Source organism: Aquimarina spinulae (genome assembly GCF_943373825.1).
Taxonomy (GTDB): Bacteria; Bacteroidota; Bacteroidia; order Flavobacteriales; family Flavobacteriaceae; genus Aquimarina; species Aquimarina spinulae.
The window spans coordinates 2,796,689-2,854,359 of sequence record NZ_CALSBP010000002.1; the positions used below are offsets into that span (position 1 = coordinate 2,796,689).

Annotated in this window: 42 protein-coding genes and 2 pseudogenes (1 of these 44 cut by a window edge); 16 read left to right on the forward strand and 28 right to left on the reverse strand. The window is 33.6% G+C overall.

The features are described from left to right. Window positions 1-259: 259 nt before the first annotated feature. From NNH57_RS17835 to NNH57_RS17845, 3 genes are all read left to right on the forward strand, one after another. Complete coding sequence (locus NNH57_RS17835) at window positions 260-4,681, forward strand: PKD domain-containing protein (protein WP_108808161.1); 4,422 nt, start codon at window positions 260-262, stop codon at window positions 4,679-4,681. A gap of 21 nt (window positions 4,682-4,702) precedes the next feature. Next, entirely contained in the window at window positions 4,703-8,632 is a 3,930-nt protein-coding gene (locus NNH57_RS17840) for a DUF6443 domain-containing protein (RefSeq protein ID WP_108808160.1), read from the forward strand. 133 nt (window positions 8,633-8,765) lie between these two features. Beyond that, window positions 8,766-9,107 carry a hypothetical protein gene (locus NNH57_RS17845; protein ID WP_132065914.1) on the forward strand — a complete coding sequence of 114 codons (342 nt, stop codon included), beginning with the start codon at window positions 8,766-8,768 and terminating at the stop codon, window positions 9,105-9,107. Window positions 9,108-9,543: 436 nt separating this feature from the next. Here NNH57_RS17845 and NNH57_RS17850 read toward each other — a convergent pair. The 10 genes and pseudogenes from NNH57_RS17850 to NNH57_RS17895 all read right to left on the reverse strand — a co-directional run. Continuing rightward, window positions 9,544-10,251 (reverse strand): annotated as a pseudogene (locus NNH57_RS17850) (transposase); the annotation flags it as partial. 368 nt (window positions 10,252-10,619) lie between these two features. Beyond that, on the reverse strand, window positions 10,620-11,144 hold the full coding sequence (locus NNH57_RS17855) for a nuclear transport factor 2 family protein (RefSeq protein ID WP_108808157.1): 525 nt from the start codon (window positions 11,142-11,144) through the stop codon (window positions 10,620-10,622). A gap of 489 nt (window positions 11,145-11,633) precedes the next feature. Next, window positions 11,634-12,938, reverse strand: a complete 1,305-nt coding sequence (locus NNH57_RS17860; RefSeq protein ID WP_108808156.1) for a zinc metalloprotease — start codon at window positions 12,936-12,938, stop codon at window positions 11,634-11,636. A gap of 633 nt (window positions 12,939-13,571) precedes the next feature. Then, entirely contained in the window at window positions 13,572-14,102 is a 531-nt protein-coding gene (locus NNH57_RS17865; protein ID WP_074405765.1) for a hypothetical protein, read from the reverse strand. 25 nt (window positions 14,103-14,127) lie between these two features. Then, window positions 14,128-14,862 (reverse strand): YqjF family protein, encoded by a 735-nt coding sequence (locus tag NNH57_RS17870; protein ID WP_108808155.1) that lies wholly within the window; start codon window positions 14,860-14,862, stop codon window positions 14,128-14,130. A 50-nt stretch (window positions 14,863-14,912) separates the two neighbouring features. Next, entirely contained in the window at window positions 14,913-15,305 is a 393-nt protein-coding gene (locus tag NNH57_RS17875) for a DoxX family protein (RefSeq protein WP_074405763.1), read from the reverse strand. A gap of 103 nt (window positions 15,306-15,408) precedes the next feature. Beyond that, window positions 15,409-16,515, reverse strand: coding sequence for a glycoside hydrolase family 3 N-terminal domain-containing protein (locus tag NNH57_RS17880; RefSeq protein ID WP_074405762.1), 1,107 nt, complete (start codon window positions 16,513-16,515; stop codon window positions 15,409-15,411). 33 nt (window positions 16,516-16,548) lie between these two features. After that, complete coding sequence (locus NNH57_RS17885; RefSeq protein WP_074405761.1) at window positions 16,549-17,400, reverse strand: sulfurtransferase; 852 nt, start codon at window positions 17,398-17,400, stop codon at window positions 16,549-16,551. Window positions 17,401-17,417: 17 nt separating this feature from the next. Then, window positions 17,418-17,873 carry a nuclear transport factor 2 family protein gene (locus NNH57_RS17890; RefSeq protein WP_108808154.1) on the reverse strand — a complete coding sequence of 152 codons (456 nt, stop codon included), beginning with the start codon at window positions 17,871-17,873 and terminating at the stop codon, window positions 17,418-17,420. Window positions 17,874-17,912: 39 nt separating this feature from the next. Next, a complete protein-coding gene (locus NNH57_RS17895; RefSeq protein WP_074405759.1) occupies window positions 17,913-18,908 on the reverse strand; it encodes an NAD(P)H-dependent glycerol-3-phosphate dehydrogenase in 996 nt (331 codons plus the stop codon). Window positions 18,909-19,031: 123 nt separating this feature from the next. Here NNH57_RS17895 and NNH57_RS17900 point away from each other — a divergent pair, with 123 nt between their 5' ends. Beyond that, a complete protein-coding gene (locus NNH57_RS17900) occupies window positions 19,032-19,955 on the forward strand; it encodes a nicotinic acid mononucleotide adenyltransferase (protein ID WP_074405758.1) in 924 nt (307 codons plus the stop codon). A 237-nt stretch (window positions 19,956-20,192) separates the two neighbouring features. Here the strand turns inward: NNH57_RS17900 and NNH57_RS17905 are convergent, their stop codons facing one another. Next, on the reverse strand, window positions 20,193-22,658 hold the full coding sequence (locus NNH57_RS17905; protein ID WP_074405757.1) for a T9SS type A sorting domain-containing protein: 2,466 nt from the start codon (window positions 22,656-22,658) through the stop codon (window positions 20,193-20,195). Between the two features lie 290 nt (window positions 22,659-22,948). Here NNH57_RS17905 and amaB point away from each other — a divergent pair, with 290 nt between their 5' ends. The 4 genes from amaB (at window position 22,949) to NNH57_RS17925 (ending at window position 29,365) form a co-directional block, all read left to right on the forward strand. After that, the gene (gene amaB / locus NNH57_RS17910; RefSeq protein WP_074405756.1) at window positions 22,949-24,502 is read left to right on the forward strand and encodes an L-piperidine-6-carboxylate dehydrogenase; all 1,554 of its coding nucleotides are present in this window, start codon (window positions 22,949-22,951) and stop codon (window positions 24,500-24,502) included. A gap of 193 nt (window positions 24,503-24,695) precedes the next feature. Continuing rightward, on the forward strand, window positions 24,696-25,064 hold the full coding sequence (locus NNH57_RS17915; protein WP_108808153.1) for a hypothetical protein: 369 nt from the start codon (window positions 24,696-24,698) through the stop codon (window positions 25,062-25,064). 86 nt (window positions 25,065-25,150) lie between these two features. Further along, window positions 25,151-28,840 (forward strand): T9SS type A sorting domain-containing protein, encoded by a 3,690-nt coding sequence (locus NNH57_RS17920; protein WP_108808152.1) that lies wholly within the window; start codon window positions 25,151-25,153, stop codon window positions 28,838-28,840. Window positions 28,841-28,912: 72 nt separating this feature from the next. Then, entirely contained in the window at window positions 28,913-29,365 is a 453-nt protein-coding gene (locus tag NNH57_RS17925) for a hypothetical protein (protein ID WP_132065916.1), read from the forward strand. A 124-nt stretch (window positions 29,366-29,489) separates the two neighbouring features. On the opposite strand, the gene NNH57_RS17930 is transcribed toward NNH57_RS17925, so the two are convergent. The 6 genes from NNH57_RS17930 to NNH57_RS17955 all read right to left on the reverse strand — a co-directional run bounded on the left by NNH57_RS17930 (window position 29,490) and on the right by NNH57_RS17955 (window position 39,062). Beyond that, a complete protein-coding gene (locus tag NNH57_RS17930) occupies window positions 29,490-30,593 on the reverse strand; it encodes a TFIIB-type zinc ribbon-containing protein (RefSeq protein WP_074405745.1) in 1,104 nt (367 codons plus the stop codon). A gap of 104 nt (window positions 30,594-30,697) precedes the next feature. Further along, window positions 30,698-31,834 carry an SPFH domain-containing protein gene (locus tag NNH57_RS17935; protein ID WP_074406750.1) on the reverse strand — a complete coding sequence of 379 codons (1,137 nt, stop codon included), beginning with the start codon at window positions 31,832-31,834 and terminating at the stop codon, window positions 30,698-30,700. Window positions 31,835-32,048: 214 nt separating this feature from the next. Continuing rightward, window positions 32,049-33,425: a hypothetical protein gene (locus NNH57_RS17940; protein WP_074405744.1), complete on the reverse strand. Its 1,377-nt coding sequence runs from the start codon at window positions 33,423-33,425 to the stop codon at window positions 32,049-32,051. 1,061 nt (window positions 33,426-34,486) lie between these two features. Then, window positions 34,487-36,085 (reverse strand): PGAP1-like alpha/beta domain-containing protein, encoded by a 1,599-nt coding sequence (locus tag NNH57_RS17945; RefSeq protein WP_159099246.1) that lies wholly within the window; start codon window positions 36,083-36,085, stop codon window positions 34,487-34,489. A gap of 246 nt (window positions 36,086-36,331) precedes the next feature. Continuing rightward, entirely contained in the window at window positions 36,332-37,171 is an 840-nt protein-coding gene (locus NNH57_RS17950) for a hypothetical protein (RefSeq protein WP_108808148.1), read from the reverse strand. Window positions 37,172-37,493: 322 nt separating this feature from the next. Beyond that, window positions 37,494-39,062: an alpha/beta fold hydrolase domain-containing protein gene (locus tag NNH57_RS17955; RefSeq protein ID WP_159099245.1), complete on the reverse strand. Its 1,569-nt coding sequence runs from the start codon at window positions 39,060-39,062 to the stop codon at window positions 37,494-37,496. A 253-nt stretch (window positions 39,063-39,315) separates the two neighbouring features. On the opposite strand from NNH57_RS17955, the pseudogene NNH57_RS17960 reads away from it, so the two are divergent. Further along, a pseudogene (locus tag NNH57_RS17960) lies at window positions 39,316-40,147 on the forward strand (IS5 family transposase). Window positions 40,148-40,236: 89 nt separating this feature from the next. Here NNH57_RS17960 and NNH57_RS17965 read toward each other — a convergent pair. The 7 genes from NNH57_RS17965 to NNH57_RS17995 all read right to left on the reverse strand — a co-directional run bounded on the left by NNH57_RS17965 (window position 40,237) and on the right by NNH57_RS17995 (window position 47,991). Further along, entirely contained in the window at window positions 40,237-41,067 is an 831-nt protein-coding gene (locus NNH57_RS17965; RefSeq protein WP_108808146.1) for a hypothetical protein, read from the reverse strand. A 336-nt stretch (window positions 41,068-41,403) separates the two neighbouring features. After that, complete coding sequence (locus tag NNH57_RS17970; protein ID WP_108808145.1) at window positions 41,404-42,237, reverse strand: hypothetical protein; 834 nt, start codon at window positions 42,235-42,237, stop codon at window positions 41,404-41,406. A gap of 248 nt (window positions 42,238-42,485) precedes the next feature. Then, window positions 42,486-43,325 (reverse strand): hypothetical protein, encoded by an 840-nt coding sequence (locus NNH57_RS17975; protein WP_108808144.1) that lies wholly within the window; start codon window positions 43,323-43,325, stop codon window positions 42,486-42,488. Window positions 43,326-43,613: 288 nt separating this feature from the next. Beyond that, window positions 43,614-44,078 carry a hypothetical protein gene (locus NNH57_RS17980; protein ID WP_074405741.1) on the reverse strand — a complete coding sequence of 155 codons (465 nt, stop codon included), beginning with the start codon at window positions 44,076-44,078 and terminating at the stop codon, window positions 43,614-43,616. Between the two features lie 276 nt (window positions 44,079-44,354). After that, window positions 44,355-45,107 carry a LytR/AlgR family response regulator transcription factor gene (locus NNH57_RS17985; RefSeq protein ID WP_074405740.1) on the reverse strand — a complete coding sequence of 251 codons (753 nt, stop codon included), beginning with the start codon at window positions 45,105-45,107 and terminating at the stop codon, window positions 44,355-44,357. Window positions 45,108-45,119: 12 nt separating this feature from the next. After that, the gene (locus NNH57_RS17990) at window positions 45,120-46,967 is read right to left on the reverse strand and encodes a sensor histidine kinase (protein WP_108808143.1); all 1,848 of its coding nucleotides are present in this window, start codon (window positions 46,965-46,967) and stop codon (window positions 45,120-45,122) included. Between the two features lie 148 nt (window positions 46,968-47,115). Continuing rightward, the gene (locus tag NNH57_RS17995; RefSeq protein ID WP_108808142.1) at window positions 47,116-47,991 is read right to left on the reverse strand and encodes an alpha/beta fold hydrolase; all 876 of its coding nucleotides are present in this window, start codon (window positions 47,989-47,991) and stop codon (window positions 47,116-47,118) included. Window positions 47,992-48,063: 72 nt separating this feature from the next. On the opposite strand from NNH57_RS17995, the gene NNH57_RS18000 reads away from it, so the two are divergent. Both NNH57_RS18000 and NNH57_RS18005 read left to right on the forward strand, forming a co-directional pair. Then, window positions 48,064-48,414 carry a TetR/AcrR family transcriptional regulator gene (locus NNH57_RS18000; RefSeq protein ID WP_254504207.1) on the forward strand — a complete coding sequence of 117 codons (351 nt, stop codon included), beginning with the start codon at window positions 48,064-48,066 and terminating at the stop codon, window positions 48,412-48,414. Beyond that, window positions 48,398-48,676: a hypothetical protein gene (locus NNH57_RS18005; protein ID WP_254504209.1), complete on the forward strand. Its 279-nt coding sequence runs from the start codon at window positions 48,398-48,400 to the stop codon at window positions 48,674-48,676. Before NNH57_RS18000 ends, NNH57_RS18005 begins: the two co-directional genes overlap by 17 nt. A 149-nt stretch (window positions 48,677-48,825) precedes the next feature. On the opposite strand, the gene NNH57_RS18010 is transcribed toward NNH57_RS18005, so the two are convergent. From NNH57_RS18010 to NNH57_RS18025, 4 genes are all read right to left on the reverse strand, one after another. Then, entirely contained in the window at window positions 48,826-49,308 is a 483-nt protein-coding gene (locus tag NNH57_RS18010) for a hypothetical protein (protein WP_132065954.1), read from the reverse strand. Between the two features lie 487 nt (window positions 49,309-49,795). Further along, window positions 49,796-50,524: a metallophosphoesterase gene (locus tag NNH57_RS18015; RefSeq protein WP_108808139.1), complete on the reverse strand. Its 729-nt coding sequence runs from the start codon at window positions 50,522-50,524 to the stop codon at window positions 49,796-49,798. Between the two features lie 36 nt (window positions 50,525-50,560). Further along, window positions 50,561-51,697 (reverse strand): ATP-binding protein, encoded by a 1,137-nt coding sequence (locus NNH57_RS18020; protein WP_074405734.1) that lies wholly within the window; start codon window positions 51,695-51,697, stop codon window positions 50,561-50,563. A gap of 85 nt (window positions 51,698-51,782) precedes the next feature. Further along, on the reverse strand, window positions 51,783-52,535 hold the full coding sequence (locus NNH57_RS18025) for an SDR family NAD(P)-dependent oxidoreductase (RefSeq protein ID WP_108808138.1): 753 nt from the start codon (window positions 52,533-52,535) through the stop codon (window positions 51,783-51,785). Window positions 52,536-52,792: 257 nt separating this feature from the next. Between NNH57_RS18025 and NNH57_RS18030 the strand changes: the two genes are divergently transcribed. The 5 genes from NNH57_RS18030 to NNH57_RS18050 all read left to right on the forward strand — a co-directional run. Then, window positions 52,793-53,794 carry an AAA family ATPase gene (locus NNH57_RS18030; protein WP_074405732.1) on the forward strand — a complete coding sequence of 334 codons (1,002 nt, stop codon included), beginning with the start codon at window positions 52,793-52,795 and terminating at the stop codon, window positions 53,792-53,794. An 89-nt stretch (window positions 53,795-53,883) separates the two neighbouring features. Then, complete coding sequence (locus tag NNH57_RS18035; RefSeq protein ID WP_074405731.1) at window positions 53,884-54,750, forward strand: DUF58 domain-containing protein; 867 nt, start codon at window positions 53,884-53,886, stop codon at window positions 54,748-54,750. Between the two features lie 13 nt (window positions 54,751-54,763). Beyond that, window positions 54,764-56,416 (forward strand): DUF4381 domain-containing protein, encoded by a 1,653-nt coding sequence (locus tag NNH57_RS18040; protein ID WP_108808137.1) that lies wholly within the window; start codon window positions 54,764-54,766, stop codon window positions 56,414-56,416. Window positions 56,417-56,418: 2 nt separating this feature from the next. Next, window positions 56,419-57,423 (forward strand): vWA domain-containing protein, encoded by a 1,005-nt coding sequence (locus NNH57_RS18045; protein WP_074405729.1) that lies wholly within the window; start codon window positions 56,419-56,421, stop codon window positions 57,421-57,423. A 59-nt stretch (window positions 57,424-57,482) separates the two neighbouring features. Next, window positions 57,483-57,671 carry the 5' end (the start) of a vWA domain-containing protein gene (locus tag NNH57_RS18050; protein WP_074405728.1) on the forward strand. Its footprint extends 846 nt past the window's final position, so 189 of the gene's 1,035 nt are visible here — the first part of the coding sequence; its start codon is at window positions 57,483-57,485; the stop codon falls past the right edge of the window.

The following is a 57,671-nucleotide window of genomic DNA, read 5'->3' on the forward strand; positions in this document are numbered from 1 at the left end:
TAACCCAAAACCTGATACCAGATACCTGAAACCCCTTCCATCTCATTTCTAAAAAAAACTTTTATTTTTTTTGTCAGTCCCGAAAAATGGAACTAGGATGATTTAATATTGCAATAAGAATTAACTAATATGACAAAAAATAAGTTCATTTAAAGTGTTTTTATCTATAGTTTTTAACTCCTTGGCGGACTGATCCGTTATGGTTTTAATTGTGGGTTTGGCACAGTGAAAAATGAAATCGGTCATTAATTACTTTTATATGAAATATCTTATCACTACGTTAACATTCTTACTTTTAGGATTCACAATTCTTGCTCAAGTAGGGCAACCACCCACAGAACCACCAAAGATTTTTCCTACTTCTCCCGAAGCAGCTAGTTTAGGAAAGTATGGAGAGATTCCTGTCAATCTTTCTACAGGAAGAATGAACCACACTATCCCATTACATACCATTAATGAAGCAGGTTTTAGCCTGCCGATTTCTTTATCCTATAATTATTCTGGATTGATGGTAGATGAGCTTCCCGGAGCTACTGGATTAGGTTGGGATTTCTCTGGTAAAGGGATGATCACCCGACAGGTTCGTGGCCTTGCAGATGAGTCACAGCTTGGATATATTGGGCCAAATGAAATAGGAAAAAAAGTACATAAATTTCATACCGATTCTCAAAATATGACCCCAGAAGAGCTTGGATTATTGATACGAGAATCTGCGGCAGGAAAATGGGATACAGAATCTGATAAATATATGATTAGTGTAGGCTCTCTATCGGCTACTTTTTATTTTAACCATAATGGTGAAGCTGTTTTTGCACCCTATAAGAATTATAAGCTTACTCGTTTGTTTGGAACTCAAGGTAATTTTAAAGGCTTTAAATTGATAGATGATGCAGGAGTTAATTACTTTTTTGAACTTCAGGAAACTACAGAGATTGAAACCTTAAGCGCTACAGAACCGACCATAACGATATACCCTTCTGCCTGGGTAATTACCAAAATAGTGCTTCCTAATACAAAAACCATCACTTTCGAATATCAAAACTATACGGTACGACAAAGAACATATTCTGATGCCTGGACTATTGTAGATATTGATTCTCCAGAATATACACGGTGTATACAAGAACAAAGTCTAAACAGAGTTTCTCACTCTTATTCTGATAATACTACTGAAGGGTTATTAGTAAATAAAATCATTACCCCATCCGAAACGGTAACCTTTAATTATACCACTTATACTGCAGTTAATATTGATAAAAACCCAACATCACTTGATGCGGTAACGATAAAGAATACTATAGGACAAGAAGTAATGACATATACGTTAACGTATACTGATAAAACTGCAACCCGAAAACTTCTAACAGCAATAGATAGAGGAAGAACAACTGCCTCACAACAACAAAGTTATTATCGATTCGAATATTATGGTAGTCCTGCTGCAACTATTGCCTATTACAAACAAGATTATTGGGGATATTACAGTGGTAGTACCAATAATACAGGGAGTTTGATTTCAGAAAACTCAAATCGATCTCCTGATTTTAACAGTACTCGTCAAGGTGCTTTAAAAAAGATACATTATCCTACCAAAGGATATTCAGAGTTTATCTATGAGCAAAACCAGGTGTTTGGAAAACTGGATACAGGAGAAATTGGTAGTGAAGCTCGTTTGGATGTAAAGATAGATACAGTAATCACTTCTGATAGGTATCCTTTAAATGAAAACATCAATAAAACTATTACCATTCCTTTTACTCCAAAAGCACTTCCAGGTGGTGGAGATATTAAAGTTAGTTTAGGCTATTATTTACACACTTCTATGGGATATTCTCTGGCTTTGGTAGAACTTAAAAAAGTTGGGGGAGGTGTAGTGTCAAATTGCCCGGGACAAGGAATATGTAATTATAAATATGAAGCTTCCTCGGCAGAACAAGAACCGGTTACCAAACAACAGGATCCAACATTATATAGCCTGGAAGCTGGAGATTATGAGCTGGTTGTTCAGTTAGAAAGAATAGCTGCACCATCAAATCCAGATAGAACGCCAAGAGCTGTAGCTAATGTACAGCTAAAATACTATTCGGGAACCCCTCCTCCAGAACCAGAAGTGATTAATATCCCTTTTGGAGGGCTACGAATCAAAGAAGTAAACTCTTATGACAGTCAGGGAGGGCATACCACCAAACGATATTCATATATGAAAGAAGATGGGATCACTTCTTCGGGGATCAACCTTTCAAAACCTGTATTTGTAAACAAAGAATCCTATCATTACCTTCCGGATCTTACTCCTCCAGGTAGAGCAAAAATGGACTGTAATCTTACCAAAAGATCCTCGTCAAGTACGATTCCGTTAAGTACTTATATTGGTAGCCCGGTATTATATACTACTGTAGAAGAGCAATTGGTAGGAGATGCAAATGAAATGCTTAAAACCCGTTCTTATTTTTCGGGAACCAAAAATCTGGAAGAAAGTTATCCTTATGCTCCGATAGAGCAAAGTAACTGGAGAAAAGGACTTGTGAAAAAACAAGAATCCTATATCAAAAATGCAAGTGCGTATGATGTGAATGGAATAACAACCAATATATACAATAAATTAGAAAGGCATTTAGGAGCGTTAAGCCATTTAAATTCGTTTAACTTAAAAGCAGGTAAGGTTAGATATGTCTTTGATGCCGATGGAAATTTACAAACGTCTACATCTGGAGTTAATAATTCTGAGTGGACCCGATATGTAAACCGTTCTGAGTTGTATCCTATTACATCATCAAAACAAGAAGAAATTCATCATAGTAAAACCATTACCAAGGATGTTACCTATACCTATGATGATCCATATGGGCAGTTAAAAACACAAACCACTACAATTAGTAATCAGGCTACCGTTGCAACAAACTATAGTTATCCTTATGATAAGAATAGTACAGTAAACAATGCTCTGGTGACTCAAAACAGGATCACAACTCCTATAGAAATCCAAAATATAGAAGCAGGTGATGTATTATCTACTCAAACTACAGAATTTGTGGATTGGGGCAATGGGATTCTACTACCTGGGATTACTAAGGTTGCCAAAGGGACTGATACTCCAGAGCCTCGTCTTACCTATCATAAATATGATGCCAAAGGAAATCCGTTAGAAGTTTCACAAGCCGATAGAAGTCATATTATGTACGTTTGGGGGTATAATAACACTCGACCTATTGTTAAGATTGTTAATGCTAGTTATACAGGGATTTCTTCTACAGCAAGTTCTTTAATCACTCAGTTGCAAACGGCATCGAATACAGAAGATACGGTTGCAGAAGAAGTAACTATGCGTAACTTGTTTAAAGACCTTAGAGGAGACACATATTTTGCAGATGCTCAAATAACCGGTTATACCTATGATCCACTTGTTGGGGTGACTAGTATGACAGACCCTAAAGGATATACGGGGTATTATCAGTATGACGAATTTAATAGATTAACATATGGATTAGATGATGACCAGCATATCGTGCAACAAATACGTTATAATTACCAGGGAGAACAAACGACTACTTTGGGTGATGTGACCATTAGTACAAGTTTAAGTGCAATACAACCCAATCAAGCTGTTACTTTTACAGCTAATACCTCAGGAAGTGAGGGAGCAGATCTGTATACCTGGTCTGTAGATGGCACACAAGAACAATGTGATAGTACTACAAGTTTTACCAAAACCTTTGCCAGTGAAGGAACATATACGGTATCAGTGATTGCCTATAATACGCAAACCAAACATAGAGTAAGTAAAACGATGAGTGTGGTGGTATCCTATCCTCCTATTACTACCCCTATTGTAAGTGCAAACTATACTAATATTGTAAAAGGAACCAATGTAACTTTTACTGCCTCAAGTGTTGGGGGAGGCACTGGGAATCTGAGATACGAATGGTATGTAAACAATGTAAAACAAACCAGTACAGCAACTACATTGGTATACAACCCTGGTACAGCAGGAACCTATAATGTATATTTTAAAGTTATTGATAACACAAGTGGAAAAACTGTAAACAGTGCTATACGCAAACTATATGCTTATAACCCTTTAACTGCAGCTAATGTAAGCGCTTCCAAATCACATATTGTACAAGGAACAACGACGACATTCTTTGCTTCAGGTATTGGAGGAGGAACAGGTCTTCAAGGATACGAATGGTTTATTAATGATGTGCAACAAAGTGCTACAGGAACAACACTTTCGTACAATTTCCCTAATTCAGGAACGTATACAGTTAAATTCAGATTGGTGGATCGAGGATTAGAAAACGGATATTACCAATGGGGTGCTAATGCTCCTGTTGTTAAATCATATCCTGGTATGGTGGCAAACACAAGTCAGTCTCATACTTCTATTTCTGGGACTAACCCAAGCGTGTCGTTTAACATTACTAGTTTAACAGGAGGTTCGGGATCACGTCAGATTTCATGGAAAGCATATAACAGTATTAATCTTTCTCATGCTTTAGGATCAGGAAGTGGTACAAGCTTTGGTTTTTCTAACTTTTCAAATGGTACTCATGAATATACCATTAAAGCTACTATAACAGATAATCTTACGGGTCAACAGATCACCAAGGTAATGATCGTTGTTGCTACGGTTACTACAGGCGGCGGCGGTGGCGGTGGCAATACAGGAGAACAACATTAATCCCATAAACAATATAATAAGATGAAAAAACAAATTATATATTTATTATTAGCGCTAATGGGATTGAACCTTCAAGCCCAGGTAGTACTATCAGACAAGAACTATGTGCATACTACGGTTCCTCAAACCGCAATGACCATTGCAGAAATAGAGAATATAAACTGTACTAACATTAATGATATCAACAGATCGATAGAGAGTGTTACTTATTTTGATGGACTGGGTAGGCCCATACAACAACGAGCGATCAAAGCCTCACCAGATGGTAAGGATATCGTTACCCATATCACTTATGATGATTATGGCAGACAGGACAAACAATACCTTCCTTTTGAAGCAACCAATACGATTGGGAGTTATAAAGAGATCAATGTTAATACCGATATCAACCAGTATTATAAGGATACCTATGCTAGTGATTTCCCAGGGGTTACAAATGCTAATCTGGGAGAGGTTAATGCCTATTCAGAAAGTGTGTTTGAAGCTTCTCCTCTTAATCGAGTACTAGAACAAGGAGCCCCAGGAGCACCCTGGAAAGCAGATCGAGGTAGCGATACAGATCATACTATTAAATTTGATTGGGATGCTAATACAGCGAATGAAGTAGTCTATTTTAAAGTAACCTTTGCCAATCCAGATGATACCGAAGCTCCTACCTTAACAAAAGATGGTTTTTATACTGCGAATCAGTTATACATCACCATCACCAAAGATGAAAACTGGACTCCGGCAGATGGGAATAATCATACTACGAAAGAGTACAAAGATAAACAAGGTAGAGTGGTCTTAAAAAGAACCTATGCCAATGTTGGGGTGCCGAGCGTAGTCGAAGCACATGACACCTATTATGTATATGATAGATTTGGAAATTTAACATACGTAATCCCACCAAAAGTAAATACTAGTGCTACAAGTATCTCTGCTACCGAGCTTGCCGAATTGTGTTATCAATACAAATATGATAATCGTAATAGGCTTATCGAAAAGAAAATCCCTGGTAAAGACAAGGAGTATATTGTCTATAACAAACTAGATCAACCGATCTTAACCCAGGATGCGAATCTAAAAGCAAGCAATGCCTGGCTATTTACCAAATATGATGCCTTTGGCAGGGTTACCTATACCGGTAAATTCACCGATAACCGAGAAAGAAAAGTTATACAACAAGCTGTCAATACAGAATCTATACTATGGGAACAACGAGGTGTTGCTGCCCAGATCGATGGGACTACTATCTATTACAGCAATACGGCATTCCCAACCACAAACCTGGAGTTATATACCATTAATTACTATGATGATTATGGGTTTGATATTGCAGGATTAACCAATCCCGGTACGGTATATGGCGAAACTATATCAGATCAAACCAAGACACTACCTACAGGAAGCAAGGTAAAAGTACTTGATACCTATGATTGGATCACTACCGTAACCTATTATGATAAAAAATCAAGACCCATCTATGTGGCTAGTAAAAACGAATATCTAAACACTACAGATATCGTAGCAACTCAATTGGATTTTGTAGGTAAGGTAGCACAAACCAAAACCACCCATACCAAAGATAGTAACGCACCTATTATAACCATAGACACATTTACTTATGATCATATGGGTAGAGCATTAACTCAAACCCAAAAGATCAATACTCAAGCAGTTGAAACTATTGTTGAAAATACCTACGATGCTTTAGGGCAATTAAAACGTAAAGAAACAGGAGGAGGATTACAAAAGGTAGATTATACCTATAATGTAAGAGGGTGGTTAAAAGGGATTAATGATGTAGATAACCTGGGGGATGACCTCTTTGCTTTTGGGATCAATTACAATACACCACAACTTGGGGCTACACCGCTGTTTAATGGTAATATAGCAGAGACTTATTGGAAAACTCAAAGTATAAACCCTAATCCTCCGAATAACCCGGTAAGTACTTCATATGTGTACAGTTATGATGCCCTTAATAGGATTGTAAGTGCAACAGATAATACTGGTAACTATACCCTAAGTGGTGTTACCTATGACAAAACAGGAAATATCCTTTCCTTAAACCGAAAAGGAAACCTTGATGCAGCTGCTACTTCTTTTGGAGATATGGATATCCTGGCATATACCTATGATAATGGTAACAAACTCTTAAGAGTGACCGATACCGGTAATACGACTTTTGGTTTTAAAGATGGTAGCAATACCAATGATGATTATGTCTACGACACTAATGGTAATATGACCCAGGATCAAAACAAGGGAATTACAGGGATTACCTATAATCATTTAAATCTACCTCAAACAGTCACGGTAAATAATACAGATCATACCGGAAATATTACTTATATTTATGATGCCACTGGGGCAAAATTAAAAAAGATTGCCACAGAGGGAAGTTCTTTATTAGAGACTGAGTATGCCGGTAATTATGTGTATAAGAATGGTGATCTGGAGTTTTTTAATACCCCAGAAGGGTATGTAGAACAATATGCAGATGGTTTTAAGTACATCTATCAATATAAAGATCATTTAGGCAATATACGCTTAAGCTATAATAAAGGTGGTAATAAGACCTTTTTAAATGATACTTTTGGTAGTAGTACCGATGACTGGGGTGGTGGTGGCGTATCTGCAACCAATGGTCGTTTAGGAGTTAAAGTACAATATATGTACAGTGGTACGAATAAAAAGATTACACAATCTTTTAGTGCCGGAGAAACGGTGAAGATACGGCTGAAACTGGATGCCAATGGTAAAGGATATAAGATGCGTGTACTGGTCAATGAGATTAATGCTGCTAATGTAAGTACAGGGTGGTATTCTGCTGGTGATGCTGCCGAAGGTAATTTTGAAGCTACCTACCAGATCAAACAAGATGCTGCTAAGCTAAATATCAAACTAGGATTAACCAGTAGTATAGCTGCAGAAGAAGAGATCTATCTTGATGATATTAGTGTGGTACAAGAAACCGAAGAAGGTATCATCGTACAGCAAGAGAAGAATTATTATCCTTTTGGATTACAGCATCAAGGATACAATTTTGCTGTAAATGGTAGAAAACATAATTACGGGTTTAATGGTGTCGAATATATGACAGATTTGGATTTAAATATTTATGAAATGGATGTTCGTAAATACGATCCTTCTATTGCTCGTTTTACTTCTATTGATCCTGTCACACATCATTCAATGTCTCCTTATGTTGCGTTTGATAATAATCCTGTTTTTTGGGTTGATCCTAGCGGTGCTGATGCTGATAAACCTAAAATAGATTCTTATAGTAAAACTATTATATCCTCATTAGTTGATGAGGATGGAAACACAATTGTTACTATGCAAACACATTCAAGAAAAACAGTCACAAATGATGATGGATCAAAAACAGTTACACGAACATTTTCTACTATAACGAATACTATATCAAATAAAGAAGGAGATGAAGCAAATATAAGTTATGGAAATAATCATTCTGTGTCACAAACAGATACATATAATGCTAATGGAGAACTAATAAATGAAGGAAAAGCTATTAAACAAACTGGTGGTACTGTTAATTTTTCTGATAAGAGTGTATTGAATTCTTGGACTAATCATATTGCAGATTTTAATAGGAATAATGGAAGTAGTGATTCTTGGAATAAAAAAGTATTAGAAGATGGAATATCAGTTACAAAAGCAGCTTTAGCTTTTGGCCCTGCTTTAATGTTAAAAAAGATACCAAAAGAGCAGTTTGTGTTTGGACAAAAAGGGAAAGGAGGCTTTGCTTTTGGTGTTGCTGAATTATTAAATTATAGTGCAAAGAAAATTAATTCTAATAATAAACAGTTAATGTTATCTAATATAGACAGGTCTAATGGTGTGCCTTCAAATAGACATAGACTACCTAGAAAACCAACAGAAGGTATATCTATAACAAAAGCAGTTTTAAAAAGAATAGGTAAGGTATTAGGTTTATATTAAAATTATGAAAAAAATAGGAAACATCTTTTTTTGGTCAATTTTTATTATAATAATAAGTATTTCTGTTTTTAGAAATACAGTTCTAGACTCCAAGTTTTATAACAAATATGTTTATGGTTTAAACTATAATGATATGAGATTACAGAAAGGAATTACAGATTTGCCAGATACTTTTATATCTGTTGAGGATAATTATTATAAAAGCTGGTTAGTTTGGGAAAATCCAAATCCGGTATATAATGATACATCATATACTCATTTGAAGAAGATGATAAGGATTGTCAATTCTGATCTTATATTAGAAACTGATTTGTTTAAAAAGTTTAATGGAGATTCATTAAACTATGAAACAATAACTTCAAAATTTTATTATAATGATGAAAGGCATATAATGATAAAAAAGAGATCTGAAAACGGGGTTGTTACTTCAGTAGATACAACTCATGTGCCTAGAGAGTTCTTTTTTAAGAATTAAGATATAGATTTAGATAAAAAAAGAGGCCGTCTAAAAAGTATTTGGACGGCCTTTTGCTATAATTTGAGATATTCTTCGTTCTATAAATAAATGTAATAGAGATCCCCCGCTGCTCCTAGCGTGTAATTGATCGCTCCCGCTAGCGTTTCGCTAGTGGCGTCAAAGCTTGAAGGATAAGAATTTATAAATGATAAGGATCCAGATAGCGCGGATTTACACCTTAAATCCGTAGGTCTATTAATTTTGGATTTATTTCATATAATTTAGACTAAAAGTGTCCAATGTTTTTTGGATTTAGATGATTTTGATCTGTATTTTTTAGAATACAGAATTATTTAAAGCATTTCAGGAGATAATGATATATATGATTTAGCCCCAACTCTGTTAGGGTTTACTTTTATTGATAAATCATGTTAGGGTTCATGTTTTGGTTTAGCTAGGTCTTGAAATGTAAATTTCCATAAACTCGAAGTTTTTGTTGTCTTGATGTCCTGATCCATTTCGCAGGAATAGTGATAAATCTAAATATGAATTTCTTAATCCTAAAACTGGTTTTAAGACCTTTAAATTTCTTGGAAAATAAAGTGATAATATAATGGTATAGATTTCTACAGATAGAGGTGAATATTAAGAAAACAGTATTTTGTTCTAGCTTTGAGAATGGCAGGTTATTCCAACCAAAATCATTTTTTAAAACATCAAACTCTCTTTCAATTGCTCCTCGTTGATTATAAAACCCTGCAACTTCATTTTTAGTTTTTTCATAATCATTGGTCAAAATAGCGGAATATAGATATGCCTCATTTGTAAACATATTAACTTGTTTATCATCTCTTTCAATCTTAGTAACGACCAATCGATATGTTTTTAATCTGTCAAGTTGCTTATTTCTCTTTAGTGTTCTTATAAATGGAGTAAATGAAATCTCTCCTCTAAATCCTATTTCATCTCCTAAGTCTACTTTTTCCCAATCATTAATAGTAGCAATGATTTTTGCCAAAGCTCCACTCATACAAGCTCTAAGATAAAACTTGTTTACATGTTGGCTTACAAGTTCCACTATATTGAGTTGATAAGATGCTCCATCTGCTCTAAAAGCATCAATCTTTATATGTTGTTCTTCCAATAAGGTAAACATTCTGGTTAATGTCCCCCCGCTGCTCCTAGCGTGTAATTGATCGCTCCCGCTAGCGTTTCGCTAGTGGTGTCAAAGCTTGAAGGATAAGAATTTATAAATGATAAGGATCCAGATAGCGCGGATTTACAATCTGTGAAACATACCAAAATATCAAAACAGTCACTTAATAATGTGACTGTTTTTTTTATAGTTAATTATTAATAATCTCGCTATGGTAAAATTGGTTTAAGTTTATTTATAAACTTTTTAAAAGCAGGGATTGTAAATCCGTTCCATCAGATAATTTTATATAAGAAATGATATGCGTAATGTGTACAAAGACTCCATTTAGAAAACTATATAATTGAGAAAAACAATCTATTTTATAGTACTATTTATTCTGTTGTAGTAGCCTTTGGTTTGGTCTTTTCTATTGAAGATGCGTGATCCTTGATCACATACCATTTGTCATCTATTTTTTCTAAATCATAACTAACCATCATATGATTAAAATAAGGACTACCATTTCTATTGGGTTCTCTATACATAGCCTCGGTAACGGCCATCCCGATTTTATCTCCCACTTTTACATTTACTATTTTTGTCTCCATAGTCCAGGTAGTGTCTTTAAACCATTCCTGATGCAAAGCAACAAACTCATCTGCTGTATTTTTAATTTTTATACCCGGTAAAATAAGTTGCATTTCTCCTGTGGGAGATAGTGTTGATTTTAAGGAGTCAAGATTTCTGTGCTCTATCGCGGTAAGGTGTGTTTGTAATGTTTTTGTAAAAAGTAATTCGTTTTGTTCTTGAACAGCTTTATGATCAATGGGTTTTTTGGTGGCACTAGTACATGAGCTTAAAAGTGTTGCTAAAAACACAAAGAGGGTAACAAATTGAATTGTACGGCTATTTTTCATGAGTTCTGTTTTAAAAGATGACTTGTTTTTTATTATAATAGGGTGCTATGTTTGTGTTTATTTTAGTATTACGGTAATCATTATATATGTTCTGAAATTTTTGAGAATTCAAAAATAACGTTAAACATACGCTTTCCTTTGTTAAGTTCTCTTATGAATCTGGTTATTAAAATAGTAAGCAGCCTTTAAAATATGGTTTCTGGTATCAAAGGAGTGTCACAACACCTATTTACCAGATGAATCATAAACGCTTTTAAACTTATTTTCTTGTTCATAGATAAAAAGCAGCTTGCTGCTGGTACTTATAAAGTATGTCTTATGGTAGAAATGCCAAATTACCCTGAAGAAACCACTTTTTGTAAAACAATAATGATTAAATAATTAGATTAATTCCCTGGAAGTATGGTCATGCCTCCAGGGAATTTTTATTATAAAAACGTATGCTACAATAGCTAAGGTTTCTATAAATGAGTTAGAGGTATTGAGAAATTAAAATTCCTCACCGCCACCACCGCCATTTGAACAGTCTACAAACTCGACTTCGGTGCCAAACCATTCTGTAATACCACAGGGGTTAGTTCTTTTTACCTCAAAAAGATACCAACCGGGAGTTGGAGTATAATGTAAGGTTCCAGAATCTCCCGAGTAATTAGTTGATGGGCTGTATACAATAGATAGATTAGGATACCTACGTAGCCTTATTTGATGTGTTGTACCTGATAATCTTGGGAAAATGCTGTAGGTATTCCCTGTGTGACTAGAACAAAAATAACCGATCTCACCTATACCATTTTCGAATTCGATCATATCTACAACAGCTTCTCCTACCCAAATATTTCTACGTACCGTATGTGACGGTAAAGTGGCTTGAATAAATCCTGACCCATTAAATGCACTATTTACAGGTCTTACCGTAATACTGGTATTTGTCGAGGATACGATTTGAAGATTTGAGGAGGTTGTCCAGTTTATAGGAATAGTAGAAATATTCGCATTATAAGTCACAGTAGAAGTGTTACATATTAGCGATGATCCAGTTATGGTGAGCGGAGGAAATAAGTGCCTTATTGCTAAAAAATCTCCAGCACTAAAGTTGTTAATTGAGCATGCTTTACCGCCGTTCATTACAGATTGAGCGTCTGAATTTGGTGTGCCGGGAATCAGGCTTGCAGAAGTTTGATTGGTGTGCATAATGCCTAAATTATGCCCCAGTTCATGTTGTACATTAGAAATTCTCATGTTCTGTGTGATAGCGCCACTACACGCATTAAAATCTGGATTAACCCAGATCCTTACTCCTGGCAAACCGTTGGTTGTAGGAAATGTTCCTCTTCCGAAAACATTGGAAGCTAAATTCATACTAGGATCTTGTGAGTCATACATAATCTGGATATGGGCATTGGCTGCCGTAGCAGTTATGTTGAGGAATAAACCTGAGCTAGCAGCATTCCAACGGCCAATTGCGCTTATCGAAGCATTTCTCCAATTTAAGTTCATATTGGGATTTATAAACACATTGATATTGTTAATCGTCACAGCATTGGGATGTTCTCTTTGTTTGGTACTGGATTTTTTAGGAGCATGGTATTTTTTGTTTTTATAAAAAACCATATCTCCATCTACCAAATAATAGGTTCCTTTATCTTCGATTTGATCACCAGAAAACCCCCAACTCTTCAAGGTTTTGAGTACAGAATCGCTTTGTGATAAACTTTCGTTTTCTACCAGATAATCCTCTTCAGAGCATCCAACGAGGATAGTGAATAACAGACTTAAAATAAATAGTTTTTTCATTTTGTGTGAGTTTTAGTTTTTGCCCTACTTTGTTATGGAGTGTTCGGGTCACATTTTCTCCTTGTGATTAATAGCTCCTGGCGGTAGTGAAGTGTTTTTTTGTTATTGCGAAGTCTATTTTGTTCTTTAAACTTGGTTAAAGAAATTTAAGCTCTCTTTTATGTATACGCTGTGCGCCATCATTTGTAATAACATCAATATATTTCCTCTTGTTCAAATAAGGTGTCTGAACTTTTGGATTACAGAGCTAATGAGACTTAAGAATCGTAAAATAGCTTTGATGCCGATTAGAATTCGTTATCGTGAAATTGAGAATTGTGTGCTTACGATATGAGTAACAATAGGGTTCTTTGTGTGCGTGTTTTCATAATTTTGCTGTTGGTTAATATTGATAATTGCTAAGTTTTGCAAGGTTATTGTTTTTTACCTTGCTTACTTTAACACCTTAAATTTAGGGTTTTTTGTGTAAACCTTTCTGGTTTTACCTTAAAAATAGTTGGATATAATTGGTTCCATTTTAGAACAGCATCAAAAGCAGTTTTAATCTACTTTGGTTGGATATAATACTAAATGGAATACAAATTACATAGTAGATAATTTAGGAGAATACTAGTATGATAGAATGCTATGTTTTTATCTGTTTTTTCTTAATAGATTGCTCAATACCTGTGCATGTTCTAAAAATTTTGTTTGTTCAAAAACTCGGTTAAACAAACGCTCTCCTTTTTTAAGTTCTTTTATGAGTTTAGAGTGATTAAAATAGTAGCGGCCTTCGAATATGGTTTCTGGAGGCAAAGAGGTATCAAAAGACATCCATTCACCAGATGGATCGTAAACGCTTTTAAACTTATTTTCTTGCTCATATGCAAAAAACAGTTTACCATCTTTTAGATAATACTCTATTATAATAGACCCATAAGAGACTCCAATCCACTCTACATATTTTACCAGTTGATCATTCTCAAAATACCCGGTAAGTTGGCCACCACCATCTGTTGTATATTCCATGAACTCCTCATTATATACGTCAATCTTTTCGAGGTGAAGATTTGAATTAATACGTTGAAATTCAGTTCTGATTTTTAGGATTTGCTCATCGGTATTCTGAGAAACTCCTATAAAGGGAATGACTAATATTCCTATCAACAGTAAAACGTTTCTCATAGTAATGGTGTGTAAAAACTAGTATTTATGATAGTACGATCTTTTCTTTTTTATGTTTCCCCCAGGCAATTACGTTTACCCCTTTTGAATATTGAATTTTATCGGGCTTACCCTTGATTAGTTTATCAAATCTTGCGTAGTTTACCTTGAGGTTAGTAACCTCAATTTTTTGTATTGGCCACTCCAGGTGATGAATCTCAAATTCATTAATTGATCTCTCTGTATCTTGAAACAAAGCATACCTTTCTGTAAGCCATGTATCGAGAACGCTTTTATCTGTAATTTCTTCTCCAATAGAAAATTGGATGTCTAGTTCATCTTTAAACTCTGGGTTTATGGATAGATATTGATTTTTTCTTCGTCTTATTTTTGAATACCGATATGGCAATTGAGAAATTGCCTTAGCAATTTTACAGGATAAACTTGTTCCTCCTTCTATACTTAGAAAATAGACTCCTGTTTTTGTATTAGACTTAACGTATGTTCTAATATTAATTTCATCAAAATTAGAGATCGGAGGAAATGCCGGTAGGTTTTTAGGTCGAATTTTTTCCATAGTAAAAGCTACCAAAGAAACCCAGGGTTTGCCTTCAAAAAGATCGATTTCTAGCTCTTTTGGAACAAATTTTTGTAATTCGGATAATTCGACCTGCCAATGAATAAATATTGCATTATTCCATTCCTGATAGAATTTCCAGTTTTTATTTGGGATTTTCCAGGGTCGATGTTCGGTCGTATTTAGTAGTTCCTTGATTGACACAGCTAATAAAGAAGATGTTTATTTGTATAATTTGTTTACTACAATTTCAATTAGAATTGAGAATTTTTGCTTTTCCTGATCCCATTAGAATACATGATGGTTACTAGTACACAAATTAGTAAAAAATTATATTCTATTCCGTTTCTTCCATCTCCTACGACATACCAACCTTCTTGGAGATGAACTAAAAAAATACCTGTAGCGAGTATTAGAATAGTCACTAATGAAGACCATTTCAGATATTTATTCAATATAAAAAGGACAGCACATACAACATGTGATAATTTGATAGCCCAGGCTATGTATACTCCAAAAGGAGAAAACCCAATCTGATTCAAAAACAAATTACCAAAATTATTAATACCATTGTCGAACATACCCGGTATACTATGTGTTAAAAGAATAATTGCTACTGCCAGGCGAAGAATAAATGTGGGATTCATTGTTTTTTTATTTAATATTCACTAATACATACCTCAAAGTAATGTATGATTTGATGATCAATAATGATTGGGAGGATACTTTCTATACACGATAAACCACCAACTATTTAATGACCCCGGCACATACTTTTAATCGTAAGATTTTCTTTACCGACTGCATTACTTGTTTTTTATAGGCAGCATCGGTTTTCATTTCGGCAAGGATGGTATTTATCGTTTTTATTTCGTTTTGTGGCATCAGAATCAAATCACAACCTGCTTTAGAAGCGAGTAGGGGAGCGTTGTCTAATATTGTAACTGCTTTCATGATATTAAGCGCATCAGATATAATAATACCCCTAAACCCCATTTTTTCTTTTAATAAGCCAGTAATAATTTTTCGGGAACAACTAGAGGGTAGCCCACCGGTATCATACTCCTTATTATTTTTAATAGTGATGTGAGCAACCATGATAGAGAGTACACCATCTTCGATAATTTTTGTATAGTTATCTACCTCTTGTAAAGGGCCATCTATATATACACTTTGCTTATGGGTATCTCCTTTTACAAGACCATGACCGGGAAAATGTTTTGCCGTAGCAATAATCCCGCTTTCTTGAGAACATTTTATAAACTGATTTGCGAGGCGAACTACATCTTCTTTATTGTTTCCATAACTCCTGGATTTAATAGCTTCATTACTAGAACTTACATCCAGTACAGGAGCATAGTTATGGTGTACACCAATATCTCTAAGTTCCTGGTTGATAATATTGACTACAGAGTCTGATTGCGCCTCATTTTTGATATCAATAGTTTTACCTACTTTACGGGCGCCTTTAATTCTACTAGAGAATAAGCTAGGCTCGGCATCCATACTAAACAGAAGCGGAACGGTCTTATTTTTTGTAGTAATGGCATTAAGTGTATTGATATCTTCGGTATGTTTTTGTTTATGTCCTTTTAGATAGACTACACCTCCAATAGCATTTTGCATAGCCAATTTACGAACGGTAGCTGCGGGCTTACCTATTTCTCCACCAGAGGTGATAATCATTTGGGCCACTTTTTGTCGATCGCTTAATGTATTAAAAATAGAATCTACAGTATATTCTAGTTCAGAAGTATAGGTATAAAAATCTTGTAAGCTAAATTTTGGTGCTTTTTGAGCATAGCTGGTGGTCGATACTAAGACAATGCAAAAAATCAATCGAAAAAAATAATTCATATAATATAATTAAGCAGATATTTTAATTTGTGTTTAACATTGAATAGGAACTCCATCCAACTGCCCCCATTCACTCCATGATCCATCATATACAGATACATTATGATATCCTACCAGTTCTACGGCAAGCATAATAATACATGCGGTAATACCTGATCCACACGTAAAGATCAGTTTTTTGTCTTCAATGTTAAAATGCTGTAGAATTTCTTGTAATTCGGCAGTAGATTTCATTTTACCATCATCCAGTACTTTTGTATAATGCAGATTCATTGAATTTGGAATATGCCCTCCTTTAAGACTTTCTCTGGGTTCGGGTTCTGATGCAGTAAACCTACCTGGAGAACGTGCATCTAGTATTAGAGTGCTTTCAGAATTCATTTCTATACGTACCGTTTTAGCATTGGTAACCAACTTAGGGATGTAATTGGATTCAAAATTTCCACGGTTGTATTGTTGTTGGTTGGTATCTTCGGTTTCACACGGTTGCTCGGCTTTTTGCCATGCCGGGAAACCACCATCTAATATGGCAACGTTTTGATGCCCCATGATTGTAAACATCCATCTTGCTCTTGGACTAGAGTAGATCCCTAATGTATCATAGATCACTATGGTATGATGAGAACTAATACCAAGTGTTTTACAAGCTTCTGAGAAAGCTTCTGCAGAAGGAAGCATATTAGGAATATCGATAGTTGTATCAGAAAAAACATTTTTAATATCAAAAAACCGAGCTCCTTTAATCTTTAGGTTCGATTTTTTTGACTCATCTTGTGAGGTTACTTTTTTAATTGTAGCATCCAGAATAACCAAATCAGGATGATCCAAATGCTTAGAAAGCCAATTTACCGATACAATGGGTTGTGTGATTTGTAATGTATTCATAGGTTGGGGTATCAAAATCAAGAGGCCATAAATTTATCGAGCATTTTATTGGTTTGCAGAATTAGTTTTTTCTTAAAAAAACTAGTCCCACCAAGCAAAGCACCTTTCCATCCGATAGCCTGAGAAGCCCATCGGTGTAGATTAAAATGATCTGTGTGTTTTATGATTTTGCCATCCTTAAATTCGAATTGAGCATCGATCTTATTATGAACTGATCGTCCTGTTTTACTGAAAGAGTACCAGGCCTCCCAATGTGCTGATCCATTTTGATCATTGGCTTCAACTTGTGAAAACTCTACTCTAAAATTTCTTGCATTTTTACATAGCATACGCCACATACCCTTTGCACGATTGCCTTTTAGTTTTCCAAATCCAGGATCTTCAAAAACCACATCATCATGATAACATGATATCATAGTTTCTGCATCGAGATTGCTTAATCCGGTATAAAACGTTTCGATAAGATTCTTCATAAGATGTATAAATAATCAGAGGCATGAAGATAAGAATAATTAGTCTAGCTTATCTGTTAGTTTCTTAAATACTTTTTTCGGATTTTTATTTTCGTATAATACAGCATGTACTGCATCAATAATAGGCGTTCTAGCAGCTTTTGTAGCGTCGAGTTCATACGCGGTCTTTGCAGCATAATATCCTTCTGCAATCATACTCATTTCCATCTGAGCGCTTTTTACAGTGTACCCTTTACCGATCATATTACCAAACATTCGATTACGAGAGAAAATAGAATACCCGGTAACCAATAAATCACCCAAATAAGCAGAATCATTAATGTTACGTTTCATTTTATGTACTTTTTTAATAAAACGTTTCATTTCACGAATGGCATTACTCATAAGAACACTCTGAAAATTATCACCATATCCAAGACCATGTGCAATACCTGCCGCTACAGAATAGATGTTCTTGAGTACTGCAGCATATTCGGTACCGATAATGTCATCGCTGATTTTACATTTAATATAATCACTACTTAAATGATTTGCCATTATTTTGGCTTTTTCTTCATCATTAGAAGCAATAGTAAGATAAGATAATCGTTCTAGCGCAACCTCTTCTGCATGACATGGCCCGGTAATCACCCCAATATTATTAAAAGGAATGTTATACTCGTCATGAAAATGCTCTCCTACAATAAGCCCTGTCTCTGGAACAATACCTTTTATAGCCGAAAAAATAACCTTGTCTTTTAAGGATATAGTAAGTTTATTAAGTTCGCTATGTAGAAAAGCAGATGGGATAACAAAAATCAAGTAGTCTGCATAGGCAACAGCTTCATTGATATCATTGGTAAGTTTAAGTTGTTCAACTTTAAATTCGACCGAACTTAAATAATTAGGATTATGTTGTTGTTTTTTAAGATGCTCTAAAGCATAAGTACTTCGCATATACCATCCGACTTCATTTAGATTTTCGGTAAGCATTTTTACAATGGCTGTTGCCCAACTACCACCTCCCAGTACTGCAAATTTTAGATTTTTTTCCATAAATAATATTGTGGGTTCAAAAATAGGAAAAATACAACTCAAAATAAAGACTTGATAATCAGTTTATTATAATTTTGGCACGTGTTTTGGTTCTCAATTAATGAAATTGAAAACACACAGCATATGAAAACGCTAAAATTACTTTCGGTTATTTTTTTAGGTTCAATACTATTAACTTCTTGTGTAGCAGAGGTTGTTATCGAAGAAGATGTTTATATAGAGGAACCAACAATTACTTTAAACGAATTATTGAATACCTATGAGATCTGGTATGTAGATATCGAACGCACAAAGGGTAATGGTGAGATTCCGTTTTTACAAAAAGCGTTTACAGTTTCTTTCCGAAACGGAACATTTTATGCCAATAATAATCTAGTGGGTATGGGAAGTAATGGAAACGGCTATGGATTAGATGTTGGTTTCTATGATACTTTTAGAATGGATCTGGATATTAGTCATGATATAGACGGTGCATATAAATTAGTAATTACTCAATTATCAGATAATCAGATAGAAGTGTATGATAGGGTAACGAATACCAGCTATTTCCTGGTTGGATACCAACGTAATAATTTTGATTATGATCAGGTATTTTATGATAATATTCATTATTTCCTGCAGGAGTATGAGACCTGGGAAAAAGTGTTTACTAGTGAGTTTGGGGTATTGAATGAGTTTGATAACGAAAACTATTTGAAATTCTCATATTTTGGATCTGGAGAAAATTTTAAAAGCTCTCGAGATGAAAATGGAATTCATATTGACGATATCTTTTATGATTATACTGGTCATTATGAGGTTAATGATATCGTTAACATTTTTGATAGGAAAACTTTAACACTTGATTACGATTATCTGGGCAATGAATTCTTCGAGTTGTCCGTTATAAATGATAGTAAAATAGAATTGTTTCATCCTACCTCAGAAACAGTGTACCAGTTTGTAGGTAGAGGACATATACAATTTAAGAGTTCTGAGAAAGGAAAACTGACTCAGAATGAAAAGAAAAGAATAAAAAAAGCTGATTTTATGAAGCTTTCAAAATAAAAGTAAGGTAGCACTTAACAATATTAACTTTTTGGTTGGTTATTTAGTTGGGAATCGCTCTACAAGGGAAATCTTGTTTGAGCGATTTCTTTTTTAATCTGGTTTTTAAGAGCTAAAAAAAGATTCAACATATTTTGCTTATAAAAGCAATCCCACTCTAGAGTAGGATTGCCTTAATAATTTTTAGCTTAGAATTCAGTCTTTTTTCTAAGCCGACAATAGATAATTAAATTGAAATTATCTTTTAAAGATTTTCTTCACAATAGTCTTCCCATCCATAGTAAGTCTTAAAAAGTAAATTCCTTTTTTGAGCGATTCTATATTTACTTGTTTTACGTGATTTCCTTTATCATAAAGATTTTTATGATTCGAAATGAGTACGTTCCCTTCAAAATCTCGTATTGAAACAGAAACATCAGTATTTGATTTTGTTGCTGTAAAGCTAATGTTTAAGAATTTATTTGATGGGTTAGGAAATATTGATAATGAAATATTATCAGTAATTATATCTTGTCTTGGATTTTTCTTTTTATCCTGATATACGATATCAAAACGTTCTCCTCCTATAATTCCTCTTTCATTTTTTTGAACTACATCAAATATGAAAGGTCTCCTAAAAGGTTTGTTATCATTTAACTTAAATTGCATCTGCATAGAAAAAGATTCTCCTGGTTTTAGATAGATTCCTTTCATAACTGCTTTAGAATCATAAATCTGTACAGTGTTTTTATCAATAATTTTAATTCCTTCTCCTTCTTTTTGCCATCTTTCGAATAGTTCTGGATCCATGGTCGCAATTACGGTTCCATTTCTCAGGAAAGGATTTTCGGTTGAAGTACCATAATTTCCATCCATAAAATACAAGTCAATAACATCTTCTTTTTTCCTAAAAATATTTCTGATATAGACATTTGTATAGTTAATATTATTAGAAGGATTTACATCATAAACAGAGATGTTTTTCCAGGCAATATTATTATTGTTTTTGGTATTACTGTTAACTGAAGCTGTTTCTAGACCTATAGGGTCAATCTGAGATTCTATTCTGGCAATAAGACAAAAATGGTGTATGTCATAATCAAAATCATTTGGATTAGGGGGATACCAAGGAATTTCAATAATGGTTTCATCTCCAGGATTGAGCGTGGGGATACTTAAAGGTATGCTGGTAATTTCATCTCCATGTAACACATAGGAACCACTTGGTGTAAAATCGTAATAATTGGACCAGTGTGTTGGCCAGGATAATCCCGTAGAAGCTTTAGAAAAATATACTCTTAATTTACCATCAGAAATTGGAGCACATCCTCTGTTTTTAACCCGTACATATACTCCATTAGGACTTGTTGTCTTGTACTCTGGGTTTTCATGAGTTGTACCTCCATCTACATCTTGTCTTACCCAAATATCTCTACTTGTCCACATAGGCCCACCAAAAGTATTAGGTTCAACGCCAGAATCGGTTACACTATGATATGGAGCACGATTGTCTTTGATATAAAGATCACCAGTTCCATTTAATGTGAGTTGATCCCCGAGGTTGATCGGTGTTTCATCAAATTGTGGCGTCTCAGGTTTAGTATCATTAGCTTCTGCGTAATCAAATGCTTCACGTTTACTAATTACGCCATCAGAATTTGTATCTGGATTCACTACAGTGCCAGAAGGTAATGCTTCATTCATTGCTGAAGTCCAATAATAAACAAATTCATCGGTATTGATAGTAGGACCTGCCCATGACAATTCATCATGTTTTGCTGCAGTTGCAATTACCCGATTTGGGCCAGATAGATCGTCAATAAACCCACCACTATTACATTGTTCCATAACGATAGAGATTTTCCCGGCATTGACCTTATTTACCTCAATTGCGAATTGATCATCTGTAATTGTTTCTCCCCATAAATATAATAGTGTATCCCATGCAGATGTTCCAGAACCATCTACACCGCCATGGTCTGTAGTAAAAATGAATAATTCATCATCTTCATTTAGGATTCCTGAAAGCGTATTAAAAACAGAAGTGATATTAGCGGTTGTTGCAGAAAACTGAATATCATTGTCCCCATCACCATCTAAATCAGGATTAGAATTGGTTCCGTTAGAAATATCAACCGCAGCATTGGTTCCGTCAGACATTAAGGTATAAATATTTGCTTCGTCATATCCGTACTTGTTGATTAAAGTACTGTATACAAAAGAGCAATCATTCCAATACCGAATATGATTACTTCCTTGATTCCATCCTCCACTAATAATAACGGCATATTTATTACTGGATGTTCCACAAGCTATAGTATTTGTTTTTGCAAAATCTAAAAAACGCTCTCTGGTTTCGATATATTTTTTAAAAATCTTCATCTCATGAATTATATCAGGAGGTGTAGTTGCTCTTTTGGTTTCAAACTCACCTGATCGAATATCAAAGAATATATATTTTGCAGGATGCTCCCAGTTTGCATAAGGGTCCTCATCAATAAAAAACAACCAAGACTCAAATTTCGAAGATACTATGGTTTTATTAAAACTTTTGATTTCGTAATTAGGAGGAATTGGTTTTTGTAATCCATATACCCATTGGTTTCGTCCTTCGGGAATAATTTGTTTTTCTACTAGAATTTTGTAGGCTTCTTCTTGCGAAATCTGGGACCAGGCCAGAGTTGAACTCAAGAAAATAAAGGTTAAAAGAAATAATTTTTTCATGATGTTATATTTAAAAGTTAGTAACTATAAAAGTTAGATTTTAACATTTAAAAAGTAAGAGGTGTTTAACGGTAAAATAATAGGTTAACACCTATGAAGAAGTGAGGTAATACCTCAGGATGAAGAAACGAGAAAATCAATTATTTCTTTTTTGAAAACCAAAAGAGAAAATTTGATTAAATTTAGTCTCATAAATAAAAAAATAACTAAAAACAGTAGTGTCAGAACAGTAAATAATATTTTCATTATAAAAACACAGTATCTTTACCTTTTCAAAAAGTAACTTATACATGGCAACAGCAATATTAGATTTCGGAATTCAGGAAGCACTACAGCAACTGGGTGTTTCTGAACACAATAAAGGAACTTCAACTGGAGCAAACTGGCTCTCTTCAAAAGAAACGATTTCATCATATTCACCTGTAGATGGAGAATTGATAGGTAAAGTAGAAATCACGACAGCAGAAGATTATGAAAAAGTAATACAAACTGCAGCTGAGGCATTCAAAACCTGGAAAATAATGCCGGCTCCACAACGTGGAGAAATCGTACGACAGTTTGGAGAAGCTTTACGAGAATTAAAAGAGCCTCTTGGGAAATTGGTTTCTTATGAAATGGGAAAATCTTATCAGGAAGGTTTAGGTGAAGTACAAGAGATGATCGATATCTGTGACTTTGCTGTAGGATTATCAAGACAATTACATGGTTTAACAATGCATTCTGAGCGCCCTGGTCATAGAATGTATGAGCAGTATCATCCACTTGGGGTTGTAGGAATTATCTCTGCATTTAATTTTCCTGTAGCAGTATGGGCCTGGAACACTGCATTAGCATGGATTTGTGGAGATGTATGCGTATGGAAACCTAGTGAGAAAACACCACTTTGCGGAATAGCTTGTCAAAATATTATAGCTAAAGTTTTAAAAGATAATAGTCTGCCAGAAGGAATTTCTTGCTTGATTAATGGAGATTATAAGGTAGGAGAGATGATGACAACAGATAAAAGAGTTCCTTTAATTTCTGCTACAGGTTCTACTAGAATGGGTAAAATTGTAGGAGCAACTGTAGGACAGCGTTTAGGAAAATCACTTTTAGAACTAGGAGGAAACAATGCAATTATCGTTACGCCCGATGCAGATATTAAAATGACTGTGATTGGAGCTGTGTTTGGTGCAGTAGGAACTGCAGGTCAACGTTGTACCTCAACACGCCGATTGATTATACATGAATCTATTTATGATAAAGTAAAAAATGCAGTAGTAGCTGCATATGGACAGTTGAGAATTGGTAATCCTTTGGACGAAAATAACCATGTGGGACCATTAATAGATACTGATGCAGTAAAAGGTTACCAAAATGCATTACAAAAAGTAGTAGAAGAAGGAGGAAATATTGTGGTAGAAGGAGCTGTGCTTTCTGGAGAAGGTTATGAAAGCGGATGTTATGTAAAACCTGCTATTGCAGAAGCTGATAATTCGTTTGAAATTGTACAACACGAAACATTTGCACCAGTATTATACTTATTAAAGTATAGTGGTGATGTAGAAAATGCTATCGATGCTCAAAATGGAGTAGCGCAAGGATTATCCTCTGCAATTATGACCAATAATTTACGTGAAGCAGAACGTTTTCTATCTCATGCAGGGTCTGATTGCGGGATTGCTAATGTAAATATAGGAACCTCTGGTGCCGAGATTGGTGGTGCTTTTGGAGGAGAAAAAGAAACAGGTGGTGGTCGCGAATCGGGATCAGATGCATGGAAAGTCTATATGCGACGTCAAACGAATACAATAAATTATACTACAGAATTGCCGTTGGCTCAAGGAATCAAATTCGATTTATAGTCAGATAATTTTGTAAATAAATAATAAAAAAAGCATCCCATGTCGGGATGCTTTTTTTATTAAATGTTGTACTAATATGTAACTTTTTCGGTTTATATATGTAATAAATACTGTATAGAGGATGTTAAAAAACGCAACCATAGCTTTTTTGATGCATCTTATATACAAGTAATAACTTATAAAGTTAAAATGAATGAAAAAAGTTTTTTTATTTTTATTAATACTCTGTGTAGCTTGTAATGGTGACGATAAGACAGAAGATCCGGTTTTGTGTACACTAGAGGCCAGACCTGGTTTAGAAGTAACGATTAAAGATACTATGGATGCGACGTTTTTGGTAGAAGGTATTACAGTAGTAGCGACAGATAATGAGTATAAAGAAACACTAGAGAATATATCAGGGACTACTATTTTTGTTGGAGCTCATGAACGCACTGGTACTTATGTGATTACGGTGAGCAAAACAGGTTACACAACAATTACGAGTGATCCAATTATAGTAACAGAAGATATATGTCATGTAATTACCGAGAGTTTAGAGATTTTATTAGAGAAAAAGTAAGAAAATCGTAAATTTCCTGAAGATTTAAGAAAAAAATTCAAAAATTTAAGCTAGTTTTGAAAAAATCACTCACAAATCAGCTTAAAATGAAAACACTTTTATTTTATCTCAAACGTTCCGTTTGGGCGGTTTCTCTTGTGGGAACCATTACTTCAGTAAATTCGCAACAGCTTAAAAATCAGGCAGATCAACAGGATAAACCTGGAGGTCATTCACTTTACAAACAATCTAAAATTTACGATAGTAAATATGGATCTAAGTCTGATGTAAAAAAAGTTGGTGATAAAGCATTAGAAAGAATGAAGTGGGAATTTGAAAGACTCAAAGACCCGAACACTAATGAAATTCCTTTCGGAATTAGAGACAAAGAGGTAAACTTCTCTAGTAAGATTTCAGAAGGAAATGATTCGAAACAATCAATTAGCAATGCTGCAAAATCTTCGAAAGCCGGTCGTTTTTCGTATTGGAAAAACAGAGGTCCTTACAATGTAGGAGGAAGAACAAGAGCCTTAGCTATTGATCGTACAAACGAGAATGTAATTCTGGCCGGAGGAGTTTCGGGAGGATTATGGCGCTCTACTAATGGTGGAGAGTCCTGGAGAAAGGTGACGTCTCGTAGACAATCACCAAGTATTACTTGTATTGTACAAGACCCTAGACCTGGTAAGCATAATACATGGTATTATGGATCAGGAGAACGTTTTGGTAATTCTGCAGGAGCAGGAGGAGCCTTTTTTCAAGGAACCGGAGTTTATAAATCTACCAACGGTGGAAGAACCTGGAGACTTCTTGAAGCTACCAACGATAATGACGTAAGAACATTCTCTCCTTTTGATTTGATTAATTCTATTGTGATTAATCCAACTAATGGAGATATTTTCGTAGGGACTTTTAATGGTGTACACAAATCTAAAGATGGTGGAAAATCATTTGAAGAAGTATTAGCAGGCGACTTTGATAATACTGCAGAAGTTGCAGTTACAAGTACCGGTCAGATCTATGCAACTATTGATTCTGGAGGAAATCCTAATAATGGATATTTTACATCTACAGATGGAGATGTTGATACCTGGACAGAAATATCACCAGAGCTTTTACCAGCTGATTATGGTAGAACTGTTATGGGGATAGATCCTTCTAATGAAAACATTGTATATTTCTTTACACAGAACTTAAGTGCAGGTGGACCAGCATTTTTATTTAAATACGATGCTGCCGCAGCTACACCAGAAGAAACCTGGACAGATTTAAGTGCTAATCTACCTACTGCAATTGGAGGATCAGTTGGAAATTTAAATCTTCAGGGAGGATATAATATGATTGTTAAGGTTAGTCCGGCAGATCCTAACTTAATGTTTGTAGGAGGAACTAACATATACAGATCTACAACTGGATTTACAACTCCGGCAGGACAAGCAAGTTGGATTGCAGGGTATTCTCCTCTAAACAACGTAAGTGTATATCCAGATCAACACCCTGATCAGCATGCATTACTTTTTTATCCATCTAATCCTAACAAAGTATTATCTGGTAATGATGGAGGTGTATTTGTAACCGAAGATGTTACTACTTCTACATCTGCTGCAGAACCTGTAGATTGGATTTCTTTAAATAATGGATATGTAACAACACAACCATATCATGTATCTTTTGACCCAGAACCAAATAGTGATGATTTACTAGCTGGTTTTCAGGATAACGGTACCTGGTTTACATCTTCTACGAGCTCTACAGAGCCTTGGATAGAAGATTTTGGAGGCGATGGTGCTTATAGTGCAATTGCAGATAACGGAAGAGTAAGATATGTATCTTCACAAAGAGGAAATGTATATAGATTTAATTTTGATGAAGCTGGAGAGTTTCAATCGTGGACAAGAGTAAGACCAGCAGGAGCCAACAACCTTGCTTTTATTACACCATTTATCCTGGATCCAAATAATGATAACATTATGTACTTACCTGCGGGTAATAGAATTTGGAGAAATAACGATCTGGATGAAATCCCTCTTTTCTCAAATGCTTTTGCAACGGTAAACTGGGTAGATCTTCCTAATACCGATACTCCGGCAGGAACTTCAATATCATCTTTAGATGTTTCTAAGTATCCAGTTGCAAATAGATTATATTATGGTACCAATACAGGAGGTATCTATAGAATGGATAATGCTAATCTTGATGATCAGGAAGTAGTAGATATTTCTACAGGAAAAGGATTACCAGAAGGATTTGTAAATGATATTAATGTAGATCCTTCTGATTCTGATAGAGTAATTGCTACATTCTCTAATTATAGAGTAATAAGTGTATTCTTAACGACCGATGGAGGAGATACCTGGACAAATATTAGTGGTAATTTAGAAGAAAATGCTGATGGATCAGGAAATGGACCATCTGTAAGAAGTACGGCATTCTTAGGAAGTAGTCAAGGATTCTTTGGTTCTAGATTACAAAAAGTATATGCAGCAACAAGTACAGGATTATACTATACAAATAGATTAAATGGAGAAAGAACCCGTTGGATTAAAGAACCTTTTGCTATTGGTAATGCTGTAACCGATGAGGTAAAAACTCGTAAAGATGGATTTATCGCAGTAGCTGCTCACGGTAGTGGATTGTACAGTGCAAGATTCCCGGTATTTAATGAATTACCAGAATCTTCATTAAGTGTTGCTTATTTACTAGATGATCTTCTTGTAGCAGAAAATAGTGAAGATGTAGAAGTAGATGTAACAGATTTATTTGTTCACTCTAACGGAAATGCAATAGATATAGAATTTACGAATTCTAATCCAGAATTAGTGACAGCTACATTAGAAGGAAATACAATCACTCTTTCTTTTGCACCAGATAGCTTAGGTAAGGCAACAATTGGTCTTATAGCTACTTCTGGAGATGAGCAAGTTGCAGAAGGATTTACAGTATCTGTAACCGAGCTTGCGATTTATGAGCAAATAGAAGGTGCTACATCATCATTGGCATCTCAATTCTTTGTAGATTTTGGTGGTCTGGCACAATCTGCAGATGACTTTGTTATTCCCGCAGGGAATGAATGGACATTAGAGAGAATTGTAGCTTTTGGAGGAGCTAATAACTCACCAGCATTAACCAATGCTACTGTTGTAATATATAGTGATAATGCAGGGGTTCCTGGTGATGAGGTTTATAATAGTGGAGCGATTACTCCAATTTCAGATCCTACTGATACAAACTTAAACCTAGTGCTTCCGGCAACAGTAACGTTAGAGAGTGGTAATTATTGGTTATCAGTTTATGCTAACTTAGCCTTTGGTGCAGGACAACAACAATGGTTCTGGTCTTCACAAAATGGAGGAATTGGTCAGGAGCCACATTTTAAAGATAATTTAAACTTATTTGGTACAGGAGCTACAGATTGGACACCAGTTTCGGTTGCATTTGGTAGAGATCCTCTTGATCAGGTATTCCAGATTTATGGAATGATAGATGACGGTGGTGCAGGTGAACCTCAACCTTCGATAGACCCTTTGGCTGTAATAGAAGTGTCAAAAAACACTACAGCTTCACCAAATCCATCTAATGGGATGTTCTCATTTAATTTTAAAGATACAGCATTAAAATCTAATGGAAATGCTTCTAGATCTATCGAGATCTTCGATTCTATGGGTAATAGGTTGTTTTCAAATAGTAATGTTGGTGATAATACAACCTGGGATGCTTCAAATGCAAGATCTGGTTTGTATTTCGCAAGAATTACAGAAAATGGAAATCAAAGTACTCTTAAACTTATTAAAAAATAAGTAGTAATAGTGATAAACTTAAAAGGAGTTGAAATTTTCAACTCCTTTTTTTATTTTTATAAAATGGATAAAATGCTATATATATTAATAGTAGTTGGTTTATTTTCTTGCAAATCAAATAGTATTGCCCAGGAAAAGGAAACCGAAAAAATAAAGCCAAAACCTAAAGTAGAAAAACCGAAGTTTAGCGATCTTCAGGATGATACAATTGATCCTAATACCGTGCACTTGATTGCAGTAATACAAGGTGTAACTAAGAATGTATCTATCTGTGAAAAGAGTTTTAAAACAACGACCACTGTAAAAGTGAAACAGATTATAAATTCTGGTTCGGGTATTACAAATATGATTTCTCCCGGGCAGGAGATTACTTTTGGTTTTATGAACTCACCAGCGAATGATTTTGATACGCTAAAACAACGAATACTTAAGAATAAGGAGGTTTCTTTTAAAATTAGAGAAAACCTATGCCCCGATATGAGTAAGACAGTCTATGAGGTTATTGGGTTTAAAACTAAGGATTAGAAACTCTGGCTTTGCGATAGCATTATTTTAGAAAAACAATAATAAAAAGGAGGCTGGTTAAAAACCAGTCTCCTTTTTTATGAATTAAATTTTACGGTTACTAATTTTTCTTTTGCAGATAAAACTATTGCTCGGCAAACCACACAATTATTGCAATAATAATGAGTATAAACAGTACAAAGAAGAATATCTTCCAGAAAGAGTAAGGTCTGTTTCCAGAAATAGCTCCTGTTTGACCATTGATAAAGAAATTATACTTTTTACCATTAAATCGGTAAGCACTAATATATACCGGAAGCAGAATATGTTTAAAGGTCTCTTCACTTAGACTCATATCTATATGGTGTACTCTTTGGGTATCTCCTCCTATATCACGTCTGGCCCAGGATGTAGCAATACGTTCGGCTTCTTTGGTAGATGCTAAATGACCATCTTTTAATGGAATTGTATATTTTTCGGTAACAAATCCTGCCAAAAAATTAGTATTAAAAGGTGAAAGAGCATCCAGATTCCAATTTGATATTTTTCTTGGTACCGGATTTTTATTTTGGTGTGATGCTTTGATTAAAGTATCATCAACAAAACCATTTACATTTCCGCTTGCCGGAGACCATCTTGTTCTACGTTCTTGTCGGGTTCTGGTGACAGATTTACCATTTACCGTTGTTGTATACGGAACACTAACATAATAATAGTCTCCGCGTTGTCCTGTATAGTTCGCATACAATTGAGCATCAAAGGTCCAGTACGGTAAATAGAGGCCTTTGGTGTTTTGCGGATCTAGTGCTGCTTTTTTTAAGTTATTAGGGGCAAACCACAACCCTTTTACCCATTTTGAAAATATTTGATGTGATTTCTTCTGATCAAATTGAAAAGGAAGAACTGCTCCCGGTAATATCCAATCCTCTTTGTATGCATCTTCTATAATCAAAGGCATGGTGCAATACACGCAATGCAAAGATTTGTAGTTTTCTTCAATATGTTGGTTTGCACCACAATTTTTGCAATGCAGCATCATGATTTCTTCAGAATGGGATTGAGAACCCATTTCTTCGAGATAGGGTTTAAGTTCTAGTTCTTGAAACCCATTTTGATCATATATAATTGTTTCATGATGCCCACAATACTCGCAAGTAACCTCAGTTGTTCCAGGTTTGTATTTTAATTCTGCACCACAATTAGTACAGGATTTTTTACGTTCTGAAACTGCTTTTTTTTCTTCTTCCATTTAGGAACTAATAATACTGGATGTTATATAGAATAGTTCCTTCTCCCATATGGGAGAAGGTTACGTCCTATCCCAAAATTAATTTTGGGATGTGTTTTTATTTTTTAATTCCCGGGTAATGGAGGAGGAGTGCTTCCGCCTAGAAATGATTTTAGCTCTTCTACATCTTTTAGCGCAACCCAGCTATCCATTCCTTGTTTCCATACCAAAGAATCTTTATTTATGGTTCTATTGGCAAATAGTGCTTTTAATTGTTCAAAGGATGCGGGTCCTGCCTGTTGTCCGTTTTGAGCATAAAAATACTGTACTTGCACTGGCATTGGTGGTGGAGCCACTGGAGTAGTTTGTTGAGGTTGTACTTGTTGTTGTCCTCCCATTGGGTTCATCATGCCTCCCATTTGCTGAGCCAGAACAAATCCCATTCCCATTCCCATTCCAGCTCCTGCTGTACCTCCTTCATTGGCTGCGGCAGCTTCAATAGCTTTTGCGGTCTTAAATTTGGTTAATTTGTCTAGATCAAGCTTATCAATTCTACTATATTCAAAGATCTCTTTTTTCAACTCCTCTGGCATAGAAACATTCTCAATAAAGAATTTTTCCAGAGAAATACCCACAGCGTTAAATTCGGGTTGCATGACCTCAAGACAAGTATCAGATAATTCTGTCGTATTAGCGGCATATAGCTCGATAGGTAAATTAGCTTCACCAACGGTATCTGTAAATCGTGTAGAGATTAAGCTTTTAAGATGCTCATTAATCTCGAAATTAGTAAAATTGGCATCTGTTCCTACAATATCAATGACAAATTTACCGGCATCATTAATCTTAAATGCATAGGTTCCAAAAGCACGAATTTCTACAAGCCCAAAACGATCATCGTTCAAGGTAATCGGGTTTTTGGTTCCCCATTTTTCATCAGTAAATAAATGTGTATTTACAAAATATACTTCGGCTTTAAAAGGGCTATTAAATCCATATTTCCAACCTTTTAGTGTCGTTAAAATAGGTAGATTTTGTGTGTTTAAGGTATATGTTCCGGGAGTGAATACATCTGCTAGTTGTCCTTCATTAATAAAAACTGCAGTTTGTCCTTCTCTTACGATAAGCTTCGCTTCATTTTTAATTTCATTTTGATATCGTTCAAACCGATGCACAATAGTATCATCGGTATAGTCTAACCATTCTATGATATCTATAAATTCGTGGCTAAGTTTTTTCTTTATTTCGTCAAAAATTCCCATTGATGAGTTGATTTTAAATTTGTGTTCTAAAGCTACAAAATTGAAAGGTTGATGAAAAATTTTTTTCAGCCAATCTGAAGTAGACAGCATATAAATAGGAATCTGAATTTTTAATTTTGAAAAAACAATGTTTTTGCACTGTAATTGTTAAACTGATATTGCTTGAAGAATTGAGCTGATCTTGAATTCATTAACTAAATTAAACATTAGGAAATCACTTAAGGAAGCTATCCATCAATATTGTAAAGCTGTTTCTGGAAGGAATGTTAGTAATTGCATCAATAGTTGCATTAAGTGTTGCTGTTCCTTCAACATCATCCAATTGAAAAACTCTTGCATCATTTCCAACACCTATTTGAAGTTCTTCAATATCAGTGATATAGAAGTATGCTGTATTAACATGACCACTAATGGATATGTATTGCAACGTCATCGTTTTTTGCCCATCTGGACCAGGAGGTGCAGTGATGTAATATCTTGCAGTTTCATCATGAGTAGTTGGGTCGTCAATTACAGTTTCATAATTGTGACCTATCATTACAAGAAGTGTCCCTTGTTCTACATCTCCTGGTGAAGTAACGATTCTGGTATTAGAAGGGATTCCCAGGACTAAACGATCAATACCAGTATCAGACCAAAGTGCATTTCCCCATGCTCCTCCTCCAAAAAAATTAGGACCAAGCCATGTATTTGGTTGTTGATTTACTTCATCTACATGCCAGACAAAAAGATCTCCGCCATTTCCGCCAAAGACTCTAAAATCACGTGCATTTCCTCCTATAACAACAATATCTGTCCCATCGTAAGTATCCAATGCATCTGTTCTACCATCGTTTCCATTTCCGGCATCTATTGCTGCTCTTTCCCAGTTGTTTACAAAAATCAAATCGTTTCCAGGGCCTGTATGAATACTGGTGGTCATAATATCATATACCCCTGGATTTAATACTTCTGCGCTTCCAATAATTACTAGATCATTATCATGCTGGTGGCCCGTTGCACTAGAACCTGTTCTGACTGCTGCTGAATGGCTATGACGAAACCTTAACATATCTGGGCCGTCACCAAAATTTACAGGATCTCCATACATAGGATTGCCTGCCGAACTAAAAGAACCTTGCAATCCTAAATCAATAATATCAGTACCTGGTGAACCATAAAATAGTTCTAGGTGTGAAGTCACATCAACTCCGGTAATTACGTTGCGATTGAGTCTCCAACCAAATTCTTGGTTAGAAAAATCAACAAGTAGGTCAAAGTCTCCTACAGAATTTGAAAACCCTCGCCAATTTGCCAATAATGAGGTAATGTTCCAATCCCATTTTCCGGGAGGCAAAATAGGAGAAGCTTCCCCTTCCACAGTATGTCCATCAAAATAAATCTCATCGTAAAGACCATCGATAGGAAAGTCATCGGAGGTAGGCTCCCAGGAACCATCCCAAGAATATGCATTGTGTTTTAATGGCCAATTGGTGTCGAAATCATCAATAATATCCGAATCGGGAATCTCATCTATAAAAAAAGACTCATCTGTACAGCTCCCTGTGAATATAACTATAAGAAGACAGAAACATTTAATACTATTTTGCATTGCGTAACCCTTCTTTGAGGTAGGTTTTGTGTAGTTAAATTTGATTCTCAAATTATCCAATTTTTATTAAAATATTATTAAGTAACACTCTCTAACTCTTGATCGAATTAGAGAGTGCGGGGATATTTAGTAACCCAGATGGGGAATTAGAAGATTGGAAAACATTTAAAACGGTGTAGTGATATTGAATTCAAAAAATATACTACACAAACTACTCCTGGGTTACTTATAAAACTATATGTTATCAATGTTTGACAAGATGTTTTTTAAAATACTATACTCAATATAGTTTAAACCCATATACGCAACGAGCGTATAGAAGGGCCACTAAATGATGCATAATAATTGCCTTTATGATCTTTTATGCTCCATCAGATTAAAACCAGAGTGGGGCATAATTTTTTTTAGTGTCTATAATTAGAGCAATAGCATTCTCCATTATGAAGAGCTCCTGTGTCATGTCCAAGACTTTTACAGTACTGACAACACTGTCCGCAATAGCTAGTAATGAATAATCCTCCGCCAGCAATTCCTTTTTGCTGTTTTTTGTCAATTTTTTTGACATTTTCTAAGTTTAAAATTTTGTTTAACATGATGTGAAATGTTATGATTTTTTAAATAACTATACTGATTTATATCAAGAGTTTAGATATTACACTCTAACTCTATCATATCAGCGTTTGGGTAAATTTAGAGCATTAATTAAGAGTTGTGAGGTGCAATTGACAAAAGGTATGTTTCAATAGATGAGTATAGCTTTTTAATTGATCATCGAACAAATTGGTTGTTGTTAAAATAAGAAGAACCCCCTAATCCCAAATTTGAGATTAGGGAGAACTCCTTCCTAACTTAATTAAACAGTTATTAACAAACATTGTAGGTATAATACTACCTATAAATGGATAGTTCTACTATGAAAACACTCTCTAACCCCTGATCAAATTAGAGAGTGAGAGGAGTATGTAGCAACCTAAGTAAGATTGGGAATAGGAAAACATTTAAAACGGTATAGTGATATTAGCTTCAAAAAAGATCCTATGTGCTATACAAATTATTAAGGGTTACTTATAAAACTCTAAATTATCAATCATTATAGCTCCTGTTTCATGACCCGGAACATCAAATACCAGAAATACTTCTTTTATATTTGAAAGGTTAATATTGTTACCAAATGCATTTAATGGGATTAGTGTACTGGTCATGGCACTTTTTGTAAGTTTAGAAATGGGGGGTGTTTGTTCTATTATCCCGGGTTTGATATGTCCGCTGTGTTTTATAGGATAGGGGATCACACCAAAATCACTGATCTTCACTTTTTTTGAATATATACCTTGCTTATCCTTAAGTCTGATGTAAAAATCCTGCTCTTTATCTGTGGTGTTATAAATGTTCTTATAAATTTGGGATGCTCTGATACTTAGAAATGAATATGAGGATAAATTATAGGAAGAAGGATATTTAAATTTTACAAACGAACTTCCTACCTTTCTTTTGGTCCATGTTATCCTCATTGCTTTGGTATGATGAGGTGAGTTAGGATGAATTTCCCAACTATTTCCTACTTTCATTGTAATAATCCCACTAGAAGACTTAACAATAGCTCCACCTTTATAATTTATAGTAGCCGAATTGTTTTCAAAGTTAGCAAGTACAATTTTTTTGGCGTCGGTATGTTGTTGATAAAACTCAGATACATCATTTAGAGGCATATTAGATGGTTTTCTCTGATATTTAAAAAACTGGTCGTATTGTGGACGATTTTCAAGATATAATTTCAGATGTGCCAATATATAGGCATTGATCACTTTATTTTGATTAACACCACTATAGATATAGCTAGGGAAGGATTGACTCTTATCAGAATACACTCTATGTCTTCCATCTTTAAAAAAGATCATATCCTTTGTAGGAAATATATTACTAAAAGTTTGTGTTTCTGTAGAACACTCATCATAAAATTTAAAACCACTTTCTTCTCTTCCGGCGGTATTTTTCCCCCCATACACATCATCATCATTACCAGAGTATATGACCAATAGTCCTTTGATGGTATTAATAAGGTTATGTTTAACAAACATATCATTCTGAACTGATGGAGCGAGTGCTATTACAGATTTTACATTTTTACCTGTTGTGGTTTCGAGATCATCGGCAAATCTCACTACGGCTCCACCACCCATGCTATGTCCTATGAGCGCTATAGAGTTAGTCAGGTTCGGATATGTATTGTATAACCAGTTGATATGTTTTGTCATTTCTGTATTTACACTCAGATCATGTTTATGTGATTCCCATTGTATACTTGCGCTGGCAATACCGTATTTGGCAAGATGTCTTTGTAAAACATCATATTCGTTGTGCTTAAATCCATCTCCATGCATGATTAATGCGAAAGGATAATTTGAAGGCCCACCGGCCGGCATATAATATTTGCCTTTATGTTCTTCTTGGTTTTGTATAAAAGAATATTCTTTAGCTTTATAGTTATAGGGCCCATCAGATATAATCGGAGGAAGGGGAGCGTCAAAAACTAACCCTTTGTTTTCAACTAAGGTTTCATTTTCTAATACCATGCCCTCTTCGTAGTTGCACGAATAGAAAAAGAAAATAGTAAGTACGGTTAAGACTCCTGCTAAATTTAATTTAATGTTGTATTTCATAATTTGTGTCTTGAATAGGTCATGATCAAACATAAGATCAATAGAAAATAATATTAATATAGAATTGAAGGTTGTATGTTTTCAATTGACAAATATCTACTGTCACTTGATGTAACAACAAACCTCTCTTTTTTGTTTTTTTACAATAGTAATGATGTAATTATGGTTTATAATGATAAAACCCTCGTTTGGTTTGGCAATTTTTTGTGTTATGTAGATAAAGGAGTGATTTAACTCTTAAACTTTCTAATAATCAGTAATATTGAAATCCGAATATCCTGAGAAGGTTATACTCCCCGAAAAAGAAGTGTTAAATGGCCTTAAATTGGTAACTGTTATTTTCTGAATGTAACTTTTAGCAAAAAATGTTTTTGCATAATATTTATGTTTGCGTTTTGGGATAATGGTTGTAGAAATAAGCTTATTATTACCAACTAAACTAGAACTGGTATAATGCCTAAGGTATATATTTCGATCATACGAACAATTAGTTATACCGAATTCGACACGTCGGCAGTTATCATTCCCTGTACTTTTATCAGCACTACTTAAAAAAGCTGAGTAGTTATGATTGACAAATATTTCTCTGTAAAAATCATTTGTTTCTATGGGAGTTCTTTGAGATGGATAGTTGCAAAGAACTAAATAATCCTTTGTTGTACGATTTAAAAATGATTTGGCAACAGTGAGGTTTACACTATGTTTTTCTATTGTACCTCGTTGTAATGCTTTTTCTTTGATTTTTTGATTTTCTTCTAATTTGATAAGATCTATAGGTACAGTTACATTTTCGTTGGTTAAAGTTAAAAAACGATGTAGTAGACTTAAATCATTTAACCCATCTAATTCGCCAAAATTATCAGAGTCTCCTGAGGCTTCAAAGACAATACCATCAACTTCTGTTTTAAAAATAATTGTAGTACCATTAGGCAAGCTTATTGTTGCTAAAGTTTTAGATGTTAAAGTGGGTATTTCTATTGATTCTTCAGTTTCAAGGATAGCATTTTCTTCAGGGCTACAAGAATAGCATATGAAAAGGGTGAATATTATGATTCTTGCTAAATTAAATTTGATTTTGTGTTTCATGGTTATAAGTTTTAAGATCAAAATCAAACTTAAAGACTTCAGAAAATAATGATCAGGTAGAATTAATACTTATCTAGTTTCAATTGATAGATATAGTTTTTCATTTGATAGTTGAACAAATTGACATAATCAATGATAATATATTAAAGTGTTTATTGTTAAAATAAGAAGAACCCCTAATCCCAAATTTGGGATTAGGGAGAACTCCTTTCCTTACTTAACTCAACTTAAGTAACAAAAGTTGTAAGTATGAGTCTACCTACAAAATCAATGATTATACTGTAAAAACACTTTCTAATTCGATTAAGAGTTAGATAAGGAGTTACTTATAAAATTCTATATTATCAATCATAATAGCACCTTTTTCATGGCCCGGTACATTAAATACCAGGAATACTTCTTTTATATTTGAAAGGTTAATATGATTACCAAATGCCTTTAATGGGATTAGGGTGCTGGCCATAGCACTTTTTGTAAGACTAGAAATGGGTGTTTCTAAAGAGGATTTAGTATAGCCACTGTGTTTTATAGGGTAGGGGATTACGCCAAAATCACTGATCTTCACTTTTTTTGAATATATACCTTGTTTATCCTTAAGTCTGATGTAAAAATCCTGCTCTTTATCTGTGGTATTATAAATGTTCTTATAAATTTGGGATGCTCTAATACTTAGAAATGAATATGAGGACAAATTATAGGGAGAAGGATATTTAAATTTTACAAACGAACTTCCTACATTTTTTTTGGTCCATGTTATCCTCATTGCTTTGGTATGATGAGGTGAGTTAGGATGAATTTCCCAACTATTTCCTACTTTCATTGTAATAATCCCACTAGAAGACTTAACAATAGCTCCACCTTTATAATTTATAGTAGCCGAATTATTTTCAAAGTTGGCAAGTACACTTTTTTTGGCATCAGTATGTTGTTGATAGAACTCAATGTAATCATCTTGTGGCATATTAGATGGTTTTCTCTGGTATTTAAAAAACTGGTCGTATTGTGGACGATTTTCAAGATATAATTTCAGATGAGCCAATATATAGGCATTGATTACTTTATTTTGTTCTTTAGGGTAACAAACCATATCAGAATACGTACAATGATATCCTACTTTGAAAAATATCATATCCTTTGTAGGAAATGCATTACTAAAAGTTTGTGCTTCTGTAGAACACTCATCATAAAATTTAAAACCACTTTCTTCTCTTCCGTCAGGAATTTTACGTCCATATCTGTCCTCATCATCACCAGAGTATATTACCAATAATCCTTTTATGGTATTAATAAGATTATGTTTAACATTCATATCATGTTGAACTGCTGGAGCAAGTGATATTACAGATTTTATATTTTTACCTGTTGTGGTTTCGAGATCATCGGCAAATCTTACTACGGCTCCACCTCCCATACTATGTCCTATAAGTGCTATAGAATTAATTAATTGTGGATATTGGTTAAATAACCAGTTGATATGCTTTGTCATTTCTGTATTTACACTCAGATCGTGTTTACCCGAGCTCCAATTTATACTTGCACTAGCAATACCGTGTTTGGCGAGATGTCTTTGTAAAACATTATATTGGTTGTGGTTAAATCCATGTCCGTGCATAATTAATGCGAAAGGATAATTAGAAGGTCCACCGGCGGGCATATAATATTTACCTTTATATTCTTCATTGTTTTGTATAAAAGAATATTCTTTAGCTTTATAGTTATAGGGCCCATCAGATATAATCGGAGGAAGGGGAGCGTCAATAACTAACCCTTTATTTTCGACTAAGGTTTCATTTTCTAATACCATGCCCTCTTCGTAGTTGCACGAATAGAAAAAGAAAATAGTAAGTACGATTAAGATTCCTGCTAAATTTAATTTAATGTTGTATTTCATAATTTGTGTCTTGAAGAGATTGTGATCAAACATAAGATCAATAGGAAACAATATTAATATAGAATTGATAGTTGTATGTTTTCAATTGACAATTATAGTTTTTCAATTAATAGAGTAAAAAGATAATTGTCTATTGATTTGTTTTTTGTGCGAGGAATTAAAAGAATGAAGTGGTTTAAACTTTTTTTGAATTGAATAAAAGGGTTGTAGATATTTGCGTTACCACACGTAAACGATCTAAAACCAACCCTTTATGTACACAGTACTTGACAAAGATATGATAGGATTTGAAATTGTTCCATATATCCCAAAAACAAAAAGAGGTTTTCCACCAAGTGTTCCCTTGGTAGAGATCATAAATGCCATTCTTTATAAGCTTAAAACCGGAGTTCAATGGAGACAATTGCCTGTAAAAGTACTTTTTGAAATACACATATTAAGCTGGCAATCGGTTTATTATCATTACAGAAAATGGTGTTTATCCTCAGTATGGCAAGGATGCTGGGTTGAATTATTAAGAAAAAACAAAAAACATCTAGATCTTTCTAGTGTTGACCTAGGTGGAAGTCATACTCCGGCAGTCAGAGGTGGTCAAGATGTAGAATACCAAGGAAGGAAAAAGCGAAAGACCACTAATCCCTCTTCTTACTGATAGACAAGGATTACCTCTTGCTATGTCGGAACCCGTAGCTAGACATCATAACGACCTTTACAATATTGAAGTACAGTTCGAAATAGTTACAGCAACTCTTGAAGATGCCGATATACAAGCTGAAGGACTATTCTTAAACGCTGATGCAGGATTTGATTCCAAGGAATTTAGAAAAGCTTGTGATCTAAAACAAATCAATGCTAATGTTTGCTTTAACAAACGTAACGGCAATACTGATAGGGATGAGTATTTTGATCAAAAACTATACGATCAAAGGTACGCTATTGAAAGAACCAATGCTTGGATGGATAGCTTTAGATCGCTACTCAATAGATTTGATACCACTACAGAAAGCTGGAAAGGATTTAACTATCTAGTCTTTATGGTCATAGGAATTAGAAAATTCAAAAAGAAAGAAAAACAGAAAGTTTAAACCACTTCAATATGTCTTATTAGATTACAATAGATATTTTCCCAAAATCTAGTTAACATAAACTTCTGATCTATTTTTACATAAGATATTTATTGATCAAGCCCTAAGGAAGTATAATTCGAAAAAATAGCATCACCTACATAAGAAGATGTTCCCCGTTTTATATCCAATTTTTGATAGTATTTGTATGCCAGAAATGATTTTACATAAATTTTGTGCTTACGAGGCCTAATACTATTCTTTGAAACCAAAGTATATAAACTTGAGGTAGAACCTTTATAATGAGATATTTCAATATTGCTACCGTTATATGAACAGTTACTTATACGATATTTAACAGTACGGCATTTGGTATACAAGGCTCCGGGTTTATTTTGACTAAAGGTTTGTGTACTGGGATAATTTACCCAAAATTCTCTATATGCATCATTGCCTAAATTAATAACATACATGGCAGTCGGACTATCACAATAACCCAACCAATTCTTTTCACTATGGGTAATAAAGGATGTATTTGCAGGAATACTCATGTGATGTTTTTCGACTATATCTCTTTGTAATGCTTTTTCTTTGATTTTTTGATCTTCTTCTAATTTGATAAGATCTGCAGGTACGGCAATACTTTTATCGGTTAAAGTTAAAAAACGATCTAACAAGCTTAAATCATTTAACCCATCTAATTCGCCAAAATTATCAGAGTCTCCTGAGGCTTCAAAGACAATACCATCAACTTCTGTTTTAAAAATAATTGTAGTACCACTAGGTAAGCTTATTGTTGCTAAAGTTTTAGGTGTTAAAGTGGGTATTTCTATTGATTCTTCAGTTTCAAGGATAGCATTTTCTTCAGAGCTACAAGAATAGCATATGAAAAGGATGAATATTATGATTCTTGTTAAATTAAATTTGATTTTGTTTTTCATGGTTGTAAGTTTTAAGATTAAGATCAAACTTAAAGACTCCAGAAAATAATGATTAGGTAGAATTAATACTTGTCTAGTTTCAATTGATAGATATAGTTTCTCAATTGATTATCATAAATTGGTTGTTGTTAAAATAAGAAGAACCCCTAATCCCAAATTTGGGATTAGGGAGAATTCCTTTCCTTACTTAACTCAACTTAAGTAACAAAAGTTGTAGGTGAATATTGATTTGTTTTCTGTAAGAGGAATTAAATGAATATATCTTACTAGATTACAATAGATATTTTTCTAAAATCTAGTTAACATAAATTTCTGATCTATTTTTACATAAGATATTTATTGATCAAGTCCTAAGGAAGTATAATTCGAAAAAATAACATCACCTACATAAGAAGCCGATCTTATCCTTTTTATATCTACTTTCTGATAGTATTTGTAGGCTAGAAATGATTTTACATAAATTTTGTGCTTACGAGGCCCAATATTATTCTTTGAAACCAAAGTATATAAATTTGAGGTAGAGCCTTTATAATGAGATACTTCAATTTTACCTTTATATGAACAGTTGCTTATACGATATTTAACAGTACGGCATTTGGTATACAAGGCTCCGGGTTTATTTTGACTAAAGGTTTGTGTACTGGGGTAATTTACCCAAGCTTCTCTATATGCATCATTGGCAAAATTATTAACATACATGGCAGTCGGACTATCACAATAATCTAACCAATTCTTTTCACTATAGGTAATAAAGGATGTATTTGCAGGAATACTCATGTGATGTTTTTCGACTATATCTCTTTGTAATGCTTTTTCTTTGATTTTTTGATCTTCTTCTAATTTGATAAGATCTGCAGGTACGGCAATACTTTTGTCGGTTAAGGTTAAAAAACGATGTAGTAGGCTTAAATCATTTAAGCCATCTAATTCACTGTAGTTATCAGAATCCCCTGAAGCTTCATAGACAATACCATCGACTTCTGTTTTAAAAGTAATTGTAGTGCCACTAGGCAAGCTTATTGTTGCCAGGGTTTTGGGTGTTAGAACAGTTGTTTCTATTGATTCTTCAGTTTCAAGGATAGTATCTTCTTCAGAACTACAAGAATAGCATAAGAAAAGAGTAAAAGTTACAATGATCCTCGCTAAATTAAATTTGATTTTGTTTTTCATGGTTATAAGTTTTAAGATTAAGTTCAAACTTAAAGACACCAGAAAACAACGACCAGGTAGAATTAATAGTTATCTAGTTTCAATTTATAGATATAGCTTTTCAATTGATCTAGCATAAATTGGTTGTTGTTAAAATAAGAAGAACTCTCTAATCTCAAATTTGAGATTAGAGAACATTCCTTTCTTTACTTAACTCAACATTTACTAACAAATATTATAAATGTTAAGGGGTTTTGTTGGGGTGATTATTAAAGAGCTAGTTCTCCTACTGAACCATCTTTGTATTTAGAAAAAATTATAACTCCGACAAAACGTCTATTTTGTAGACTGGTAATTTTTGTAACGTGTATAGATTTGGTTGTAAATGTTTTTGAATAATATTTATGCGTATGTTGTGGAATATAGGTCGTTTTATATAATTTCAGATTACCATTACTTAGACGATAGTAATGATTGAAAAACATGCCTATACCTCCATCATCAGCGCAATTGGTTATATGGAATTCAACTTTTCTACATTTGTTTCCCTCAGATTTTGTGTTCTCTGCACTACTAGTCCAAGATATCCCCGTATAGTTTATAAAACTGTCTTTATATTCATCATCGTCACTAGTATTAAACCTTCGTGTTGGATGATCGCAAAATTGAAAAAAACTTTTTGTTACACGATTTAAAAAAGATTTGACAACAGGGAGATTTACACTGTGTTTTTCTATTGTACCTCGTTGTAGTGCTTTTTCTTTGATTTTTTGATCTTCTTCTAATTTGATAAGATCTGTAGGTACAGCTACATTTTCGTTGGTTAAGATTAAAAAACGATGTAGCACACTTAAATCTCTTAAGTTTTCTAATTCACCGTAGTTATCAGAATCTCCAGAAGCTTCAAAGACAATGCCATCGGTTTCTGTTTTAAAAATAATTGTAGTACCACTAGGCAAGCTTATTGTTGCCAGGGTTTTAGGTGTTAGAACAGTTGTTTCTATTACCCTTTCAGTTTCAGGGATAGTATCTTCTTCAGAACTACAGGAATAGCATAAGAAAAGAGTGAAAATTATTATGATTCTTACTAAATTAAATTTGATTTTCATGATGGTAAGTTTTAAGATTAAAATCAAACTTAAAGACACCAGAAAACAATGATAGGTAGAAATTAATAGTCATACGGTTTCAATTGATAGATATAACTTATCAATTAATGGTTGAACAAATTTGCATAATCAATGATAATTATTAAAGAGTCTATTGTTAAAGTACGAAGAACCCCCTAATCACCGACTTAAGATTAGGGGGTAAATACTTATTTAGGGCGTTTTGTAAGGAAAAACTTACTAAAGAAAATCTATAATTCCTCTAGGGGTATTCCTTGCTCATATATATTAGTCATTGTTAACGATAACCTGTTTGTGATAGGCATAATTCTTACCATTACCTTCTAGCATATATGATACTAGAAACATAGAATTACTAGATTGCAATTTTGGAAATTTTACATTTACTGAATTTGAAGGGATTTCGAAAATCCATGTTGTTTTTGATGCATTTGGTACAGGGTTCTGCCAAATAAAACGAATTCTATATTTTCTTTTTGCTATCGGAATGGCATTTATCATTTGCAGTGTAGGATTAAAAGTGTAAGTAACGTTAGTTAGTGCATCTACATTTTTAGGACCATGTAGTCCAGGTTTAATAAAAAAACTAAGTTTGTTAGAATCAGTATTTTCTGTAACTTCAATTTGATCAAACGCTGTAGATTGATCGATAATTTCTTCGGATTCATCCTGGTCACAAGAGATAAAAAATAATAGTCCAAGGATTGGTAATACATAAAATAATTTTTTCATAATGATTTTGATTTCTAAATTTAAAATGATGTGAAATAATCTGATTTTTTAAATAACTATACTGATGTATGTCAGAGGTTTGGATATTATATTTTAACCCTGTATATCAGTATTTAGGTAAATTTAGAGTAAGTAATCAAGAGTGGTAAATGGGAATTTATAAGAGATGTGTTTCAATTAATAGATCTATGGTTTCAATTGATAAGACAACGGGTTAATCGAAATATGAATTCATTTTTGAATATGTAAATAATAAGAATACTTTTTGTTGTACTATTACAACAGATGGCTCATGGCAATGAGAAACTTTTCTTTTTTATTTTTCGAAATATTAATGATATCATTATTATTCATCATAATATAACCTCCGTCTGACTTCACAAATTTTTTCACTTCTTTTAAATTGATCAAAAAACTATTATGTGTTCTCATAAATTGTTGTTCGATCAATAAATTTTCATATTCTTTAAGATGTTTACTTACTAATAGAGATATATTATTTTTAAGAATAAATGAAGTGTAAGCTCCATTAGCCTTGCAGTATATGATATCCTTTATATTAATAAACTCTACACTATCTGCAGTAGAGAGACATATTTTATTAAACTTTGGCTGCTGTTGTAGATTATCTATTAAGGTTTCTAACTGTTTTTTATAAACCTCTTGATCTTTCTTTTTCTTTGCTTTTTCTATGGCATTTTTGAGTTCTTCAATACCTAAAGGCTTAAGTAAATAATCTAAAGATGAAAATTTTATGGCCTGTATGGCATATTGCTCGTAAGCAGTAGTAAAAATTACTTCAAAATTTATGGTATCGATTTGGGTTAATATATCAAAGCCTATTCCTGATTGCAGTTCTATATCCAAAAAGACAACATCAGGATTATAGTTTTTAATTTTATCGACGGCTTCTGTAACAGAATTTGCAGTGGTCAAAACAGTGGTTTCCAGGCAAAACTCTTCTATTAATTTTGTTAAGACCTCTCTACTGTGTTTTTCGTCATCTACAATTATTGCTGTTAAGCTCATAATTAGAAAATTTTATTCGGTTTGAATTTTGATAACCACCTTTGTTCCTATAGATGTACCATAGTTATCTATTTTATCTATAATTTTTATATTTTTTTCCTCAGATTTATGAAATTGTTGTAATCTTTTTTCAGTCAGTTCTAAACCTCTTGATTTTATAGGTTTTTTATAAGACGAATTTATATTTTTAGCAGCACTTCTTCCTATACCATTATCATCTACTTCGCAAATAATATGATTTTTTTCTTTTCTGAAACAAATATTTAGTTTTTTATCCTCTCCTTTTTTATTTAATAAACCATACAGGATTGCATTTTCGACAAATGGTTGAATGATCAACATAGGTACCTCTTCGACATCTGGATTTAGCGTGTCGGTTACATGAATGGTATACTCAAAACTGGCATCAAAACGTAAAGCTTCTAATTCTAAATATTGATGTAGTAAGTTGATTTCATCTGATAATACGATATTTGTTTCTATAGAATTTTCAAGTAGGTTTCGCATTAAATGACTAAACTTAGAAAGATATTTTAAAGCAGCTTCTTTTTTTTCGAATACAATTAAATGTTGAATCGATCCTAAAGAATTAAAAATAAAATGTGGATTTATCTGAGCTCTTAGCGCTTTACAATTGTTGATGAATGATTCTTTTTCGAAGAGGAGTTTTTCTTTATGCTCCTGATGTATTTTATATGCCAAACCTAATGCAAAAATTATGATTTCGAGAGTTGCTCCTGCTATCATATAATCACATTTCTTGGTAAAAAAGAAACCCAGAGTGCCTATCATGAATAGGAATGATCCAGCAACTATAAAATAAGCTAAACGGTTTTTGGCAGTAAGCAGTAAATAAATCATCCCACCAATACCAAAAAGAGTCATTATTAAACGCTGAATATTCATGATATAAATAGCTGCTTCAAAATATTTAAAATACAAAAAGAAACTGTCTATAATTATAATGATGACAAGTGTGTAAATGATACATTTTATGATACGATTGAGCGTAGGATAGTCTTTTTTTGTGGCTAGATAAAACGAAACAAAATAAACATAACATAAATTAATTAATACTTGTGCGATCTGAAAAAACCAATGTACTATTATACTATAGCTATCAAAAATGATATTATTTGCTATAAGTAAAGGACCATTTAGGTAGATAAATAACCACAAAATGTATAAAGAGTAAAATAAGAATTCAAAATTTCCCGAAGTTATAAAGAACGCGAGAGTAAGAATAAACATAACCAGACATATCCCTGTAAAAATGTATTTGCGTATTGAGATTGTAATATTTTTTTTGAGGTAATAGCTCTGTGCTGAGTGGTTTATAGTTTGTAAAGCATAGTGAAATTTCCAATTAACAACACGATCTGAAAATCTTAAACGTCTTATTTTTAAATATATAAATCTGTTTTTGATAAGTGAACTATATTTAAGAAGTATTCTATTAATATGGGATATAGAATTAATTTTTTCTGAACCATCAAATAAACCAAATTTCTTTTCTATCAGTATATTGTTCTCGACACAAAACATAGATGCATGTGCATAATTACTGGATTTTAGAAACCAGAGACTATCAGTTTTTAGCATTTCTAATTCTTTATTGAGGTCGATTTTTATCCAGTAAATATCTTTAGGTCTGGTTTTATCGGTAAAATAGTTGGATGATTGAAAGAGGGAGTCAGATTTTATAATATCATGTATCGATAGCGTATCATCGGTAGTTTTATATACTTCGAAAGGAACTTGAGTTGTGTTTTTATGTAAATTATTTTGAGCAATGAGGTTATAACAATATACATTCGATAGAATAAGAACAGAAATTATATATAGTAAACTTTTTGGCATAAGCCCTATTGCTATTTATCGTTGAGAGTGTGTTATTAATATAACGTTTGTAGAAGGTAAGACCCCAGTCCCTCATGTAAATTGTGTTAGAAATATTTTCTATTTCTAGATTAGAACTTACCATGTAATGGTAAAGTAAAATGTTTTCTTATGACTCTTTAAGCCATATGTTGATTTGTTTTTCGATCTGAGCATATGTTTTTTGGTCAGGAATATGTTTTGTGTTTTTTAAGAAAATAGAGTCCTGAAAATTGTTAAATATTTCCTTACATCTTTTTAGAGCTTTCTCGCCGGGAAAAAAGATATCATTATCAGCAAATATTGCATAGACAGGAGCAGTTAGACGCGTTACATCTTTCTTTTGCAGAAGAGGAGGTCTTCGATAATCCATTTTTGTGCCTAATAAAACGTTCTTCTGAAAAGTAATAGAATACGCATCTATTGTAGTGTAAAATGCGTTCATGAATTTTAGAAGGTATTTTTCTTTTTTAGTAAATAGAAAACTTAATAAGGGGAAGGTTAAATGCTTCATTGATGTGCCAAAAGAGCCATTTACAAGACCACTGGGGACAACAAATATACCTTTGTGTACTTTCTCTGGTTGGTAGGACATTATTTTTTGCAATAAAAATGCTCCATAGGAGATACCAATTATAGTAGCCTTTTCAATATTTAAAATATCTATGATTTCAGAAATCCATTCTCCATAAGAATTGTCGTTAATAGGTAATCTGTTTTCTGTGCTTTTGGTGGTTTGACCTATAGTATCTATGGCATAAATTCGATAATCATCTCTTAGGTTTTTTATAGGCTCGATAGCTAACGGAGCGCCTGCATTTATACCGTGTAAAACAATAACCGGAGGGTTTCCTGGCATTCCTGTAGTAACTATATGTGTATTACCTGCTTTTGTATTTACATAAATATCTTCATATTCAATTTCACATGATTGTAGTTTTTCATCATATAATTTCATTATGACATCTCTTGTTTCTTTATTTTTATAAATACTTGTGTTTGCCATTGTGTTGTTTTTTAACAAAAATATACTATTTTGCTAAAAATTAGTCCAAATGGACTAATTAAATTTATATTGATGAATATTAAGGATATAATTAAAGGAAAAGCCCTCGAACTTTTTAATGCGAAAGGAGTTATGAATGTAACCTTAAGAGAGGTTGCAAAAGAATTGAATAAAAGCTATGGTAATATTACATATCATTATAGAACCAAAAATTGCCTGATAACTGCCTTGTATAATGATATGATGATCGAAACAAAAACAATAGCAATCTCTTTTAGTAATAGTAATTTGTTTTATGAAATTTTGGATGCCCCCAAAAAGACGTTTAAGATTTCTATGAAATACCTTTTCTTTTATGTTGATTATATTGAAATAAAACGCAATTTTAGTACTGTTTTCATAAATTTTGAAAAAAAACAATGATATTAGAAAAGTGTTCTACAAAAGCATTTTAGAGCAATTGCAAGATCAAGGAATAATTCGGGCAGAATTGAATACAAAAGATTTAGATTATTTAATGGAGTTAAGCGGAGCTATAAGAACATTCTTTTTTCTTAATCTTTCTTCAGAAAAATTTCTAGATAAAGAGCTGGAAAACCAATATGTGGAGTATGTAAATAGATTACTTATTCCGTACCTCACATCAAATGGTTTAGAGCAATATAATACCTATAAAACAGATTAAACATTTTTCCTAAAAAAGAGACAAATTAGTTTTGAAATGCTATAATTAGAATAACCTTTACCTAATTTAATTAGGTAAAGGTTATCTGTAGTTTATTATGTAATCAAAAACTTTTTTTGTTACGTATGTTTGACTACTGTGTAGTGAAGTTAATCTGGTAGATTATAGAATGATTGTACTTCTAGGTAGTTTTCAAAATTAATACCACTGGCATCATTACCTTCTACGAGTACAAACCGAAGTCTAAGATTAGATTGAGTAAAAGTAGCACGTAATGTAGCTTTTCCAACCTCAATTTTGTCAATCTCCAGGATGATTTGCTGGCCTAGACTAAGGGGTAGTACTTCCCAGTAATCATTGCCTGTTACTGTAACGTAGGCATAAACAATACCAGTGTCAAATATTTCCTTTGTCAATTCGGGAATGTCAAAAACATTATCCCCGTTAGATATCGTTTGGTTTTCGAATAAAACAGAAACTACATTAGCGTTTCCATCCTGTCCATTTGCCCCATCAGCTCCCGCAGGTCCTTGTGGCCCTATTTGACCATCGACTCCATCATCTGCGCAAGCACTTAAAACTAAGAGTAGTACCAAAATACCATACTTAGAAAATTTCATTATTGTTTCCATACTTTTCATGTTATTAATTATTAATTGTGTGAATACTCGATTGTTTATTTGCGAAGTGTTTTTAGTGATCGATTCCACAATTACAACCTTATGCTACAAAGATGAAGAGCGTTTGAAAAGCTATCAAGAGGTTAAAACCTTAATTTTAATAGGGTAAAACCATATATTTGTAAGGGTTATTTCCTGAATTTGTATGACCTCAAACTCGTATTTAAAAAATACTACTAGTTCTATAGCCTATTTCATTTTGTAGAATAAAACAAAAAAATGAGTTGTAATTGAACCTAAAATTTAGCTAGGTTCTGTTTTGAGGATTGATTTTTCTATTAGATTGATCTTTTCCTTAATGATTATAAAAACTAAAGAAAAAGCCATTAATAGATACGCTAAAAATTTCATTGTTGTTTTCATGATATGTGATTTTTTATCATTTACAACCTTAGATCAATAGCTTTAAATTTTTGTTACCCCTTTTTGCAATAAATCTTTAATTTCTACCATTTTCATTTGGGTATAGTTGGTATACGGGATCACTTTGCCAGAACTCTTTGGTATTAATATCCATTATGGTAAGTGGCCCTTTAAATGCAGCTCCTGTGTCTATATTCCATACACAAATAGCTTGTATTGGGGTAGTCTGATTGATTCGTGTAACAGGAGTGTGGCCAATATATATCTCATCAAAAAGTAACAGTCGTTTAGGATATTTTGGATCTGTCTTTTTTAGGTTGGGATCTGTAGCCAAGGCAGTTTCCCATAAAGTTCTATCCCAATAAAACAATTCACTAAAATATTCTCGATGCGGTCCATGAAGATTGGTGAACCCAGCATGAAGAAATAAACGATTGTGAGTATCTATATGATAATTATTGAGGGTTTCATAAAAACTAAGATGGGTATTAATTTCTTCTTGTGATAGTTTAGCATATGAATCCATAGTCGCTTGACCACCGTGTTGTACCCACTCGGGATTGTGAGTATGTTGTGTGAGCCAGGTATAACAAAGTTCATCATGATTTCCTTTAATAAAAATACAATTGTGAGAAGCTTTGAGCTTAATAAGGAACGAAACCAATGGGGCACTATGGCTCCAACCATCTACATAATCTCCCAGAAATATAAGAGTATCGTCTCTAGTTACCTTTGCTCTTTCAAGTATTTGCTCTAATGCGGTTAGTGCACCGTGAATATCTCCAATTACTAAAATTCTTCCCATGATTGGTTAATTGTTGGTCATTTTTGATGTATTACATTAACTATATCTAACTTTTCTTAAAATCCGAATACTTTCTTTACAGAGAGAATATATAGTATCGTTATAGAGTTTTAAATATGGTTTTGCCTCTTCTAATTTTTCTTTTGCTTCTCTAAGATCATTAAAATAACATATCAAATACGTAGCAGGAAGATTTACAATATCTTTTTCTTCGTTTTTTGATAGTGGAATTTTGTTTTTTAATTTCTCGATTAATGCATTATTGCTATTATATAAATGATGTAATGTTTTGCGATCAAATTGTGGTGGTTCAAAAAGAAGCTTACTTTCGATATCATAACTGGCATTATCCTTAAAGGTAATTACAACTTCTTCTAGAGGATAATAACTAAAAGTATCCTGTAAGCCTAATTGCACATATTCTATAATTTTAAATTGGTCATCGGTTAAGGATATACTCACTTCATCTAATTCTGAGTAAAATAGCTTTACATGCTCATTGATTAATTCGATATCTACTCGGGAGTAATATATTTCTCCATTTTGCCGTTTTTCTTTGGCTGCCCAGCAAACCACAAAATATTCTTTAAAAACCTTATATGCAGGATTGTAATCTGTTCTAGAATTCATAAAATCAAACACTCCATCCAAAGTAAGTTCAATATTATTCTGGGCATGGCTTTCGATAGCATTTACAATTTCTGAATTGACATCTTTGATCTCGATATCAAAAACTTTAGGCATACTCATGCTACCATCTCTAAAAAAGACACTACCGCCGTAATATTTCCAGATATTTTTGCGAAGAGAACAGAGCTGCCCACCTTGGGGTCGAATGGTTACCAACCCTACTACTTTATCAGATGACAAATGCGGAAAAGGGATATTTTCATAAGACACAATAGGAGGGTTGTCTAAATATGCATTTACCAGGTTTTGAATTTTACTATCGTCAAAAAAATCAACTCCTATAATTTGATTGTCCTCATCTTCAACCCCGATTACGATATATGAATTGTTTTTGGGATTAGAATTGGCGAGTGCACAAATATGCTTTAAGAATTTAGCTTTTCCCTCTTTCTCACCAATATTAAGTTTACGTTTCTTGTCATAAAAACTATTTTCGTCATTATGTGCCAGTAGGTTCTTAATAAGGAGGCGTTTGTTAATCATTCCGTTTACAAATAGCAATTGAAACTTTTCCCAATATAAACTTAGCCATTTTTATTGGGTCAACAATGCGATGAGAATAAAGAAATTATAAACTTTTATTAACTATTGTACTGCCCGCCTGCGCAGTGGGGAATACAATAAGGTCTGCAATATTAACATGATATGGTCGTGTAACCACAAAAGTTATAATATCTGCAATATCTTCTGGAGTAAGCGGGTCAAAACCTTTATACACAGTATCTGCTTTTTGATCATCACCTTTAAATCTAACATTACTAAACTCGGTTTCTACTAATCCTGGATGAATAGCACCTACTCTAATACCGTATGAGTTAAGATCCATACGCATTCCCTTGTTAATAGCATCTACAGCATGTTTACTTGCACAATAGATGTTTCCGTTTGGATAAACTTCTTTTCCTGCAATTGAGCCAATATTGATAATATGACCAGATTGTTGTGTAATCATTTTTGGTATAACTGCCTTAGAAACATACAGTAACCCTTTAACATTAATATCTATCATAGCATCCCAATCATCAAGATTTCCGGTCTGAATAGGGTCAAGGCCATGAGCATTTCCTGCATTGTTAATAAGAATATCAATTGTACTAAACTCTACTAGAAGGTTTTCAATCATAGAAAGAACCTTGTCTTTATCTCTAACATCAAAACAAAGTGTGTGTACTTGCACTTTTTTACTTAGTTCATCCTGTAGTGTATCTAATCGGTCTTGTCTTCTCCCACAAAGAATAAGATTTATATTATGTTTTGCTAATTCTATAGCGGTAGATTTTCCAATTCCACTAGTGGCCCCTGTGATTAATGCTGTCTTCATAAGTAAGTTTAATATTTAAAAAATGCAACACCTTTACATCAGATCCGTCTTTTGATAAGATCATCGTAAAAACGATGAAAATCTTTATGTCCAATTTTTTGTAAAAGTGGTTTAAATATACTGTAAAATTTGTGCCTAAAACAGGTTTTGCAGTGCACATTTAACCAAGAATTAACAAGAGCATGAAAATTAATTCGACAATTTGCAATGTTGGATTATGAGTGTTAAATTCACGCCTTAAAAAAAAATAAATATAGATGGAAGAGAATAATGCTATTGATATTGCTTCAATCAATCAGAAAATAGAGAAAGAATCTGCATTTGTAGATTTACTAACTCTAGAAATAAACAAAGTAATTGTAGGTCAAAAACATATGGTCGAACGATTGCTTATTGGGTTATTGGGTCAAGGTCATATTTTGCTGGAAGGGGTTCCGGGTTTGGCAAAAACATTAGCGATTAATACATTATCTAAAGCTGTTCATGGTAGTTTTAGCCGGATTCAGTTTACACCAGATTTATTACCAGCCGATGTAGTGGGGACTCTTATTTTTAATATGAAAGAGAACGATTTCTCGATTAAAAAAGGACCAATTTTTGCTAATTTTGTCTTAGCAGATGAAATTAACCGTGCTCCGGCAAAAGTGCAAAGTGCTTTACTAGAAGCGATGCAGGAGAAACAAGTTACTATTGGTGATGAGACTTTTGTATTAGACAAACCATTTTTGGTAATGGCAACACAGAATCCGGTAGAGCAGGAAGGAACATATCCTTTGCCAGAAGCCCAGGTTGACCGTTTTATGCTAAAAACAGTAATTGATTATCCAAAATTAGACGAAGAACAACTAATTGTTCGTGCTAACCTCAAAGGATCTTTTGAGCAGGTAAACCCTGTTGTTTCGGTAGAGCAGATTATTAATGCTCAGAAAGCAGTTAGAGAAGTATATATGGATGAAAAGATCGAAAAATATATCCTGGATATCATTTTTGCCACGCGTTATCCAGAAAAATATGGTTTAGAAGAACTTAAACCTTTAATCAACTTTGGAGCATCTCCTCGTGGAAGTATCAATTTGGCTACTGCAGCAAAATGTTATGCCTTTATTAAACGAAGAGGATATGTGATTCCAGAAGATGTTCGTGCAGTAATTCTTGATGTACTTCGCCATCGTATAGGGATTACCTACGAGGCCGAAGCAGAAAATGTAACTTCAGAGGATATCATTAATAAGATTGTAAACGAAATTGAAGTACCATAGAGATTTTGGATTTTAGAATTACGATTTTGGATTTTAATATGAGAATCCGAAATCGTTAATCGCCGATTCATCAATCGTAAATCATAATAATGGATACTAAAGAGTTACTAAAAAAAGTTCGAAAAATTGAAATTAAGACGCGTCGCTTGAGTGACCACATCTTTGGAGGAGAGTATCACTCTACTTTTAAAGGACGTGGTATGACTTTTAGTGAAGTACGACAATATCAATTTGGTGATGATGTACGTAATATAGACTGGAATGTAACAGCTCGTTATAATGAACCGTATATAAAAGTGTTTGAAGAAGAGCGAGAACTTACTATGATGTTGATGGTGGATGTTTCGGGATCACAACTTTTTGGTACTCAAGAACAATTTAAAAAAGGAATCATTACCGAAATTTCAGCAACTTTAGCATTTTCTGCAACTCAGAATAATGACAAGATAGGATTGATTTTATTTACCGATGAAATAGAATTATTTATTCCGCCTAAAAAAGGAAGATCTCATGTGCTAAGAATTATAAGAGAACTGTTAGAATTCGAGCCTAAAAGTAAAAAAACGAATATTACAGAAGCATTGAAGTTTTTGTCTAATGTGATGAAAAAGAAAGCGATCGTTTTTATACTGTCTGATTTTATTGCAGATGATTACCAACATACATTAAAAATTGCAGGAGGAAAACACGATGTTACCGGGATAAGAGTGTATGATCGAAGAGAAGAAGAAATCCCTAATCTGGGAATGGTGCAAATGGAAGATGAAGAGACAGGAGAACTTTTGCTGGTGAATACAGGTTCTAAAAAAACACGAACCAATTATAGTAAATATTATCATGAAAGAGTAGATTACTTTAAGGATAGTTTTACTCGCAGTGGAGCGGGTTCTTTGAGTAGTAGAATTGATGAGAGCTATGTGAAGAAATTGTTAGGCTATTTTAAAAGAAGAGGATAAGGAAGATTTAAGAATGACGAATTACGAATTACGATTTGAAAAAAGAACTATACAACCAGGAGCCCTTAGGCTTTTTATCTGGATGATATTCTTTGTTTTTAGTGGGCTTGGAGCTTTTGCCCAAGTTTCGGCGACAATCGACTCTACTACAATAGAAATAGGAAATGAGATTCGATATAAAATGCAAGTCGAAGCAGATTCGACTCAAATAGTTGTTTTTCCTGAAGGACAAACATTTACTCCTTTAGAAGTAATCGAATCACAAAAAATAGATACCTCTAGAAACGGAAAACGTTTTAACCTTACCAAAGAGTATGCATTAACTCAATTTGATTCTGGTCATTATACCATACCAAGGCAAAAAGTAGTGATTGGCGACAAGGTCTTTTTTACAGATTCTCTTAAAGTTGAGGTTAGAGATATTTTGGTAGATACTACCAAACAAAAGATGTATGAGATCAAACCTCTGGTTGATGTAGATGCTAAATTTGCTTTTAACTGGAAGAAATGGTTCTTATGGATTGGTATTTCACTACTTATATTAGGGGTGATCACTTTTTTTATATTCAGAAGAAAAAAACGTAAAGCAAATAAAGAAGATGAGCTGCCTCCTTATGAAAGAGCAATACTAGCACTTCAGAAAATTGACGAGTCTCATTTATTAGAAAAAGATTCGCATAAAGAATACTATTCGCAGTTAAGTGATACCGCTCGTAAATATATCGATGAAGAAGTGTATGATCATGCTATGGAAAGCACCACAGATGAGTTAATTACACGACTTGATGAAGAGATTAGATCAGGAAATCTTAATTTGGATAAGACCACTATTGAAGAACTTAAGAATGTGTTGAAAACCGCAGATATGGCCAAGTTTGCCAAATCTAAACCTGATATCATAACAGCAAAATCAGATCGTAATGTTATCGAACAAGTGATTCATAAGACAAAAAGTGCAATACCAGAACCAACCGAAGAAGAATTATTGGCAGATGAAGAATATAGAAAAACAGTAGCCGAGAAAAAACGCAGGAAGAAAATTATTTTTGGTAGCCTTGGAGGCGTTGCAGCGGTTGCTATTACATTACTGATTTTTATTTTGGTAAAAGGGTATGATGTTGTAAAAGACACGCTACTTGGGCACCCGACAAAAGAATTGGCAGAAACCGAATGGATTACAAGTGCATATGGTTCTCCCCCTGTTACTGTTGCTACTCCCAGAGTATTGATTCGTAATGCATATCAAATGACAGAAGAACAAAAGCAAACTCTTAAAGGGAATGAAACTTTTGTATATGGAAGTCTGGCGGGAAATTTCTATGTAGTTGTAACCACAATACAATATAAACAGCCTACCGAAATAAAATTAAATAAAGTGGTCGAAGGTGTTGTAGGAAAATTTGAGTCTATAGGAGCAAAGAATATTTCTGTAAAAGATGAAGAATATGAAACTTTGGGTGGAGCAAAAGGAGTTAAAGTGTTTGGAGATTTAGAAATAGTGAATCCTGTAACCAAAAAGAAACAAAAAAATAGCTACCTAATGTTGAATTTTGCTGAAAATAGCGGGTTTCAACAAATCACTTTGGTATATGATATAGAAGATCGTTATGCGAAAGATGTTGCCGAGCGTATTATTAATTCTGTAGAACTTAAAAATACCAAATAACGATGTTTGAAAATTTTACATTTGAGAATCCACAGTTTTTTTGGTTGTTTTTACTACTTCCATTAGCAATAGGGTGGTATATATGGAAACGAAATAAGCAACAAGCAGCTTTAAAAATATCTAGCGTTAAAGGATTTAAAATTTCTGGAAGCTGGCTCACAAAATTAAAACCGTTGTTGTTTATCATACGCCTAATAGCATTATCTTTAATTATTACTGCATTAGCAAGACCTAGAACGGTAGATGTATCTACCAAAACTAAAACTACCAAGGGTATCGATATTGTAATGTCGATAGATGTGTCTGCCAGTATGTTGGCAAAAGACCTTAGACCTAATAGATTAGAAGCATTAAAAGAAGTAGCTGCAGAATTTATTAAAGATCGACCCAATGATCGTATTGGTTTGGTCGTATATGCAGGAGAGAGCTTTACCAAAACTCCAATTACAAGTGATAAGTCAATTGTGCTGGGTAGTTTAAAAGATGTAAAATATGATAATGTCTTAGAGAATGGTACGGCTATAGGAATGGGATTGGCAACGTCTGTAAATCGACTTAAAGACAGTAAAGCTAAAAGTAAAGTGATTATTTTACTTACAGACGGTTCTAATAATGCTGGTTTTATAGACCCTAAGATTGCTTCAGAACTAGCAGTAGAATATGGTATTAAAACCTATACAATTGGTATTGGCACAAACGGAATGGCTTTGGCTCCTGTAGCTATATTACCAAACGGATCTTTTCAATACGGTAGAGTGCAAGTAGAAATCGATGAAGATTTATTAAAAGAAATTGCTAAAGTTACCGGAGGTAAATATTTTAGAGCAACAAATAACAAAAAATTACAACAGATTTATCAAGAAATTGATAAATTAGAAAGAACAGATATCGAAGAATTTAAATTCTATAATTATGAAGAAAAATTTAGATCATTGGTGCTGCTGGCAGGATTATTAATTTTTATAGAATTTTTGTTTAGGTATACAATATTTAGAAGTTTTATTTAAAAAAAATATAAACCTCACAGGCTTTGAAAACAGATGAGGTTTAATGAATAAGGTAGAAAATGTACGTATTAGAAGAGAAAATATATTTCTGGTTATTATTGGGTATTCCAGTACTAATTCTGCTGTTTTTGGGAGTGTTAGTTTGGCAAAAGACAGCTCAAAAGAAGTTTGCAGATGCAGCACTTCTTAAAAAATTGAGCCCTAATCGATCTATCTTTAAATCAGTATTAAAGATTATTGTAATTAGT

Excerpts from the sequence above, each read along its gene's own strand:
- NNH57_RS17860 (WP_108808156.1), bottom strand. The coding sequence starts at position 12,938 with ATGAAAAAACTATTTATTTTAAGTCTGTTATTCACTATCCTCGTTGGA.
- NNH57_RS18020 (WP_074405734.1), bottom strand. The coding sequence starts at position 51,697 with ATGATTAACAAACGCCTCCTTATTAAGAACCTACTGGCACATAATGAC.
- NNH57_RS18000 (WP_254504207.1), top strand. The coding sequence starts at position 48,064 with ATGAATATTAAGGATATAATTAAAGGAAAAGCCCTCGAACTTTTTAAT.
- NNH57_RS18035 (WP_074405731.1), top strand. The coding sequence starts at position 53,884 with ATGGATACTAAAGAGTTACTAAAAAAAGTTCGAAAAATTGAAATTAAG.
- amaB (WP_074405756.1), top strand. The coding sequence starts at position 22,949 with ATGGCAACAGCAATATTAGATTTCGGAATTCAGGAAGCACTACAGCAA.
- NNH57_RS17950 (WP_108808148.1), bottom strand. The coding sequence starts at position 37,171 with ATGAAACACAAAATCAAATTTAATTTAGCAAGAATCATAATATTCACC.
- NNH57_RS17970 (WP_108808145.1), bottom strand. The coding sequence starts at position 42,237 with ATGAAAAACAAAATCAAATTTAATTTAGCGAGGATCATTGTAACTTTT.
- NNH57_RS17975 (WP_108808144.1), bottom strand. The coding sequence starts at position 43,325 with ATGAAAATCAAATTTAATTTAGTAAGAATCATAATAATTTTCACTCTT.
- NNH57_RS17865 (WP_074405765.1), bottom strand. The coding sequence starts at position 14,102 with ATGAGAAACGTTTTACTGTTGATAGGAATATTAGTCATTCCCTTTATA.
- NNH57_RS17890 (WP_108808154.1), bottom strand. The coding sequence starts at position 17,873 with ATGAAGAATCTTATCGAAACGTTTTATACCGGATTAAGCAATCTCGAT.
- NNH57_RS17905 (WP_074405757.1), bottom strand. The coding sequence starts at position 22,658 with ATGAAAAAATTATTTCTTTTAACCTTTATTTTCTTGAGTTCAACTCTG.
- NNH57_RS17885 (WP_074405761.1), bottom strand. The coding sequence starts at position 17,400 with ATGAATACATTACAAATCACACAACCCATTGTATCGGTAAATTGGCTT.
- NNH57_RS17880 (WP_074405762.1), bottom strand. The coding sequence starts at position 16,515 with ATGAATTATTTTTTTCGATTGATTTTTTGCATTGTCTTAGTATCGACC.
- NNH57_RS18010 (WP_132065954.1), bottom strand. The coding sequence starts at position 49,308 with ATGGAAACAATAATGAAATTTTCTAAGTATGGTATTTTGGTACTACTC.
- NNH57_RS17925 (WP_132065916.1), top strand. The coding sequence starts at position 28,913 with ATGCTATATATATTAATAGTAGTTGGTTTATTTTCTTGCAAATCAAAT.
- NNH57_RS17895 (WP_074405759.1), bottom strand. The coding sequence starts at position 18,908 with ATGGAAAAAAATCTAAAATTTGCAGTACTGGGAGGTGGTAGTTGGGCA.
- NNH57_RS17965 (WP_108808146.1), bottom strand. The coding sequence starts at position 41,067 with ATGAAAAACAAAATCAAATTTAATTTAACAAGAATCATAATATTCATC.
- NNH57_RS17935 (WP_074406750.1), bottom strand. The coding sequence starts at position 31,834 with ATGGGAATTTTTGACGAAATAAAGAAAAAACTTAGCCACGAATTTATA.
- NNH57_RS18045 (WP_074405729.1), top strand. The coding sequence starts at position 56,419 with ATGTTTGAAAATTTTACATTTGAGAATCCACAGTTTTTTTGGTTGTTT.
- NNH57_RS17915 (WP_108808153.1), top strand. The coding sequence starts at position 24,696 with ATGAAAAAAGTTTTTTTATTTTTATTAATACTCTGTGTAGCTTGTAAT.
- NNH57_RS17955 (WP_159099245.1), bottom strand. The coding sequence starts at position 39,062 with ATGAAATACAACATTAAATTAAATTTAGCAGGAATCTTAATCGTACTT.
- NNH57_RS17875 (WP_074405763.1), bottom strand. The coding sequence starts at position 15,305 with ATGAATCCCACATTTATTCTTCGCCTGGCAGTAGCAATTATTCTTTTA.
- NNH57_RS17930 (WP_074405745.1), bottom strand. The coding sequence starts at position 30,593 with ATGGAAGAAGAAAAAAAAGCAGTTTCAGAACGTAAAAAATCCTGTACT.
- NNH57_RS17920 (WP_108808152.1), top strand. The coding sequence starts at position 25,151 with ATGAAAACACTTTTATTTTATCTCAAACGTTCCGTTTGGGCGGTTTCT.
- NNH57_RS17855 (WP_108808157.1), bottom strand. The coding sequence starts at position 11,144 with ATGAAAAATAGCCGTACAATTCAATTTGTTACCCTCTTTGTGTTTTTA.
- NNH57_RS17840 (WP_108808160.1), top strand. The coding sequence starts at position 4,703 with ATGAAAAAACAAATTATATATTTATTATTAGCGCTAATGGGATTGAAC.
- NNH57_RS17835 (WP_108808161.1), top strand. The coding sequence starts at position 260 with ATGAAATATCTTATCACTACGTTAACATTCTTACTTTTAGGATTCACA.
- NNH57_RS17995 (WP_108808142.1), bottom strand. The coding sequence starts at position 47,991 with ATGGCAAACACAAGTATTTATAAAAATAAAGAAACAAGAGATGTCATA.
- NNH57_RS18025 (WP_108808138.1), bottom strand. The coding sequence starts at position 52,535 with ATGAAGACAGCATTAATCACAGGGGCCACTAGTGGAATTGGAAAATCT.
- NNH57_RS18030 (WP_074405732.1), top strand. The coding sequence starts at position 52,793 with ATGGAAGAGAATAATGCTATTGATATTGCTTCAATCAATCAGAAAATA.
- NNH57_RS17990 (WP_108808143.1), bottom strand. The coding sequence starts at position 46,967 with ATGCCAAAAAGTTTACTATATATAATTTCTGTTCTTATTCTATCGAAT.
- NNH57_RS17940 (WP_074405744.1), bottom strand. The coding sequence starts at position 33,425 with ATGCAAAATAGTATTAAATGTTTCTGTCTTCTTATAGTTATATTCACA.
- NNH57_RS18040 (WP_108808137.1), top strand. The coding sequence starts at position 54,764 with ATGACGAATTACGAATTACGATTTGAAAAAAGAACTATACAACCAGGA.
- NNH57_RS17900 (WP_074405758.1), top strand. The coding sequence starts at position 19,032 with ATGAAAACGCTAAAATTACTTTCGGTTATTTTTTTAGGTTCAATACTA.
- NNH57_RS17985 (WP_074405740.1), bottom strand. The coding sequence starts at position 45,107 with ATGAGCTTAACAGCAATAATTGTAGATGACGAAAAACACAGTAGAGAG.
- NNH57_RS18015 (WP_108808139.1), bottom strand. The coding sequence starts at position 50,524 with ATGGGAAGAATTTTAGTAATTGGAGATATTCACGGTGCACTAACCGCA.
- NNH57_RS17980 (WP_074405741.1), bottom strand. The coding sequence starts at position 44,078 with ATGAAAAAATTATTTTATGTATTACCAATCCTTGGACTATTATTTTTT.
- NNH57_RS17845 (WP_132065914.1), top strand. The coding sequence starts at position 8,766 with ATGAGATTACAGAAAGGAATTACAGATTTGCCAGATACTTTTATATCT.
- NNH57_RS17945 (WP_159099246.1), bottom strand. The coding sequence starts at position 36,085 with ATGAAATACAACATTAAATTAAATTTAGCAGGAGTCTTAACCGTACTT.